The sequence below is a fragment of the Psychrobacillus sp. FSL W7-1493 genome (assembly GCF_038004905.1).
In the GTDB taxonomy this organism is placed as follows: domain Bacteria; phylum Bacillota; class Bacilli; order Bacillales_A; family Planococcaceae; genus Psychrobacillus.
The window spans coordinates 2,557,301-2,614,971 of the sequence record NZ_JBBOSB010000001.1 but is presented as its reverse complement, the minus strand read 5'-3'; the positions used below and the strand labels follow the sequence as shown (position 1 = coordinate 2,614,971).

Annotated in this window: 62 protein-coding genes (1 of these 62 cut by a window edge); all 62 read left to right on the top strand. The window is 37.4% G+C overall.

Annotation, left to right across the window (positions count from 1 at the left end; translation table 11 throughout):
* Window positions 1–916 carry the 3' portion of an HslU--HslV peptidase ATPase subunit gene (gene hslU, locus MKX96_RS13335; protein WP_340886045.1) on the top strand. Its footprint begins 479 nt before the window's first position, so 916 of the gene's 1,395 nt are visible here — the last part of the coding sequence; its start codon lies beyond the left edge, outside the window; the stop codon is at window positions 914–916.
* A gap of 87 nt (window positions 917–1,003) precedes the next feature.
* Window positions 1,004–1,783 (top strand): GTP-sensing pleiotropic transcriptional regulator CodY, encoded by a 780-nt coding sequence (gene codY, locus MKX96_RS13330; RefSeq protein WP_169358587.1) that lies wholly within the window; start codon window positions 1,004–1,006, stop codon window positions 1,781–1,783.
* A gap of 284 nt (window positions 1,784–2,067) precedes the next feature.
* Complete coding sequence (flgB, locus tag MKX96_RS13325; protein WP_340884073.1) at window positions 2,068–2,460, top strand: flagellar basal body rod protein FlgB; 393 nt, start codon at window positions 2,068–2,070, stop codon at window positions 2,458–2,460.
* A gap of 3 nt (window positions 2,461–2,463) precedes the next feature.
* Entirely contained in the window at window positions 2,464–2,925 is a 462-nt protein-coding gene (flgC, locus tag MKX96_RS13320; RefSeq protein WP_340884070.1) for a flagellar basal body rod protein FlgC, read from the top strand.
* A 19-nt stretch (window positions 2,926–2,944) separates the two neighbouring features.
* Window positions 2,945–3,250, top strand: coding sequence for a flagellar hook-basal body complex protein FliE (gene fliE, locus MKX96_RS13315; RefSeq protein WP_340884068.1), 306 nt, complete (start codon window positions 2,945–2,947; stop codon window positions 3,248–3,250).
* A gap of 56 nt (window positions 3,251–3,306) precedes the next feature.
* Entirely contained in the window at window positions 3,307–4,893 is a 1,587-nt protein-coding gene (gene fliF / locus MKX96_RS13310; RefSeq protein ID WP_340884065.1) for a flagellar basal-body MS-ring/collar protein FliF, read from the top strand.
* A gap of 12 nt (window positions 4,894–4,905) precedes the next feature.
* A complete protein-coding gene (gene fliG, locus MKX96_RS13305) occupies window positions 4,906–5,925 on the top strand; it encodes a flagellar motor switch protein FliG (protein ID WP_340884063.1) in 1,020 nt (339 codons plus the stop codon).
* Window positions 5,909–6,688 (top strand): flagellar assembly protein FliH, encoded by a 780-nt coding sequence (fliH, locus tag MKX96_RS13300; RefSeq protein ID WP_340884061.1) that lies wholly within the window; start codon window positions 5,909–5,911, stop codon window positions 6,686–6,688. Before fliG ends, fliH begins: the two co-directional genes overlap by 17 nt.
* A gap of 5 nt (window positions 6,689–6,693) precedes the next feature.
* Window positions 6,694–8,016: a flagellar protein export ATPase FliI gene (gene fliI, locus MKX96_RS13295; protein ID WP_340884059.1), complete on the top strand. Its 1,323-nt coding sequence runs from the start codon at window positions 6,694–6,696 to the stop codon at window positions 8,014–8,016.
* A gap of 1 nt (window position 8,017) precedes the next feature.
* The gene (gene fliJ, locus MKX96_RS13290; RefSeq protein ID WP_340884057.1) at window positions 8,018–8,467 is read left to right on the top strand and encodes a flagellar export protein FliJ; all 450 of its coding nucleotides are present in this window, start codon (window positions 8,018–8,020) and stop codon (window positions 8,465–8,467) included.
* 7 nt (window positions 8,468–8,474) lie between these two features.
* Window positions 8,475–9,074 (top strand): MotE family protein, encoded by a 600-nt coding sequence (locus MKX96_RS13285; protein ID WP_340884055.1) that lies wholly within the window; start codon window positions 8,475–8,477, stop codon window positions 9,072–9,074.
* A gap of 35 nt (window positions 9,075–9,109) precedes the next feature.
* Window positions 9,110–10,327 carry a flagellar hook-length control protein FliK gene (locus MKX96_RS13280; RefSeq protein WP_340884052.1) on the top strand — a complete coding sequence of 406 codons (1,218 nt, stop codon included), beginning with the start codon at window positions 9,110–9,112 and terminating at the stop codon, window positions 10,325–10,327.
* Window positions 10,328–10,329: 2 nt separating this feature from the next.
* On the top strand, window positions 10,330–10,968 hold the full coding sequence (gene flgD, locus MKX96_RS13275) for a flagellar hook assembly protein FlgD (protein ID WP_340884049.1): 639 nt from the start codon (window positions 10,330–10,332) through the stop codon (window positions 10,966–10,968).
* Between the two features lie 21 nt (window positions 10,969–10,989).
* Window positions 10,990–11,370 (top strand): TIGR02530 family flagellar biosynthesis protein, encoded by a 381-nt coding sequence (locus tag MKX96_RS13270; RefSeq protein ID WP_340884045.1) that lies wholly within the window; start codon window positions 10,990–10,992, stop codon window positions 11,368–11,370.
* A gap of 74 nt (window positions 11,371–11,444) precedes the next feature.
* The gene (flgG, locus tag MKX96_RS13265) at window positions 11,445–12,371 is read left to right on the top strand and encodes a flagellar basal body rod protein FlgG (RefSeq protein ID WP_340884042.1); all 927 of its coding nucleotides are present in this window, start codon (window positions 11,445–11,447) and stop codon (window positions 12,369–12,371) included.
* 299 nt (window positions 12,372–12,670) lie between these two features.
* Window positions 12,671–12,892 (top strand): flagellar FlbD family protein, encoded by a 222-nt coding sequence (locus tag MKX96_RS13260; RefSeq protein WP_169358601.1) that lies wholly within the window; start codon window positions 12,671–12,673, stop codon window positions 12,890–12,892.
* Window positions 12,882–13,313, top strand: coding sequence for a flagellar basal body-associated protein FliL (gene fliL / locus MKX96_RS13255; RefSeq protein ID WP_169358602.1), 432 nt, complete (start codon window positions 12,882–12,884; stop codon window positions 13,311–13,313). Before MKX96_RS13260 ends, fliL begins: the two co-directional genes overlap by 11 nt.
* A gap of 28 nt (window positions 13,314–13,341) precedes the next feature.
* The gene (gene fliM / locus MKX96_RS13250; protein ID WP_169358603.1) at window positions 13,342–14,340 is read left to right on the top strand and encodes a flagellar motor switch protein FliM; all 999 of its coding nucleotides are present in this window, start codon (window positions 13,342–13,344) and stop codon (window positions 14,338–14,340) included.
* A complete protein-coding gene (fliY, locus tag MKX96_RS13245; RefSeq protein ID WP_340886042.1) occupies window positions 14,333–15,517 on the top strand; it encodes a flagellar motor switch phosphatase FliY in 1,185 nt (394 codons plus the stop codon). The genes fliM and fliY overlap by 8 nt, the downstream gene beginning before the upstream one ends.
* A 19-nt stretch (window positions 15,518–15,536) precedes the next feature.
* Window positions 15,537–15,899 (top strand): response regulator, encoded by a 363-nt coding sequence (locus MKX96_RS13240; protein WP_340884036.1) that lies wholly within the window; start codon window positions 15,537–15,539, stop codon window positions 15,897–15,899.
* Between the two features lie 48 nt (window positions 15,900–15,947).
* Window positions 15,948–16,595 carry a flagellar biosynthetic protein FliO gene (locus MKX96_RS13235; protein WP_340884034.1) on the top strand — a complete coding sequence of 216 codons (648 nt, stop codon included), beginning with the start codon at window positions 15,948–15,950 and terminating at the stop codon, window positions 16,593–16,595.
* Window positions 16,588–17,253, top strand: coding sequence for a flagellar type III secretion system pore protein FliP (gene fliP / locus MKX96_RS13230; protein WP_340884032.1), 666 nt, complete (start codon window positions 16,588–16,590; stop codon window positions 17,251–17,253). Before MKX96_RS13235 ends, fliP begins: the two co-directional genes overlap by 8 nt.
* Window positions 17,254–17,265: 12 nt before the next feature.
* Window positions 17,266–17,535: a flagellar biosynthesis protein FliQ gene (fliQ, locus tag MKX96_RS13225; RefSeq protein WP_144538065.1), complete on the top strand. Its 270-nt coding sequence runs from the start codon at window positions 17,266–17,268 to the stop codon at window positions 17,533–17,535.
* A gap of 4 nt (window positions 17,536–17,539) precedes the next feature.
* On the top strand, window positions 17,540–18,316 hold the full coding sequence (fliR, locus tag MKX96_RS13220; protein ID WP_298471196.1) for a flagellar biosynthetic protein FliR: 777 nt from the start codon (window positions 17,540–17,542) through the stop codon (window positions 18,314–18,316).
* Between the two features lies 1 nt (window position 18,317).
* Window positions 18,318–19,403 (top strand): flagellar biosynthesis protein FlhB, encoded by a 1,086-nt coding sequence (flhB, locus tag MKX96_RS13215; RefSeq protein ID WP_340884029.1) that lies wholly within the window; start codon window positions 18,318–18,320, stop codon window positions 19,401–19,403.
* 18 nt (window positions 19,404–19,421) lie between these two features.
* Window positions 19,422–21,455 carry a flagellar biosynthesis protein FlhA gene (gene flhA / locus MKX96_RS13210; protein WP_340884026.1) on the top strand — a complete coding sequence of 678 codons (2,034 nt, stop codon included), beginning with the start codon at window positions 19,422–19,424 and terminating at the stop codon, window positions 21,453–21,455.
* Window positions 21,452–22,552, top strand: a complete 1,101-nt coding sequence (flhF, locus tag MKX96_RS13205) for a flagellar biosynthesis protein FlhF (RefSeq protein WP_340884024.1) — start codon at window positions 21,452–21,454, stop codon at window positions 22,550–22,552. Before flhA ends, flhF begins: the two co-directional genes overlap by 4 nt.
* Window positions 22,536–23,402 (top strand): MinD/ParA family protein, encoded by an 867-nt coding sequence (locus tag MKX96_RS13200; RefSeq protein ID WP_340884021.1) that lies wholly within the window; start codon window positions 22,536–22,538, stop codon window positions 23,400–23,402. Before flhF ends, MKX96_RS13200 begins: the two co-directional genes overlap by 17 nt.
* 1 nt (window position 23,403) lies before the next feature.
* Window positions 23,404–24,471: a protein-glutamate methylesterase/protein-glutamine glutaminase gene (locus MKX96_RS13195; protein WP_340884018.1), complete on the top strand. Its 1,068-nt coding sequence runs from the start codon at window positions 23,404–23,406 to the stop codon at window positions 24,469–24,471.
* Between the two features lie 15 nt (window positions 24,472–24,486).
* Window positions 24,487–26,526, top strand: coding sequence for a chemotaxis protein CheA (locus tag MKX96_RS13190; protein WP_340884015.1), 2,040 nt, complete (start codon window positions 24,487–24,489; stop codon window positions 26,524–26,526).
* 11 nt (window positions 26,527–26,537) lie between these two features.
* The gene (locus MKX96_RS13185; protein ID WP_340884013.1) at window positions 26,538–26,993 is read left to right on the top strand and encodes a chemotaxis protein CheW; all 456 of its coding nucleotides are present in this window, start codon (window positions 26,538–26,540) and stop codon (window positions 26,991–26,993) included.
* A gap of 4 nt (window positions 26,994–26,997) precedes the next feature.
* Entirely contained in the window at window positions 26,998–27,627 is a 630-nt protein-coding gene (locus MKX96_RS13180) for a chemotaxis protein CheC (protein WP_169358614.1), read from the top strand.
* 1 nt (window position 27,628) lies between these two features.
* Window positions 27,629–28,135, top strand: a complete 507-nt coding sequence (locus tag MKX96_RS13175; RefSeq protein WP_340884010.1) for a chemotaxis protein CheD — start codon at window positions 27,629–27,631, stop codon at window positions 28,133–28,135.
* The gene (locus MKX96_RS13170) at window positions 28,135–28,431 is read left to right on the top strand and encodes a hypothetical protein (protein ID WP_340884009.1); all 297 of its coding nucleotides are present in this window, start codon (window positions 28,135–28,137) and stop codon (window positions 28,429–28,431) included. The genes MKX96_RS13175 and MKX96_RS13170 overlap by 1 nt, the downstream gene beginning before the upstream one ends.
* Before the next feature lie 94 nt (window positions 28,432–28,525).
* Window positions 28,526–29,299, top strand: coding sequence for a FliA/WhiG family RNA polymerase sigma factor (locus tag MKX96_RS13165; RefSeq protein ID WP_169358616.1), 774 nt, complete (start codon window positions 28,526–28,528; stop codon window positions 29,297–29,299).
* An 18-nt stretch (window positions 29,300–29,317) separates the two neighbouring features.
* Window positions 29,318–29,614 (top strand): RNA polymerase subunit sigma, encoded by a 297-nt coding sequence (locus MKX96_RS13160; RefSeq protein WP_169358617.1) that lies wholly within the window; start codon window positions 29,318–29,320, stop codon window positions 29,612–29,614.
* 8 nt (window positions 29,615–29,622) lie between these two features.
* A complete protein-coding gene (locus MKX96_RS13155; RefSeq protein WP_251552893.1) occupies window positions 29,623–30,114 on the top strand; it encodes a DUF6115 domain-containing protein in 492 nt (163 codons plus the stop codon).
* 152 nt (window positions 30,115–30,266) lie between these two features.
* Complete coding sequence (gene rpsB, locus MKX96_RS13150; RefSeq protein WP_169358619.1) at window positions 30,267–30,989, top strand: 30S ribosomal protein S2; 723 nt, start codon at window positions 30,267–30,269, stop codon at window positions 30,987–30,989.
* An 89-nt stretch (window positions 30,990–31,078) separates the two neighbouring features.
* Window positions 31,079–31,966: a translation elongation factor Ts gene (gene tsf, locus MKX96_RS13145; RefSeq protein WP_340884003.1), complete on the top strand. Its 888-nt coding sequence runs from the start codon at window positions 31,079–31,081 to the stop codon at window positions 31,964–31,966.
* Window positions 31,967–32,060: 94 nt separating this feature from the next.
* Window positions 32,061–32,783, top strand: a complete 723-nt coding sequence (gene pyrH / locus MKX96_RS13140) for a UMP kinase (RefSeq protein ID WP_169358621.1) — start codon at window positions 32,061–32,063, stop codon at window positions 32,781–32,783.
* A complete protein-coding gene (gene frr / locus MKX96_RS13135) occupies window positions 32,783–33,340 on the top strand; it encodes a ribosome recycling factor (protein ID WP_169358622.1) in 558 nt (185 codons plus the stop codon). The genes pyrH and frr overlap by 1 nt, the downstream gene beginning before the upstream one ends.
* 134 nt (window positions 33,341–33,474) lie before the next feature.
* A complete protein-coding gene (locus tag MKX96_RS13130; protein ID WP_340883998.1) occupies window positions 33,475–34,269 on the top strand; it encodes an isoprenyl transferase in 795 nt (264 codons plus the stop codon).
* Window positions 34,266–35,063, top strand: coding sequence for a phosphatidate cytidylyltransferase (locus MKX96_RS13125; protein ID WP_340883994.1), 798 nt, complete (start codon window positions 34,266–34,268; stop codon window positions 35,061–35,063). Before MKX96_RS13130 ends, MKX96_RS13125 begins: the two co-directional genes overlap by 4 nt.
* 18 nt (window positions 35,064–35,081) lie before the next feature.
* Window positions 35,082–36,230, top strand: a complete 1,149-nt coding sequence (locus tag MKX96_RS13120; RefSeq protein WP_340883990.1) for a 1-deoxy-D-xylulose-5-phosphate reductoisomerase — start codon at window positions 35,082–35,084, stop codon at window positions 36,228–36,230.
* Between the two features lie 41 nt (window positions 36,231–36,271).
* Window positions 36,272–37,531, top strand: a complete 1,260-nt coding sequence (gene rseP / locus MKX96_RS13115) for an RIP metalloprotease RseP (RefSeq protein ID WP_340883988.1) — start codon at window positions 36,272–36,274, stop codon at window positions 37,529–37,531.
* Between the two features lie 511 nt (window positions 37,532–38,042).
* A complete protein-coding gene (locus tag MKX96_RS13110; RefSeq protein ID WP_340886037.1) occupies window positions 38,043–42,362 on the top strand; it encodes a PolC-type DNA polymerase III in 4,320 nt (1,439 codons plus the stop codon).
* Window positions 42,363–42,497: 135 nt separating this feature from the next.
* The gene (gene rimP / locus MKX96_RS13105) at window positions 42,498–42,977 is read left to right on the top strand and encodes a ribosome maturation factor RimP (RefSeq protein ID WP_169358627.1); all 480 of its coding nucleotides are present in this window, start codon (window positions 42,498–42,500) and stop codon (window positions 42,975–42,977) included.
* A gap of 22 nt (window positions 42,978–42,999) precedes the next feature.
* Window positions 43,000–44,130 carry a transcription termination factor NusA gene (nusA, locus tag MKX96_RS13100; RefSeq protein WP_340883985.1) on the top strand — a complete coding sequence of 377 codons (1,131 nt, stop codon included), beginning with the start codon at window positions 43,000–43,002 and terminating at the stop codon, window positions 44,128–44,130.
* A 20-nt stretch (window positions 44,131–44,150) separates the two neighbouring features.
* The gene (gene rnpM, locus MKX96_RS13095; protein ID WP_251552889.1) at window positions 44,151–44,429 is read left to right on the top strand and encodes an RNase P modulator RnpM; all 279 of its coding nucleotides are present in this window, start codon (window positions 44,151–44,153) and stop codon (window positions 44,427–44,429) included.
* A complete protein-coding gene (locus tag MKX96_RS13090) occupies window positions 44,426–44,746 on the top strand; it encodes a YlxQ family RNA-binding protein (RefSeq protein WP_169358630.1) in 321 nt (106 codons plus the stop codon). The genes rnpM and MKX96_RS13090 overlap by 4 nt, the downstream gene beginning before the upstream one ends.
* A gap of 4 nt (window positions 44,747–44,750) precedes the next feature.
* Complete coding sequence (gene infB, locus MKX96_RS13085; protein WP_340883981.1) at window positions 44,751–47,180, top strand: translation initiation factor IF-2; 2,430 nt, start codon at window positions 44,751–44,753, stop codon at window positions 47,178–47,180.
* Window positions 47,180–47,458 carry a DUF503 domain-containing protein gene (locus tag MKX96_RS13080; protein WP_340883979.1) on the top strand — a complete coding sequence of 93 codons (279 nt, stop codon included), beginning with the start codon at window positions 47,180–47,182 and terminating at the stop codon, window positions 47,456–47,458. Before infB ends, MKX96_RS13080 begins: the two co-directional genes overlap by 1 nt.
* 21 nt (window positions 47,459–47,479) lie before the next feature.
* Entirely contained in the window at window positions 47,480–47,827 is a 348-nt protein-coding gene (rbfA, locus tag MKX96_RS13075) for a 30S ribosome-binding factor RbfA (RefSeq protein WP_298472615.1), read from the top strand.
* Window positions 47,828–47,900: 73 nt separating this feature from the next.
* Window positions 47,901–48,821 carry a tRNA pseudouridine(55) synthase TruB gene (gene truB, locus MKX96_RS13070; protein ID WP_340886033.1) on the top strand — a complete coding sequence of 307 codons (921 nt, stop codon included), beginning with the start codon at window positions 47,901–47,903 and terminating at the stop codon, window positions 48,819–48,821.
* A 1-nt stretch (window position 48,822) separates the two neighbouring features.
* Complete coding sequence (gene ribF, locus MKX96_RS13065) at window positions 48,823–49,767, top strand: riboflavin biosynthesis protein RibF (protein WP_340883977.1); 945 nt, start codon at window positions 48,823–48,825, stop codon at window positions 49,765–49,767.
* A gap of 190 nt (window positions 49,768–49,957) precedes the next feature.
* On the top strand, window positions 49,958–50,227 hold the full coding sequence (gene rpsO / locus MKX96_RS13060) for a 30S ribosomal protein S15 (protein WP_169358635.1): 270 nt from the start codon (window positions 49,958–49,960) through the stop codon (window positions 50,225–50,227).
* 338 nt (window positions 50,228–50,565) lie between these two features.
* A complete protein-coding gene (pnp, locus tag MKX96_RS13055) occupies window positions 50,566–52,683 on the top strand; it encodes a polyribonucleotide nucleotidyltransferase (protein WP_340883973.1) in 2,118 nt (705 codons plus the stop codon).
* Between the two features lie 479 nt (window positions 52,684–53,162).
* Window positions 53,163–54,392 carry a M16 family metallopeptidase gene (locus MKX96_RS13050; RefSeq protein WP_340883971.1) on the top strand — a complete coding sequence of 410 codons (1,230 nt, stop codon included), beginning with the start codon at window positions 53,163–53,165 and terminating at the stop codon, window positions 54,390–54,392.
* Between the two features lie 306 nt (window positions 54,393–54,698).
* Window positions 54,699–54,971, top strand: coding sequence for a YlmC/YmxH family sporulation protein (locus MKX96_RS13045; RefSeq protein ID WP_169358638.1), 273 nt, complete (start codon window positions 54,699–54,701; stop codon window positions 54,969–54,971).
* The gene (locus tag MKX96_RS13040; protein ID WP_340883968.1) at window positions 54,968–55,750 is read left to right on the top strand and encodes an NAD(P)-dependent oxidoreductase; all 783 of its coding nucleotides are present in this window, start codon (window positions 54,968–54,970) and stop codon (window positions 55,748–55,750) included. Before MKX96_RS13045 ends, MKX96_RS13040 begins: the two co-directional genes overlap by 4 nt.
* 13 nt (window positions 55,751–55,763) lie before the next feature.
* The gene (locus MKX96_RS13035; protein WP_169358640.1) at window positions 55,764–56,351 is read left to right on the top strand and encodes a dipicolinate synthase subunit B; all 588 of its coding nucleotides are present in this window, start codon (window positions 55,764–55,766) and stop codon (window positions 56,349–56,351) included.
* Between the two features lie 80 nt (window positions 56,352–56,431).
* Window positions 56,432–57,469, top strand: a complete 1,038-nt coding sequence (locus MKX96_RS13030; protein WP_340883966.1) for an aspartate-semialdehyde dehydrogenase — start codon at window positions 56,432–56,434, stop codon at window positions 57,467–57,469.
* The last annotated feature ends 202 nt before the right edge of the window (window positions 57,470–57,671 follow it).

Below are 57,671 nucleotides of genomic sequence, written 5' to 3'. Positions count from 1 at the left end.
AGATGATTCATCAGACACCGAGGATACAGATGTACGTATAAAACGTTCTCAAATTGCCGAAGATTTAAGAGATGGCAAGTTAGAGGATGAAATAGTAACGGTAGAAGTAACAGAACAGTCACCATCTTTATTCGACGCTTTACAAGGTGGAGGAATGGAAAGCATGGGCATGAATATGCAGGATGCTCTTTCTAACTTAATGCCTAAGAAAAAGAAAAAAAGAAAAATGAAAGTAAGAGACGCTAGAAAAGTATTAATTCAAGAAGAAGCGGGTAAATTAATTGATAACGATGAGTTGTCACAAATTGCCATTGAAAAGACGGAGCAAACAGGTATTATTTTTATAGATGAAATGGATAAAATCGCTAGCAAAAATGGTGGAAGCTCTTCTGCTGATGTATCTCGTGAAGGGGTGCAAAGAGATATATTACCAATTGTAGAAGGTTCAACAGTTACGACAAAATATGGAGCAGTAAAAACAGATTATATACTGTTTATTGCTGCTGGTGCTTTCCATATGTCTAAGCCTTCTGATTTAATCCCTGAACTTCAAGGACGCTTTCCAATTCGTGTAGAGCTTGAGAAGCTTACGAAGGAAGACTTTGTCCGAATTCTAAAGGAACCTCATCAGTCGCTAATAAAGCAATATGAGGCTTTGTTATTAACTGAAGAAGTAACTATTTCTTTTTCAGATGAGGCAATTGAAAGAATTGGGGATATAGCATATCAGGTAAACCAAGAAACCGATAATATCGGAGCAAGACGTCTTCACACGATTTTGGAGAAAATTTTAGAAGACCTATCTTACGAGGCTTCAGATATTTCACCTGCTCAAATACAGATCACTCCTGCTTATATTGACTCTAAACTTGACAATATTGTGAAAAACAAAGATTTATCACAATTTATACTTTAAAATCCGATTCTTATTACTTTCAAAAACAATTAAAAACCTTTAGAATATTAAAATAAATAGGAAAATTACAATGGAGGCTTTATTTAAATGAATTTATTAGACAAAACACGCAAAATTAACTCGATGTTACAGGCATCTGCTGGGAAACCAGTTAACTTTAAAGAAATGGCTGCAACATTAAGTGATGTAATAGAATGTAACGCATTTATCGTTAGCAGAAAAGGAAAGCTATTAGGGCACGAAGTACACCAACAAATCGAAAATGATCGTATCATTAAAATGATGGAAGAGCGTCAATTCCCTGAGGAATATACAAAAAATCTTTTCCACGTTAGTGAAACGTCATCTAATTTAGATGTATATAGTGAACACTCTGTATTCCCTGAGGAAAATAGAGAATTGTTTAAAGATGGTTTAACTACAATTGTTCCTATTATTGGTGGTGGTGAACGTCTGGGTACACTTATTCTAGGACGTCTTAAAGATGAGTTCCAAAACGATGATTTAATCTTAGGTGAGTATGGTGCTACTGTAGTTGGTATGGAAATCCTACGTGAAAAGTCAGAAGAAATTGAAGAAGAAGCTAGAAGCAAAGCAGTGGTACAAATGGCTATTAACTCATTATCATATAGTGAATTAGAAGCTATTGAGCACATCTTTGAAGAATTAGATGGAAACGAAGGACTTTTAGTAGCATCTAAAATTGCTGACCGTGTAGGAATCACTCGTTCTGTTATTGTTAACGCTCTTCGTAAACTGGAAAGTGCTGGAGTTATCGAATCAAGATCTCTTGGTATGAAAGGAACTTATATAAAAGTTCTAAATGATAAATTTTTAGCAGAACTTGCACAACTTAAAATGCGATAATAATCCAATAAATGGAGCCTACTCTAGAAATTTCTAGAGTAGGCTTTTTTTTGTTTATATTTATAATAGTTCTAAACTAAAAAAAGTTTTTCCAAAAATCGTCAATTATCTCCAAATGTGACAATTATATTGTCGAATTTTTATAAAAAAAGGATAAAAGTCCTACAAAAATGCAAGAAATAGAATAGACACTGTGAAACATTTTCTTTACAATTATATTATTGTGTTTTTAATAGAAAATTAATAAAAATGACTCATAAAAAATAGTTAAGGGGGGTAAAAAAATGGGAATTTTTAACGGTACTATTGAGAGTTTAGAACGAGGTTTGAATTTTGCATCTATGAAACAAAAGACTATAGCGCAAAATATAGCGAATGTTGACACACCGAATTACAAAGCAAAAAGTGTTAACTTTAACGATTTCTTAGAAAATGCTAAAAAGACTTCCATTTCAGCCTACCGCACAGAAGAGAGACATCTTGACTTTAAAGCCAGTCAAAGTTCACACGGAGCATTTGACTATTCCAATCTAAGATATAGCAGCAATGGCAATGGGGTAGACATGGATAAGGAACAGGCTAATCTAGCGACAAACCAACTATACTATAATGCTTTAGTCGATCGGGTTAGCGGTAAGTTAAATTCTCTACAAACAGTTATTAAAGGAGGCGGCTGATAAGTGTCTATATTTCATGGGATGAACACTACAGCATCTGCACTTACTGCTCAACGCTTACGAATGGATGTTATTTCTTCTAATATGGCCAATGCTGAAACGACACGAGCGAAATTGGTCGATGGGGAATGGCAGGCATATAGAAGGAAAACGGTAACTCTACAACCAATAGAAGGCTCTTTTTCTAGCATTTTAAATGTAGCAAGAGGAAATTCTAGTAAAAGTGGGGTAGGAAATGGGGTAAAGGTCTCGGGAGTTAAAGAGGATGCAGAAACACCCTTTAAACTTGTATATGATCCTACACATATTGATGCAAACGAAGAAGGCTATGTGGCAATGCCTAATGTTGACCCTTTAAGAGAAATGGTTGATCTTATCTCCGCTACGCGATCATACGAGGCGAACGTCACTGTCTTTAATGCAAATAAGGCAATGCTTTCAAAGGCACTTGAAATAGGAAAATAGAAAGAAGGTTTAACGCTTTATGGCTATTGAATCAGTATCTATGTTTAATGTAGCACCGGTAAACGCACCTGTAGCTACCAATAAGTTAAGTCCAGCTCAAGCCCAAGAAAACTTTGGTGAATACCTTCAAAGTGCTATCAATTCGGTGAATGACTCGCAGAAGGCTTCAGATGTAGCGACAAACAAACTAATCAGTGGTGGGAATATAGAACTTCACGAAGTTATGATTGCATCACAGAAGGCAAGTATCGCATTAAATGCAACATTAGAAGTACGTAATAAAGTTGTAGAAGCATACCAAGAAATCATGCGTATGCAGGTTTAGTCCTCGGTTATTGTAATATATCGAGCTAAAATATTCACCATAACCGGAGGATAAAGATGAAAGAGCGTATAACTAAAATTAAAAGTGATATAACAACGTTTTGGAAGAGTCGTTCTAAAGGTCAAAAAGGTACGATTATCGGAGGATTCTTAGGTGTAATTATTATTGCAGCTATCCTAACCTTTTTCTTGACGAAGACGGATATGACTCCATTATATTCTGAGGTAGCCCCTTCTGAAGTAGGGCGAATAAAAGAAAATTTAGATTCTAAAGGTATACCAAATGAAATAGCAGCTGGCGGTACTTCTATATTAGTGCCATCGGAACAGAAGGATACTTTATTAGTCCAAATGGCGGCTGAAGGATTTCCTCAATCAGGTATGATCGATTATAGCTTCTTCTCTCAAAATGCAGGATTTGGGATGACTGATAACGAGTTTAATGTATTAAAGCTAGCTACCACTCAAACTGAGCTTGCAAATTTGATTAAAAGTGTAGAAGGTGTTAAGGAAGCGAAGGTAATGATTACCTTACCTGAAGAGGGTGTATTTTTATCTCAAAGCAACGAGGGAGCAAGCGCTTCTATTGTGCTAAATACAGAACCAGGCTATCAATTTTCAGAAACACAAATAGCTTCGCTATATAATTTAGTATCTAAATCTATACCGAACTTGTCTACAGAAGATATCGTGATTAGAAACCAATTCCTAGAATATTTTGACCTACAGCAGGCAAAGGGATCTAATGGAACATCGGTGACGGATCAAATGACGTTAAAGAAAACGATTGAAAGAGATTTACAACGTCAAGTGCAAACAATGCTTGGAACTCTAATGGGACAAGATAAAGTAGTAGTCTCGATTACTACAGATATCGATTTTAAACAAGAAAATCGAGAAGAAAATCTCGTAGAACCAGTCGATGTAGAAAATATGGCTGGAATTGAAATTAGTGCTCAGCGTATTTCTGAAACGTTTACGGGTAACAACCCCGTAGCTGGTGGTACTCCTCAAGGAGAGGATGCTACTGATAACTTCACTAACTATGTCGAAGGAACTACTGCTAATGGAGATTACGAAAGATCGGAAGATACAATAAACAATGAAGTAAATCGTATCAGAAAAGAAATTGTCGAAAGCCCATATAAAATTAGAGACATAGGTATACAAGTAATGGTTGAACCACCAGATGCAGAAGATGTTGCATCCTTACCGGACGATATACGAGGAGACATCGAACAGATGCTTGCTACGATTGTAAGAACTTCTATCGACAAGGGCGTAGGAGAACTAACAGAGGAACAAGTCGAAGACAAGATTGTAGTTTCGGTTCAAGAGCTGAGAGGGAAAACCTCGGTTGCTGAAGTATCTTCTCCAACAATCCCTTGGTGGATATATGTAATTGGTGGAATATTATTAGTCTCCATTATTCTTCTAGTCATTAGTTTACTTCGTTCAAGAAGAAGTGATGAAGAGGAAGAATTACTAATTGTTGAAGAGGCAAGAGAGATACCAAAAGTTGATGATATTAATAATGAAAAAGAAACAGAATCTACTTTAAGACGTAAGCAGCTAGAAAAAATGGCAAAAGACAAGCCAGAGGAATTTGCAAAGTTATTACGTACTTGGATAGCAGAGGATTAAGGAGGGACGGCTATGAGTAAAAAAGAGAAAGAAAAAGAATTAACAGGTAAGCAAAAAGCCGCGCTCCTATTAATTTCTCTAGGACCAGAAGTGTCTGCTTCCATTTATAAGCATTTAAATGAAGAAGAAATTGAGCGATTAACTCTAGAAATTTCTGGAGTGAAAAAAGTAGAACCAGAAATAAAAGAAGGTATTATAGAGGAATTTCATCATATTGCCCTAGCACAGGATTATATATCACAAGGTGGTATTGGCTACGCAAGGACAGTTCTTGAAAAGGCACTTGGTAGTGAGCATGCTCAAGCAATTATCAACCGATTGACGTCCTCCTTACAAGTTCGTCCTTTTGATTTTGCTAGAAGAGCAGAGCCAACGCAGCTGTTTAACTTTATACAAAATGAACATCCTCAAACGATTGCTTTAATCTTATCTTATCTTGAACCACAGCAGGCGGGGATTATTTTATCTTCCCTGCCTCAGGAAGTACAAGCAGATATCGCTAGAAGGATTGCAACAATGGATTCTACTTCACCGGAAGTGATTAGTGAAATTGAATCAGTGCTTGAGAGAAAACTTTCCTCTACGGTAACTCAGGACTTTACAGAAACTGGCGGTGTAGATGCAGTTGTAGAAGTACTAAATGGTGTTGATCGAACTACTGAAAAAACCATTTTGGATGCTCTAGAGATTCAAGATCCAGAGCTTGCAGAAGAGATTAAAAAGAGAATGTTTGTATTCGAAGATATCGTTACGTTGGACAACCGTTCTATTCAAAGAGTTATACGTGATTGTGAAAATGAAGATCTTATTCTTTCTATGAAGGTTTCAAGTGAAGAAGTGAAGGATATACTCTTCCGTAATATGTCTACTCGTATGGCAGAAACGTTTAAAGAAGAAATGGAAATCATGGGACCTGTCCGACTACGCGACGTAGAAGAGGCCCAAAGTAGAATTGTATCGGTTATTAGACGTTTAGAAGACGCAGGTGAAATTATCATTGCCCGTGGTGGAGGAGATGACATTATTGTCTAAAATTTTCCGAAACGTACAAATGGATGGTAATGCTGAAAAATTCCGTCCGATTCATATAAGAAATCTTAATGTAGAAGAGACAAGTGATGGAACACCGATCGCTATAAAGGAAAGCTTCAATATAGAGCGCAGCAAAATGTTGGATGAGGTCAACCAAGAAATAACAACTAAACAAAAGCAGTTGCAATTAGAAGTGGAAAATACTCGGCAACAAATTCAACAGGATCTAAATGAATGGAATAACCAGAAACTTAGCTATCAACAAAGTGCTTATGAAGAAGGGTTTGCACAAGGTCTAGAAGAAGGTAGGCAAAAAGCATTGGCTGACATGCAAAGTTCACTAAAAACAGCCAACGAAGCGATGCAAACAGCATATGAAAATGCTGCTGCCTATTTACAGCAACAAGAGCAAGTAATTCTTGAATTGAGTATTCGAAATGCAGAGCGCATTATTGGGGTTAAATTAGAGGAAGATCATGATTTGTTTTTGTCTATTGTTCAAAGGGGCTTAAAAGAAGCTCGTGAAATGAAAGAAATAAAAATATATGTATCCCCGTATTATTTCAATCTAGTATCTAAAAATCGAGAAGAGCTTGCTTCTATCTTCCCGATAGACGTGCCATTTATGATTTTCGTGGACGAAGAAATGAATGATACAGATTGTTATATTGAAACAAATCGTGGTCGAATTGTTGTAAGTATTGACGAACAAGTAAAAGAATTAAGACGTAAGCTAGTTGATATTCTTGAAAGCATGGAGTGAGAGTAATGAAAGCAATCGATTTAATCCAACAAATACCAAATGTCTCTACTTTTAAAAAGTACGGCCGTGTAAATCGTGTAGTTGGATTAATGATTGAGTCGCAAGGCCCCGAGAGCTCTATTGGAGATGTATGCAAAATCCATATTAATTCTGCTAAAAATGGTCCATCTGTCATTCTTGCTGAAGTAGTAGGCTTTAAAGAAGAAACTGTCGTCCTAATGCCTTATACAAATATACGTGAAATTTCCACAGGGTGTTTAGTAGAGGGAACAAACAGTCCTTTAGAAATAAAAGTAGGTCCTGAGTTAATTGGGAAAGTACTTGATTCCATGGGAAATCCAATTGATGGAACGGTATTACCGAAAGGCTTGAGTACAGTTGGTACCGAACAAGATCCTCCAAATCCTTTAACTAGACCACCTATTCATGAGCAAATTGAGGTGGGTGTGAAGGCGATTGATGGTATGCTTACAGTCGGAAAGGGACAAAGGGTTGGTATTTTTGCTGGTTCAGGTGTAGGTAAAAGTACCCTGTTAGGAATGATTGCAAGAAATACGAATGCTGATTTAAACGTAATTGCCCTTATTGGAGAACGTGGCAGAGAGGTTCGAGAGTTTATTGAACGTGATCTTGGCAAAGAAGGATTGGAAAGGTCAATCGTGGTAGCTGCTACTTCTGACCAGCCAGCTCTTATGCGTATTAAGGGAGCATTTACTGCGACTGCTATTGCGGAGTATTTTCGAGACAAAGGCTTAAATGTCATGCTAATGATGGATTCGGTTACCCGAGTAGCGATGGCTCAACGGGAGATAGGATTAGCAGTTGGTGAACCACCAGCTACAAGAGGATATACTCCCTCCGTATTTTCTATTTTACCTAAGCTGTTAGAAAGAACGGGCACAAATGAAAATGGAAGTATTACAGCGTTCTATACGGTCCTCGTAGATGGAGATGATATGAATGAGCCTATTGCTGATACAGTCCGTGGAATACTTGACGGTCATATCGTGCTTGATAGGGCGCTAGCCAACAAAGGGCAGTTTCCTGCTATCAATGTGTTAAAAAGTATAAGTCGTCTAATGAACCATATTTCAGATGAACAGCATGTAAAGGCTGCTGAAAGGCTGCGTGAGCTTTACTTTACTTACAATAAATCAGAGGATTTGATCAATATAGGGGCATACAAGCGAGGAACTTCCAAAGAGATTGATGAGGCCATTCAATATGAACCTTTAATTACTGCTTTTTTAAAGCAAGGATATTTGGATAAAGTTTCTTTGGACACTAGTGTACATGAATTAGTGATGTTATCAGGCGGAGGAGCTTAAGATGGTTGCTTATCAATATAAATTTGCTAAGGTGCTTACGGTTCGTGAACAGGAAAAGTCAGAAACAGAAATAGCATACAAAGAATCAGTTAATGCCTTTGAACAGGTTGCTACGGAACTATACAATCTTTTGAAAAAAAGAGAGTCTACTCTAGACACTCAAAACGATTTGCTGTCCAATGGATTAAGTATTGATGGAATACATCATTATTCTAATTTTCTAGAGAGCCTACAAAAAAGAATTGAAGTTGTACAAAAAGAGGTTATACAGGCTAGGTCCAAGATGAACTGGTATGAGGAAAGACTGTTGGAAAAAAGCTTAGAGGTTCGGAAGTTCGAAAAAATGAAAGAAAAGGATTTTGAAAGTTTTCAACAAGAACAGTATCGCTTAGAAGCAATTGTTTTAGATGAGATTTCTTCCTTAAAGTTTCAAAACAAAGAGATTAGGTGAGTAAAGTATGGCACAAAAGAATAATCAAAAGAAAAGCCTTCATACGATGAACAACGAGCCAAGAAAAATCGGCTTAGGCAAGAAAATATTATATTTGTTTATTATACCGCTTCTCTTTGCTTTGGCTCTCCTTTTAACTTTTGCCCAAATAACAAATATTAATGTATTTGAAAAAGCTAAAGAATTTACATCATTTGGTGAGGATAAGCCATTGGATGACAATACAAAATCAATCCGCTTAGAAGAGCGAGTTGTTTCACTGCAAGCAGAGATTCAGCAAAAAGAAGTACAAATTAATCAACTACATGACGAAATAGAAAACTCTGAGAAATCCCAAGAATCCCTGTTGTTAGAACAGGAAAACCTTTTGCAGGAAATTGAAGAACTGAAGAGACAAAATGAGCAATCAAAGAGAGATTATGCCGAGGTAGTTTCTACCTTCGAAAAAATGTCTGCAAAATCAGCAGCTCCCGTTATCTCGAATATGAGTGACGCAGAGGCAATGAGAATTTTGGCCAGTTTAAAACCAGATACAGTTGCAAAAATTTATGAAAAGATGTCTCCTCAGGATGCCGCTAAATATACTGAGCTAATGACTAAGCAGTAAATCGTGTTTTGCATGTGAGAGGAGGTGAAAGAAAAATGAACATAGCGATTGTTAATATGAGACCTCCTGTAGCTGTGCAACTTAAAACAGAGTTACCAACAGGCAACAGTCAAGCCTTTGGGAATGTATTTGGACAAATTCTTTCCAGTCAGTCTGTACCATCTGTAAATGTGGAAAGTCCTGTGAATACAGAACAAAGTCTTATCCAAGATTTACTTTCTCTATTAGATGTCGAATCCATAGAGGATGCTCAGAATTTACTTCAAACGGATGAACTACTAGTAGATTCGAAACAATTACATCAATTGTTAAATAAACTGCTAAGCAAACTTGAAGATTTGGAGAATCATCCAGATCAGAAACAGGATGTCTGGGAAATTCTAGCGAATGTAATGGAACAGCCTCAAAAGCTTGTTGACTCTATCATCTTATCCTTGAATGGTCAACTGGCAGCTCAAATAGAGCCAAAACCTTTACTTAGTCCTGTGGAAGCAAAACAAACAGTAGAACTTTTAAAGGTGGTCCAACTTATAGGAAACAAAAGTGATTTGACATTCAAACAAGAAACTACACTTTTTGATCTAAAACAAACGTTGGAAACTTTAAAGGAAAACTTAACAAATTTATCAATGACACAAGGTAGAAACACTACTCCCGTAACTAAAGCATTTATACAACAAGTGGTAATGAATCAATCAGTAACTAAAGGAACGAGTTCAGAAGTAGTAACAGAAAGTAAAGAGACCACTTCTGTAAATCAAGGTCAGACAACCACTGTACAAACAAAAGTAGAAACAGTGTCCATGACTCTCCCTACACAAAAATCTGCTCAGTCAGAGGAGTTTCTAAAAGAGCTTCAAAAGGTGATGAATCGGGTACAATTTGGACAAGCAGCAGGAGCTAATAGATTAGTGATTAAGCTATATCCCGAACAGCTTGGAACGATCCGCATTGAGTTGATACAAAAGGATGGAATCTTAACTGCAAAAATGCTTGCTTCAACTGCCTTAGGTAAAGAGCTGCTTGACACGCATTCTGGTCAATTAAGACAAGGACTGGCAAACCAAAATATACAAATTGAGAAGCTGGAAATTACCCAGGCTTTGCAGGATGCAGCAAAACAGGAGAAAAACCAAGGCTTCCAAGACTCTACTTTTAAACAGCATAGACAGCATGAAGAGCAAGAAGAAGACTCGGATGTTTCAGATACACAAACCACGTTCCAAGAATTCCTAAGTGAAATAGAGGTATAAAAATGGCTGATTTAACACCAATTACAAGCAATATGTACCTGTCATCTAAAAAAACGACTAAAACAACGGGTAATAGTACGCTCGGAAAAGATGAATTTTTAAAAATATTGATGACACAACTTCAAAATCAGGATCCTACAAATCCAATGAAGGATAACGAATTCATTGCTCAAATGGCACAGTTTTCTTCCTTAGAGCAAATGACGAATTTAACGAATGCCTTTGAAAAGTTTGCCCAGGCACAAGAACAAACCCAAATGATTGAATACAGCAATTTTGTTGGTAAGCAAGTGAAATGGCACGAGCTGACAGATAAAAAAGATGAAGACGGTAAGCCAATTACGAATGAAGGAACTGGCTCTATAGCTGGAGTTAAATTCGTAAATGGTAGTGTAGAATTTACTCTATCTGATGGTAAGAAAATAACACCAGGCAATATCTCAGAAGTATTATCAAGCAATGCAAGCTCTAATAGTTTAGTAGAGGCAAGTATGATGATTGGAAAAACCATTGGTTACACTGCTGAAGCTGGACAAACTACAGGTGTTGTTGAATCCGTCTCTAAAAAAGATGGTGCGATTGTATTTAATCTTTCCGGTGGTACAACGATAACAGCAGATAAAATTAATTCTATTCAATAATAAATAGAACGGAGACTTGCAATGGACCAAGTTACTATTAACCGCGTCTCCCTGCAGCCAGGTATCCGTCAACCAATAACAGCTAAGCAAGTCACACCGCCCAAACAGGCGTTTTTACAGCATTTACATGAAGCCACGGTAAAAACAGAATTAAAGGTAAGCAAACATGCCAATCAGCGATTACTAGAAAGAAATATTCATATTTCAGATGCGCAGTGGCAGCTTGTAAGTGACAAAGTATCAGAAGCGCGCTCCAAAGGCGTCAAGGACTCATTAGTATTGATGGAACAAGCAGCTTTAATCGTAAGCGCAAAAAATGCCACGGTTATCACTGCAATGGATCGCAAGGAAGCAAACAATCAATTGTTTACCAATATAGACGGCACAATAGTGCTAGGATAGCAGGACCTATAAAGGATGCTATGTGCAGTGGACTGATTGAAGCTAGCACACAAATCGAAGGGAGAAATTCATCAATGATTCGCTCAATGTACTCAGGTATCTCAGGACTTAAAAACTTTCAAACAAAATTAGACGTAATAGGTAACAACATCTCTAACGTAAATACTTACGGATTTAAAAAAGGTCGTACTGTTTTTAAAGATTTGATTTCGCAGACTACTTCTGGTGCTTCAGGTGCTTCAGAAAATAGAGGTGGAGTCAACGCAAAGCAAGTAGGTTTAGGGTCTCAATTAGCTTCAATTGACACTATTCATACTGGTGGCTCTCTACAATCAACAGGTAATACACTAGACCTTGGATTGTCTGGAGATGGATTCTTTATTGTTGGAGAGACGAATGCGACTCCGGTGCCTGGAGGAGCGGCAGCAGGATTACAAAATTTTCAGTACACTCGTGCAGGAAATTTTTATATGGATGCAAATGGTTACTTAGTTAATGGAGAAGGAAAGTATGTTTATGGATTTAGTGAAAATATGGAGGATGCTGATACAACTGGAACTCCAGCAGTACCAGGGACAGCCCCTAACTATTCCATCGCTCCAGATGGAACACTTACAGGGACAGTAGGACCCATTCGAATTCCTACTAACGCTAAAAGTATGTCAATATCTCAAGATGGTACTGTAACTTTTGTTGATGCATTCAATGAACTGCAGTATGCGGGAAAACTTATTACTGCTAAATTTCCAAACGCGGGTGGTTTAGAGAAATCGGGCAGTAACTATTACACACCTTCAAGTAACTCAGGGGATCCTATGTTCAGTTTTGCCGCTCAAAATGGAGTAGGGTCAATCGAATCAGGCTTCCTAGAAATGTCTAACGTTGATTTATCTGAAGAGTTCACAGACATGATCGTAGCACAACGTGGATTCCAAGCTAATACTCGTATTATCACAACTTCAGACCAAATCTTAGAGGAATTAGTTAACTTAAAACGATAATCTTCAATAGTGTCCATTTCATAAATAACATTTTACAGAGTAAACACGAACATATTCTAGTTATTGATTGGAGCGAAAGGCGGCGACTCCAGCGGGATAAGGGAGTCAGATAAGACATCACAACCACGCGCACAAGCGATGGGTGGTGGCTTATCGCTCACCCCGCGGAAAGCGTCAGCCTGAAGCAAAAATCAATTCTACATTATTCTTTAAAATAAAAATATGAAATAGATTCAGTTTAATAGTTTGATTGTAAGGGAGGGGTGGGCCGTTCCTTGAATGGCCCGGCCCTTAAATAAATGATTAGTTTAACTCGTTTAAACGGTAAAGAGTTTTCGTTAAATGCATTATACATAGAGACGATTGAATCTTTTCCAGATACTACGATAACGCTAACGAACGGTCATAAATATGTGGCGTTAGAATCACGAGAAGATGTGTATGAAAAAATCGCTCAGTTCTACAAGGAAATACATATTTTATCGAATCCTTATTTAAGAGGTGAACAGGATGAAGAATAACAATAAGCTATTAACAATGATGCTAATTATTTTAGTTTCTCTTACTTTGGTAGGTGTGGTTGCAATTTTACTATATTTTCAATTCAATAAAGGTGAAGAAGCTAACGAACCTACTATTGATGAGATTGTCGAGTCTTCTGTGGACATTCAGGAAATTACAACTAATTTAGCAGGCGACAAATTTATCCGGATTTCTATGAAAGTTCAAACGGATAGTACAAAAGCGGCAGAGGAACTTACAAAACGTGATTTCCAAGTGAAGAATATTTTGATCACCGAGCTTTCGGAAATGACTCCAGAGGATTTAGAAGGTAAGCAGGGAAAGCTAACCTTAGAGTCCTCGCTTAAAACTAAAATAAATGAATTGATGAATGAAGGAGAAGTACAGCAGGTTTATATTACTTCTTATATTATTCAGTAAAGTACTTTTTTGAATGGAGGTGGGCAGATTGGCAGGAGATATATTATCTCAATCAGAAATAGATGCATTGTTAAGTGCCCTTTCGACAGGTGAAATGACAGCGGACGAAATGAAGAGCGAACAGGAATCAAAGAAAATTCGTACTTATGATTTTAAGAGAGCTCTGCGTTTCTCGAAAGACCAAATACGAAGTTTGACACGTATACATGAAAATTTCGCACGTCTTTTAACCACATTTTTTTCTGCCCAGTTAAGATCATATGTTCAAATATCTGTAGTGTCCGTAGACCAAATTCCTTTTGAAGAGTTTATACGCTCTGTTCCTCATATGACACTCATTAACGTGTTTGAGGTTCCTCCTCTAGAAGGCAACATTCTAATGGAGATAAATCCCAATATCGCATATTCCATGCTGGATCTGTTAATGGGAGGGAAGGGTCAGACACATACAAAGGTAGATAATTTAACTGAAATAGAAACAAAGATAATGACTAATCTCTTTGAAAAATCCTTTGATAATTTAAGAGAAGCTTGGAGTAATATAGCGGATATCGATCCAATCTTAACGGAATTAGAGATAAACCCGCAATTTCTACAAATGATTTCGCCAAATGAGACGGTAGTTGTCATATCGTTTAATACGGTTATTGGAGAAACAAGTGGAATGATTAATATTTGTATTCCTCATGTAGTATTAGAACCAATTGTACCTAACCTATCTGTGCGCTATTGGATGCAAACGAATAAAAAAGAAGTGTCACCAGAACAATTAGCAGTCCTTAAAAAGCGTGTTAAATCAGCAGAAATACCAGTCGTGGCTGAATTAGGTTCTACTGAAATCACGATGGAAGATCTTTTATATCTTCAGTTGGGTGATGTGATTCAATTAAATGCAAAAGTTGAAGATGCTCTTACGATTAAAGTAGGCGATATACCAAAGTTTAAAGCACAACCTGGTAAGCTTAAAAAGAAAATGGCAGTACAAATAATTGAAACTTTGAAAGGAGGAGAGGATGATGATGAGTGATGATATGCTCTCCCAAGAAGAAATTGAAGCCCTCCTACGTGGAACGGTTGATAATGTGAAGGAAGAAAAAGAAAGCTCAAAAACGAATATTGAAGATTATTTAGATTCTTTTGCTATAGACACATTAGGTGAAATTGGTAATATATCTTTTGGAAGCTCTGCTACTGCTCTATCTTCCTTATTAGGTCAAAAAGTGGATATTACTACTCCACATATTAGCATGATTAATAGAAGTAAATTAGTAGAAGAATTTCCTCACCCTTATGTAGCTGTACAGGTTCAATATACAGCTGGATTAATAGGGATGAACCTATTAGTTATTAAGCAATCAGACGCAGCAATCATTGCTGATTTGATGTTAGGTGGGGACGGGATCGACCCAAGTCCTCAAATGAGTGAAATTCAATTAAGTGCCGTACAAGAGGCTATGAACCAAATGATGGGCTCTGCAGCTACTTCAATGTCCACTGTATTCAATAAAAAGGTAGATATCTCTCCACCTTCCATAGATATTTTAAATCTGATCGAAGGGGAAGGGGAGGAAGCGATCCCTAATGATGACTTACTTATTAAAATATCTTTTAGACTACGAGTAGGAAGCTTAATAGATTCTAATATTATGCAGCTTATACCATTAGAATTTGGTTTAAGCCTTGTTAAGACACTTCTGGGAGGGGGAGAAGATGCTCAGCCAGAGGCAGCAGCAACGATATATGAGGAAAGAGTAGAAACTAACCACGTATCTGCTCCCGTACCAGACTATTATGAAGCACCACCAGTTCAACAATCAGTTGTACCACCAGTTCAACAGCCAGTAGCACCGCAGCATCAACCAAGACAAAGTAATACACCACCTGTAGAGGTGCAACAAGCTCAATTTGCTAGCTTTGAAGCAACAAATCTTACACCTAATGAGTCTAGAAATTTAAATTTACTGCTTGATATTCCTCTTCAAGTAACAGTAGAATTAGGTCGTACTAGAAGAACGGTGAAGGAAATTTTGGAACTTACTAGTGGTTCTATCATAGAATTGGATAAATTAGCCGGAGAGCCTGTAGACATCCTTGTAAACAATCGTCATATTGCCAAAGGGGAAGTTGTAGTAATTGATGAGAACTTTGGTGTTCGAATTACAGATATTCTAAGCCAGGCGGAACGAATTAATAATTTACGATAAGTAATGGAGGAGACATATTATGTCGAAAAGAATTTTAATAGTGGACGATGCTGCATTTATGCGCATGATGATTAAAGATATTTTATCAAAAAATGGTTTTGAAGTAGTAGGTGAAGCGGCTGATGGATTACAAGCTGTAGAAAAGTACGCTGAACTTAAACCAGATTTAGTAACGATGGATATCACGATGCCTGAAATGGACGGTATCGAGGCTTTAAAGAAAATTAAAGAAAAAGATCCTAGTGCAACTATTATTATGTGTTCTGCAATGGGACAACAAGCTATGGTTATAGATGCCATCCAAGCAGGGGCAAAAGACTTTATCGTAAAGCCATTCCAAGCTGACCGAGTAATTGAAGCAATCTCTAAAGCGATAGGGTAAGAAATGATGTGGAAGCTTTACCTAAATATTTGTATAGCATGTTTTCTATTGATATCTTTTCCGTTAGGTACTGAGGCATCTGTAGATTCAAATGAAAGTATTAAAGAGAATTTTGAACGTATAAACAAGGGAACTGCCCCAGAGGCAGAGCCCGAGGAAAACAAAAAATTAGACCAGGAAGAAAATACTCCACTAGAAGGTGATTCAAGTGGAGTGTCTATTACAGCCTGGGATTACATTAAAATGATTTTTGCCTTGTTATTTGTAATTGCTTTATTGTACGGACTATTACGTTTCTTAAATAAACGAAACCGAAGTTTCCAGCATAACCAGCTCATCCATAATCTTGGAGGAGTTGGGGTTGGTCAAGGCAAGTCAATTCAGTTAATGCAAATTGGCAACTCTCTCTATTTAGTAGGGATTGGAGAAAATATAAATTTACTGAAAGAAATTACAGATCCTCAAGAAATAGAAGAGTTAACAAAGCTATATGAGGATAAGCTTGGAACTGCTCAAACGCTTCCTTATGTTATGGAGTTAATGAATAAACTAACAAAAAACAAGACTCAAAAGGCAAAAAATAACGAAAATCCTTCATTTAATGAAACGTTTCAAAAGAAGTTAGAAGATATAAAAAGAGACCGTAGTGAAGTATTAAAGGATTGGAAGACAAAGGAGCGCAAAAACAATGAATGATTTCGTCCAATTCTTCTCGGACAGCGATCCGTCAAATGTCTCCACTTCTATCAAATTAATGCTTTTACTAACGGTTTTATCTTTGGCACCGAGTATTTTAATATTAATGACTTCCTTTGCTAGAATTATAATTATTTTATCTTTCGTTCGTACAGCTTTAGCAACCCAACAAATGCCACCTAACCAAGTATTAGTTGGTTTAGCCTTATTCTTAACGTTTTTTATCATGGCACCAACACTCCAGGAAGTGAATGAAACTGCCTTGACTCCTCTCTTTGATGAAGAGATTACGTTGGAACAGGCATATGAAAATGCTAGTGGACCATTTAAGGAGTTCATGAGTGAACATACAAGGCAAAAGGATTTAGAACTATTTCTAAGGTATACCGAAGCAGAACGACCAGAATCGATTGATGATATTCCATTGACAGTAATGGTACCTGCTTTTGCTTTAAGTGAAATTAAAACAGCCTTTCAAATAGGCTTTATGATCTTTATCCCTTTCTTAGTAATTGACATGATTGTGGCAAGTGTCCTAATGTCGATGGGGATGATGATGTTACCACCGGTAATGATATCCTTACCATTTAAAATTTTATTGTTTGTGTTAGTGGACGGATGGTATTTAGTTATGAAGTCCATCCTACAAAGTTTTTAGGAGCTGATTGTATTGAGTAATGAAATGGTAATATCAATTGCAGAAAGAGCCATTTGGGTCATTCTTCTTGCATCAGGTCCTCTTTTGTTAGTGGCTTTAATAACAGGTCTTGCAGTGTCTATCTTTCAAGCAACAACGCAGATTCAAGAGCAGACTCTTGCATTTGTTCCTAAAATTATTGCAGTTTTAGTGGCTATCGTCTTTTTTGGACCATGGATGCTATCACAAGTGACCTCCTATGCTGCAGATATTTTTGAAAACTTAGTGAGATATATTGGTTAGTTCAATGGAAGAGATCATACCTAGCCTAACTGTATTACTATTAATTATTGCAAGAGTTTCAGCGTTCATGATTACATTGCCACTGTTTTCACATCGTACTATTCCGGCTACGCATAAAATTGCCTTTGCCGTAATTCTTTCATGGATGATGTATTACACGATGGATGTGAGTCCTTTTGAAATTAACGGAGAATACATATTATTAATCATCAAGGAAGTAATGGTAGGTTTATTTGTAGGGTTACTAGCTTATATCATTCTTTCTGCAATTCAAATTGCTGGCGGATTTATCGACTTCCAAATGGGGTTTGCAATTGCCAATGTAATAGACCCTCAAACTGGAGCCCAAAGTCCTTTGATAGGACAATTTTTAAATATTATTGCACTTTTATTATTGTTAGCTTTAAATGGTCATCACTTGCTCTTAGATGGAATCTTTTATAGCTATCAGTTTATCCCTATGGAAACGACTTGGCTTGCTTTTGGACAAGAAAATTATGTGGAATTCATTATGAAAACATTTGCGGGGGTTTTTGCAGTAGCCTTCCAGATGTCTATTCCTATCGTGGCGACTCTGTTTCTAGTAGACATCGCATTAGGAATAACAGCTCGTACTGTTCCTCAATTAAATATTTTTGTAGTGGGATTCCCTATAAAAATTGGGGTTACATTTATTGTGTTATTAGTCATGATGGGAGTCTTACTGGCTGTTATGCAAAAAGTATTCGAGATGATGATTATCGCTATGCGAGATTTAATGATAATTTTAGGTGGTGGCTAATATGTTGATGCTCCGATTGGATTTACAGTACTTCGCAGGAGAAAAGACAGAAAAGGCTACTCCTAAAAAAAGACAGGATTCTCGAAAAAAAGGACAAGTGCTAAAAAGTCAGGATGTCACAAGTGCCATTGTGTTACTAGCAGTATTCGTCTTTATGTTTTTCTTTGCAGGATTTTTACGAAATGAGATTTTTACTTTCTTCAATGTTACTTTTACAAAGTATATGTTAATGGATTCCATTTCCATCCCCATAGCTATTGAGATTTATAAGGATATGCTGATGGAAATGGCGATGATTTTGCTCCCTATCATGTTAGTAGCTGTAGTTGCTGCTGTTGCGGCGAACTTCTTTCAGTTTGGCTTGTTATTTACGACGGAGCCTTTGAAATTTGATTTGAAGAAAATAGACCCGATAAAGGGACTTAAGCGAATCTTTTCGATGAGGGCAATCATTGAACTATTAAAATCCATTCTTAAGATTACATTTATAGGATCTGTTACAACGATGATTTTATGGTTGAACCTTGAGCAAGTGCTCTCTTTATCCTTCAAAACTGCTTGGGACACCTTATCAACAATAGGCTGGCTTACAGGAATGATGGGTATTGTTGCTTCCCTTGTCTTGTTGTTTATATCGATCTTAGATTTCTTCTATCAGCGCTTTGATTACGAGAAAAATTTGAAGATGTCTAAGCAGGATATAAAAGACGAACATAAGAACTCAGAGGGCGATCCTATTATTAAATCACGTATTCGGCAGAGACAAAGAGAAATGGCCATGCGTCGAATGATGCAGGAAATTCCTACAGCTGATGTTGTCATTACGAATCCTACTCATTATGCTATTGCACTAAAGTACGATGACCAATCAATGGAAGCCCCAATCGTAGTGGCGAAGGGTGCCGATTACGTTGCTCAAAAGATTAAAATGATTGCTAAGGAAAATGACGTGGTAATGGTTGAAAATCGGCCACTGGCTAGAGGGATGTATGACCAGGTAGAAATTGGTCAACGAATTCCCGATGAATTCTTTAAGGCGGTAGCTGAGGTATTAGCTTATGTGTATCGCATTAAACAAAAAATTTAAAGATTGAGGTGGAAGTATATGCAAGTCCGCGATATATCCGTTTTAGCAGCAGTAATTTCTATTGTGGCTATGCTCGTGATACCTCTTCCTCATTGGTTATTGAGTTTTTTAATCATTGTTAATATTACTATTGCTCTTTTAATTTTAATGACGGCAATGAATATGCAAGAGGCATTACAATTTTCTGTCTTCCCAACATTATTATTATTAGTAACCTTATTTAGACTTGCGCTTAATGTTTCCACTACACGCGCGATTTTAGCTGAAGGGGATGCGGGGAAAGTAGTAGAAACGTTTGGAACATTTGTTACAGGTGGGAATATGTTAGTTGGGTTAGTAGTTTTTGCAATTTTAGTTATAATCCAATTTATCGTAATTACTAAGGGAGCTGAACGTGTATCAGAGGTTGCTGCCCGTTTTACCTTGGATGCTATGCCTGGTAAACAAATGAGTATTGACGCTGACTTAAATGCCGGAATGATTTCGGAGAAGGAAGCAAGAGAAAGACGTGAAAAGGTAAGTGGAGAAGCCGACTTTTATGGAGCAATGGATGGTGCAACCAAATTTGTAAAGGGTGATGCGATCGCTGGTATTATTATCGTAATTATTAACTTACTATTTGGTATTATCATCGGTGTAGTTCAGTTTGGACTACCTTTTGGTGAGGCTGCAGTTTTATTCTCCACAATGACTGTTGGGGATGGACTTGTGTCCCAGATTCCGGCTCTGCTAATATCGACTGCTACAGGTATTGTAGTTACAAGAGCTGCATCTAAAGGTAATTTAGGTGGAGATATTACAGGTCAGTTATTAAATCAGCCTAAGCTACTTTATGTAGCAGCTGCCACAATCGCACTTCTTGGAATCGTAACACCTATTGGAGTGATTCTTACTTTTCCTATCTCGGCTATTTTAGTTATTGGGGCTTACATGATGGGTAAAACAGAAAAAGAGGATCCGGAAGAGCTAGAGGAGTTCCAGGAGGAAGCAGCTACAGATAATATGAAGAGCCCTGAGAATGTTATTAACCTATTAAATGTAGATCCTATAGAATTTGAATTTGGCTATGGACTAATTCCACTTGTTGATACAGCACAAGGCGGAGATTTACTTGATCGTGTAGTAATGATTCGCAGACAGCTGGCGTTAGAGCTCGGTATAGTAATTCCTGTCGTACGTATACGAGATAATATTCAGCTACAGCCAAATGAGTACCGCATCAAAATAAAAGGGAATGAAATGGCTCGAGGAGAATTGCTGTTAGATCACTATCTTGCTATGAGCCCTGGAGACGATGATACGATTGAAGGGATTGATACTATTGAACCTTCTTTTGGATTGCCGGCTAAATGGATAACTGAGGCGGTCAAGGAAGAAGCAGAGATTATGGGATATACAGTCGTAGACCCACCTAGCGTTGTTTCTACTCATATGACAGAAATTATCAGAAACCATGCCCATGAGTTACTTGGTAGACAAGAGACGAAGCAGCTCATTGATCATATTCGTGAAACATCTCCAATTCTAGTGGACGAATTGACTCCAACTCCAATGACAATAGGAGAGATTCAAAAGGTACTAGGAAACTTACTAAGAGAGCATGTTTCAATCAGAAACTTGCCAATTATTTTCGAAACACTTGCAGATTATTCAAAAATGACATCCGATGTCGATATATTAACTGAATACACTAGACAAGCTTTAGCAAAACAAATAACATCTCAATATGCTGGGAACAGTAATACACTTAAAGTTTTAACGGTGTCTGGTAAGGTAGAGAAAATGGTTGCTGATAGTATTCAACAAACTGAGCATGGTAACTACCTTTCAATTGATCCTACTGATTCGCAAGCTATATTGGAATCTATGGCGAGAGAGGTGGAACGAGCTTCTCTGATGGAGCAGTCTCCGATAATATTATGTTCACCAGCAGTAAGAATGTACTTAAGACAAATGACCGAAAGATATTTCCCTCAAATACCGATTCTTTCGTATAACGAACTAGAATCATCTATTGAGGTACAAAGCGTTGGGGTGGTGAATGTTGAATGAAAATGAAAAAATATATCGCAGCCACTATGCCTGAAGCAATGAAGGCTATTCGAAAGGAATTAGGAGACGAAGCAGTAATTCTCAGTTCTAAGGTTGTATACTCAAAGGGTTTTCTAGGAATGTTTAAAAAGAAATCTATTGAGGTTTTAGCTGGAATGGATAGTATAGAGCTTTCAAATAAAGCAGCAAATTTACCGACTGTGCAACTTGATCCTGATTCTAATCAAACTTTAGAGATAAAAAAAGAATTAGAAGATATAAAGAATATGGTTAAATCGATTCAACGTCCACAGTTGGAACAACAATATTCGGAAGAACTTCATACACTTATTCATCACCTTAAGCAACAGGAACTAACAGAGGAGCTTATCACGCGAGTAAGTGATGAGCTTTTTGTGCATGGTAAAAAAACGATTGAAGAACAATTACACTTCACAAAAAACTATTTAAATAATATCCTTAGTGACCTTTCATTTGGAGGAATCTCCTACGAAAGAAAATTTATTAATGTGCTAGGGCCCACGGGTGTTGGTAAAACAACGACAATTGCAAAAATGGCGGCCCGTGCAGTTCTTGAAAAGAAGAAAAAAGTAGGTTTTATCACAACCGATACTTACCGCATTGCTGCAATAGAACAATTAAAAACATATGCAGGTCTTTTACAGGCACCTATCGAAATTGTCTACAGTCAAAAAGACTTCCAACAAGCTGTTCATCAATTTGAGAAGTTGGACCTGGTCTTTATCGATACAGCAGGTAGAAACTATAAAGAAGTTAAATTTGTAGAGGACTTACAAAAGTTAATCGATTTTAAGGACAACACGGAAACTTTTCTTGTTCTCTCTTCTACCTCTAAAGAAAGAGATATGGAAATAATAATAGAGCAATTTACAGATTTTCCAATTGAAAAATTGATATTTACTAAAATCGATGAAACAAATTCTATTGGCTCAATGATTAATTTAATGGTTAAATATAACAAGGGACTTGCTTACTATACAGATGGGCAAGAAGTACCGGAAGATATTGTAGAGGCTAGTCAAGATGGAATAGTCGAGTTGCTATTAAAGGGGATTCATAATGAGAGATCAAGCTGAGGAATTACGATTGAGAATGCTTCGCAATCATAGTCAGTTAGGCCGTTCTATTGCAGTAGTTAGCGGAAAGGGGGGCGTAGGGAAAAGTAATTTTTCTACAAACTTCACATCGATGCTTAGTGCGCAAGGGAAAAAAGTGGTCTTAATCGATATGGACATTGGAATGGGTAATATTCACATTTTACTTGGAAAATCGGCGCCTCATAACTTAAAAGATTATTTAGTGGGAGAAAAATTATTAGAAAGTGTCATGTTTGATGGACCAAACGGACTGAAATATATATCTGGAGGTTCAGGACTAAATGGAGTCTTAGAGTGGTCGGACAGTATGTTTGAAAGGCTAATTGAAGCGTTTGAATTCCTTCAAAAGTCCTATGATTATATTATATTCGATATGGGTGCTGGGGCCACATCTCAAACATTAGACCTGTTAGTTGCATTAGATGACATTATCGTCATAACAACGGCAGAGCCTACATCAATCACTGATGCCTACTCTATGATGAAATATATATATCTTAAAGATCCACAGAAAAGCTTCTTTCTTTTATGCAATCGAGCTTTTTCAAAAGAAGAAGGAGAAGATACGACGGCTAGATTGAAGTTGGCTATGTCCAAATTCCTTTCAAAGGATGTGGTTGTTCTAGGGAGCTTACCAGAGGATCCCACAGTACGTAAAGCAGTCCAACAGCAAGTACCTTTTTCCATTTTGTATCCGCAAAGTGAAATCTCTAAAAAGCTTTCCTCTATTGTTAGCAAGTTTACAGAAGAGCAGTTGGAAGCAGTTCCTTCTAATCCGAGTAAGTTTATTGATAAATTGAAAAGCTTATTTAAAGGAGGCGGTAAGTAGGATGGGACCAAAGAAAAAATTACTTATCGTGGATGATTCAGCTTTTATGCGTAAATTAATCGGGGACTTCTTTAAGGAAAGCAAAACAATTGAAGTAGTTGGTATAGCCCGAAATGGATCAGATGCCCTTAGAAAAATTAAAACACTACGTCCTGATGTTATTACGATGGATGTAGAAATGCCAGAGATGAATGGAATAGAAGCCCTAAAACAAATAATGATTGATTCGCCTGTTCCAATCATTATGCTTTCTAGTACTACTCAACGGGGTACGGAAAGTACTTTACTAGCTATGGAATATGGTGCAGTAGACTTTGTAGCTAAACCTAGTGGCACCATATCTTTAGATTTACATAAGATTAAAGATGAATTAGTTGAAAAAGTAGAACATGCTTCAAGAATCACTATAAGTAAATTAAAAAAAGTACAACTACCAACAAGAGAAGAGCCAAAGGTAGCGATGAACCAATCTGTTACACATAGGCTGCTAAACAAAAAAAAGATGGTATTGATCGGTACTTCTACAGGGGGACCACGAGCTTTACAAGAAGTTCTACCCAATTTACCAGGGAATTTAAAGGCTCCTGTTCTAATTGTCCAGCATATGCCTCCTGGATTTACTAAATCACTTGCGGAACGTTTAAACCAACTATCCGAGATAGAGGTAAAGGAAGCAAGTGAAGGAGATATTATTCGGAATGGACATGCGTATATAGCTCCAGGTGGATATCATATGCGCATAAAAAAAGTAGGAACCGCTTATACGATAAAACTGGATGATGTAGAGCCTCCTAGAGGAGGACATAGACCGTCTGTGGACGTTCTATTGGAAGACAATAGCAGCTATAATGACTTTGATAAAATCGTAATCATTATGACTGGTATGGGTTCGGACGGCTCTAAAGGCCTGAAGCGGTTAGTTGAGGCTGGTAAAGTAGTAACAATTGCCGAATCCTCGAATACATGTATTGTTTATGGCATGCCTAAAGCAGCGGTAGAAACAAAATTAGTGAACGAAGTGGTAGATTTAGAGAGAATTGCAAACACAATCACACGGTATTTACCTTAAAGGGGAGTTAAGTTCATGGATATCAATCAATATTTAGAGATGTTTATAGAAGAAAGTAAGGAGCATTTACAGGCTTGTAATGATCATTTACTAGAACTAGAGAAAAATCCCCAGGATCTTTCTATTGTTAATGAAGTTTTTCGTTCTGCTCATACATTAAAAGGGATGTCTGCAACAATGGGGTACGAGGACATAGCTAATCTTACTCATAAGATGGAGAACGTTCTAGACGAAATTCGAAATAGCCGTTTAAATGTTACTCCAGAGCTTCTTGACGTAGTTTTCGTAGCGGTGGACCAGCTAGAAGAAATGGTCTTTAACATTGCTGAAGGTGGAGATGGAAAACTGAATGTAGAAGAGACTGTAAGAAAGCTTCATATGATTGAAACCGGAGAAATAGAAGTTGCTGCTACTGTTGTAAATAATGTTTCTTCAACCTCGCTAGAAAATTATTTAACTTATGACGATTATGAAATGACTGTCATACAGCAATCTGCAGAACAAAATTATTTTTCATATGAGATATCTATCAAACTTCGAGAAGATTGCTTGCTTAAAGCTGCCCGCGTGTATATGGTTTTTGAGCTACTTGAAAAAATGGGAGATGTTATTAAATCTTCTCCTTCCGTTGAAAAGCTCGAAGATGAGGATTTTGATGAGCAGTTCTATGTAGCCTTCGTTACGACGGAGACGCAAGCTGATGTACAGAAGAAGCTGATGAAAGTATCAGAGGTTACGGAAGTAATCGTAAACACGGTTAGTCTGGAACAATTAAAGAAACGACAAAATGAAGCCTTTGAAAAAGAAGGAAGCACTGTCATAGAACTACAGACAGTAGAGAAACCAACAACAGAAGTGAAAGCTTCCGGAGATAAACAAGTAGCTACAAAGAATAACCAGACCCACGGCAACAAAACAATCCGGGTTAACATCGAGAGATTAGATATTTTAATGAACTTGTTTGAAGAGTTAGTAATTGATAGAGGTAGGCTTCAATCGATTTCTGAAAACCTCCATGATAGTGAATTAGAGGAAACTGTAGAACGTATGGCAAGAATTACGGGTGATTTACAGAATATTATTCTCACAATGCGTATGGTACCAGTAGATACAGTATTCAATAGATTTCCTAAAATGGTTAGACAGCTGGCAAGAGACTTGAACAAAAAGATTAATCTACAAGTTATCGGTGCTGACACAGAGTTAGATCGTACGGTAATAGATGAAATTGGAGATCCACTTGTTCATCTTATTAGAAACTCTTTAGATCACGGCATTGAAAGTCCTGAAATTCGAAAAGCAAAAGGTAAACCGGAAGAGGGTACTGTTATACTTCGAGCTTATCATAGTGGTAATCACGTCTTTATTGAAATTGAGGACGATGGTGCAGGGATTAGTCGTGAAAGAGTATTGAAAAAAGCAATAGCTAAAAACATTGTTACACCAGAGGCCGCAACGGTAATGAGTGATAAACAGGTTGCGGAGTTAATATTATCATCTGGTTTTTCGACGGCGGAAGTTATTTCTGATGTATCAGGACGTGGCGTAGGTCTTGATGTAGTAAAAACAACGATTGAATCATTGGGAGGATCTATTGAGATTTCTTCTACTGAAGGACAAGGGTCCTTGTTTTCTATTCAGTTACCTTTAACGCTGTCTATTATTTCAGTCATGTTAGTGGAACTAGGAGAAGAAATTTTCGCTGTCCCTCTTTCTTCTATTATTGAGACCGCAATCATTCGTTCTTCCGACATTTTAAATGCTCACAATCAGAAGGTCATCGATTTCCGTGGCAAAGTTGTGCCGCTTGTATTCTTAGAAGAAGTATTTGAAGTTCCTCATGAGCGTCTAGAGGAAGAATTTCATTCCGTAGTGCTTGTAAGAAAAGGAGATAAAATGGCTGGCTTAGTTGTTGATTCATTTATTGGCCAACAAGAGATTGTATTAAAAACTCTTGGAGCATACTTGTCTAGTGTATTTGCTATTTCAGGAGCAACTATTCTAGGAAATGGGAAAGTAGCCTTAATAATTGATTGTAACGCTTTAATAAGGTAGGGGGAAAAATAATGACAGAGGCTTTAGAAATAGAAAACTTAAAAGTAGTTGTTTTTCAATTAGCGGACAAAGAATACGTAATACCAGTAAGCCAAGTACAAGGAATTGAGAAACTGATTCATATAACGAGAGTTCCCAAGACTCCTTCTTTTGTAAAGGGTGTCATTAATTTACGTGGTGTAGTTACACCTATTATCGATTTAAAAAGCCGATTTGGTTTAGGTGAGAGCAATTTAAATGATTCATCTCGAATTATTATTATTTCTTTAGAAGATATGAATGTAGGGGTAATTGTAGACTCTGCAAATGATGTATTAGATATTTCGAAGGATTCCATTGAACCACAGCCGGAAGTAGTTGGAGGATTAGAACAAGACTTTATAGCAGGTGTTACTAAAATTGACAAGCGTCTATTAATATTACTGCATCTAGATTTAGTTTTAAATCCTATTAAGACAGGAGCTTAGTCTAATGTTTGAAAAGCAAATTACTTCCGTCCATCTGGATGTCCTACGAGAAATTGGGAATATTGGAGCAGCTCATGCTGCTACTGCACTGTCCATGCTATTAAACAAAAAAATAGATATGAATGTTCCTAAGGTAGAAATGGTGACCTTCGATGAAATGATGGAGCTAGCTGGCGGGGCAGAAAGTGTTGTGGCAGGAATATATCTTCGAATTGCAGGAGATGTCAATGGGAGTATGTTCTTTGTATTACCTGTGGAGCAAGCAAATCAATTTATTCGAAGATTAGTTCAAGATGACCAAATAGATTTTGAAAAGGCTCAAGTAACTGAGATTGGCGCGTCTGCTCTTCAAGAACTAGGTAACATATTATCTGGCTCTTATTTATCGGCTCTCTCTGATTTTACAAAGCTAAATATATATCCATCTGTTCCTGCATTGTGTGTAGATATGGTAGGAGCAATCATCAGTTTTGGTCTTGTAGAGCTTTCACAAATAAGTGATTATGTTATTGTCATTGATACAGCTATTAATGAAGAAGAAATGGAAAATGGAAAAAGTGTCCACGGACATTTCTTCTTACTTCCAGATCCAGAATCATTTCAGACGATCTTTCAAGCCTTAGGAGTAGAATAATATGATTGAACAAGCTCAAATGGCAGCGGTGGTGAAGGTAGGAATTGCTGATATGAACATTGTAAAGGCTCCTCAAATTATAAGGACCACAGGCTTGGGGTCTTGTGTTGGAGTAGTTTTATATGATGATAAATCTCAGATAGCTGGTATGGTTCATATAATGCTTCCTAACTCTTCTTTAGGTAGAGGTGAAAACATTAATACGGCCAAGTTTGCTGATACGGGTATTCAAGCGCTTATTAACCTCTTAAAGCAAGAAGGGGTAAGTAGTGATAGACTACGAGCTAAAATAGCTGGCGGTGCACAAATGTTTCAATTTTCGTCCAGTAGAGACACGATGAGAATAGGTCCTAGAAACGTAGAAGCAGTAAAAGAATATTTAAAAAAATACTCCATCCGAATAATTTCAGAAGATACTGGAGGGAATAGCGGGAGAACAATTGAGTTTGATCCTCTGACCAAGCTGTTAAATGTACGGACGGTTAACCAAGGGGTGAAAAATATTTAATGGTTGGAACGATTATGTCTAATTTTTGGATAGCGTTGCTAACATTTAGCATTCTTTTTCTCTTCTCTTACCCATTTATAGAAGGGGCAATTATTCTTATACCGATTATTTTGTGGGCTATCCTATCTTTTTTTATAACTTTTGGGGGTCGTGCAATTTTATCTTATGTACTAGACGATAGAATGAAAAAATTAGAAGTCGAGGTACCTTTTACCCAGGAAAGTTCTCAAACAACGGTTGTCGGTTCAAAAGAATATGCTGAAATTATAAAAGATATGATAAATGAGGAATCTTAAGTGGGGGGCGATTTTTCTTCGTCTCCCCTTTTTATACGAAATTTTGGTATAATATCCATAAATAATAGAATGCAATGTCGAAAGGAGGATATTTGTGTCAAAACAAAACTTGACAGAGGAGCAGCTCCTTTGGAGAAGATGGACTGAAAGCAAGGATCCTCAAGCGGGCGATTTACTTCTAAAGAAATATACTCCACTAGTTACGTATCATGTTCAACGGATAGGTGCGGGTATACCTCAAAATGTTTCGAGAGATGAGCTCAAGAGCCTTGGTATGATGGGCTTATTTGATGCATTAAATAAGTTTGATCCTTCTAGAGATTTGAAGTTTGATACATATGCATCCTTCCGGGTAAGAGGAGCTATAATAGATGGGCTAAGAAAAGAAGACTGGCTCCCTAGATCATCTCGTGAAAAAGCTAAAAAACTGGATCAGAAAATAGAAGAATTAGAGCAAAAACTAATGCGACATGCGACACCAGAAGAACTGGCCGATTTTGCAGAAATACCTTTAGAGGATGTATATCAGACTGTTCAAGAACACTTCTTTTCTAATGTTTTGTCTATAGATGAACAATTACATGATCAGGATGAAATGGATAGCAAATCTTTTGTAATCCGAGACGATACACAAACTACGCCTGAACAAAAGCTGGTAAAGGACGAGCTAATTAATGACCTTGTCAATCAAATCCAACACTTAAATGAAAATGAGCAATTAGTATTAAGTTTATTTTATACAGAAGAATTAACTCTCACTGTTATCGGGGAGATGCTCGGCTTATCTACCTCGAGAATATCTCAAATACATTCTAAGGCACTTTTTAAGCTTCGGAAGCTATTAGTAAATGAAATGATGAACACCTAAAGTGTGGAGGGCTGACAGATGAGTCTTAAAGGTTTGGAATTACAAATAGCTATCCCAAAGACTGTGGATGCAGGGAAAATGGCTGATCAGATGCAGCAGCAAAGCCTAGTTAACCAAGCCAACGCCCAAGCTGCGACAGAAAGGCAAATAGAAAAGAACAGAGAAACTGTTATAAAATCTAATCATATAGAAGCAGACGCAAAGGGAAACCAACAGGAGCAGGATGAGCAAGAGAAGAAAGATAGAAAAAAAGGACAAGAGAACAACAGTATAAAGCATCCTTTTAAAGGGAACTTTGTGGACTATAATGGATAGGAGAAAAAATGACAACAATTATTATAATAGCACTGTTTCTTCTCCAAATTATTAGCTTTTATTTCATTGCATTATTAAATATGAAATTATCAAAATATAAAGATTTGGAAGACAGACAAGAACAAACTATGAAAGAAATAGAAGATTCATTTAGTGCTTATCTAGCAGACATGAAGGATGAAAATGATCGCCTTCTATATGAATTAAAGGAAAACAGTTTTGTTCCTCCTCTAAAGGAACATGCTTCCGCACAAGAAGAAGTTTCTACTACTATAAAAAATGATATAGATCCGTCCTTTGTGCTTTCAAGGCCACTCGTATCCAAACATAAGGTAGCAAATAGCTATGTCCAGGCTGCTAGTTTGCCAGAAAAAAAACAGCCAGTTACGATGAAAGAGAAGGTACTATATTATAGTGAAGAAGGAAAAAGTCCAATGGAAATAGCCAAATTGCTTCAAATAGGAAAGACGGAAGTAGAACTTTTCTTAAAGTTTAAGTAATAAATAGTTGAAAGTATAAAATAACTATGGTATATTACAATACGGTATGAATACACACGCATTACGGATGAACTTGGCAGGTGCTCTAGAAATAGAGTAGCCAATGACAGATGATGGATGCGGAAGACTAAACCAAACCAGGAGGAAATAAAATGTCAGTAATCTCTATGAAACAACTACTTGAGGCCGGTGTACACTTCGGTCATCAAACTCGCCGTTGGAATCCAAAAATGAAAAAATACATTTTTGTTGAACGTAACGGAATCTATATCATCGATCTTCAAAAAACGGTGAAAAAATTAGAAGAAGCTTATGATTTCATGCGCCAAGTAGGTCAAGATGGCGGGAAAGTTCTTTTCGTTGGAACTAAAAAACAAGCTCAAGAAGCTATTAAAGAAGAAGCTGAACGTTCAGGTAACTACTACATCAACCAACGTTGGTTAGGTGGTACTTTAACAAACTTCGGTACTATTCAAAAACGTGTTGCACGCTTAAAAGCAATCGAAAAAATGGAAGAAGACGGTACTTTCGCTGTACTTCCTAAAAAAGAAGTTGTTCAACTTAAAAAACAACACGAACGTCTAGTTAAATTCTTAGGCGGTATCCGTGATATGAAAGCTGTTCCAGATGTAATGTTCGTAGTTGACCCACGTAAAGAGCGTATTGCAGTAGCAGAAGCTCGTAAATTGAACATTCCATTAGTTGGAATTGTTGATACTAACTGTGATCCAGATGAAATCGACTATGTAATCCCTGCAAATGACGATGCAATCCGCGCAGTAAAATTATTAACTGCTAAAATGGCGGATGCATTACTTGAAGCAAGACAAGGTGAAGATGCAGAAGTAGCTTCAGCTGAAGTTGCTGCTGAGTAAGACACATGTAAGTACAGGTGATAAGCGGCCAAACCACTTATCACCTTTTTTTGAGAAACGAACATGATTCGTACTAGGAGGAATTTATAATGGCAGTTACAGCACAAATGGTAAAAGAATTGCGTGAAAAAACTGGCGCAGGTATGATGGATTGTAAAAAAGCTTTAGTTGAAACAGACGGAAACCTAGAAGCAGCAATTGACTTCTTACGTGAAAAAGGTCTTTCTTCTGCAGCTAAAAAAGCTGACCGTATCGCAGCTGAAGGTACAACTTACATCCAAATCGCTGGAAACAAAGCTGTATTATTAGAAATGAATGCAGAAACGGATTTCGTTGCTAAAAACGAAGGATTCCAAACATTAGTTAAAGACGTAGCTTCTCACTTATTAGCTACTGAACCTGCTTCAGTGGAAGAAGCATTAGCTTCTAACATTCAAGAAGGCGTTACAGTTGAAAATGCTATTTCTAATGCAGTAGCAAAAATCGGAGAAAAAATTACTCTACGTCGTTTTGTTATTGAAACAAAAACAGATGCAGATGCTTTTGGACCGTACCTACACATGGGTGGACGCATTGGTGTTCTAACTGTTCTTGAAGGATCTACTGATGATCAAGCAGCTAAAGATGTTGCTATGCACATCGCAGCTTTAAGCCCATCATATATCTCTCGTGATGAAGTATCTGCTGAAGAAGTAGAGCATGAGCGTAAAATTTTAACTGAACAAGCATTAAACGAAGGTAAACCTGAAAATATCGTTGCAAAAATGGTAGAAGGTCGCCTTGGTAAATACTTTGAAGAAGTGTGTTTATTAGACCAATCTTTCGTTAAAAATCCAGACCAAAAAGTACGTGCTTTTGTTGAATCAACTGGTGGTAAACTAGTTTCATTCACTCGCTATGCTGTTGGTGAAGGAATCGAAAAACGTGAAGACAACTTTGCTGAAGAAGTAATGAGCCAAGTTAAAGGAAATAACTAATAATAAGAACTTTAAGTTCTTATTTTATAGAAAAACTCTAGGGAGCACGTAATTTGTGTTCCCTATTTTTCAAGAAAAGAGATGGAGGATATCTATGAGCACACCATATAAAAGAATCGTTTTAAAACTAAGTGGCGAAGCATTAGCTGGAGAAAAAGGATTCGGATTGTCACCTGAAATTATCAAATCAGTAGCTGAGCAAGTGAAAGAGGTAGTGGATCTTGGTGTAGAGGTTGCTGTTGTAGTTGGTGGAGGCAATATCTGGAGAGGTAAAATTGGAAGTGAGATGGGTATGGACCGTGCGAACGCTGACTATATGGGCATGTTAGCTACGGTAATGAATTCATTGGCACTACAAGATTCTCTAGAGCAATGTGGAGTTGAAACTCGTGTACAGTCTTCCATTGAAATGCGTCAAGTGGCAGAACCGTACATAAGAAGAAGAGCTATTCGTCATTTGGAGAAAAAACGTGTAGTAATCTTTGCAGCGGGAACAGGAAATCCATACTTCTCGACTGATACTACAGCAGCCTTAAGAGCGGCAGAAATTGAAGCAGATGTAATCTTAATGGCTAAAAATAATGTAGATGGTGTGTATTCTGCTGATCCTAAGACGGATAAAACAGCAGTGAAATATGATGAATTGTCTTTCTTGGAAGTAATTCAACAAGGTCTGCAAGTAATGGACTCAACAGCGTCCACGCTATGTATGGACAATGATATTGCACTTATTGTATTCTCAATTATGGAGAACGGAAATATTAAAAAGGCTGTCCTAGGTGAATCTATCGGTACAGTCGTTAGGAGGAATTCATAATGCCGAAACAAGTAATAGAGCAAACAAAAGATAAAATGGCTAAAACTATTCAAGTGTATACAAGAGAATTGGCTTCTATCCGTGCTGGTCGTGCAAGTGCAGCATTATTAGACAAAATAACTGTTGATTATTACGGTGCTCCAACTCCAATTAACCAAATGGCTGGTATTTCAACACCTGAAGCACGTTTACTAACGATTCAGCCATATGATAAATCCATTTTAGGAGATATCGAAAAAGCGATTATGAAGTCAGATTTAGGGATTACGCCAACGAACGATGGTAACCTAATTCGTATCGCTATTCCTGCACTTACAGAGGAACGTCGTAAAGACTTAGTGAAACAAGTGAAAAAAGAAGCAGAAGAAGCTAAAGTAAATATTCGTAACGTACGTCGTGATGGAAATGACGACTTGAAAAAGTTGGAGAAAGCTGGAGAAATCACAGAAGATGATTTAAGAAGCTATACTGAAGAAATTCAAAAAATCACAGATGCAAATATTGAAAAAATTGATGCAATCACGAAAGACAAAGAAAAAGAAATTCTAGAAGTTTAAGTGCTTCTAGCCAGTCTTACAGTTGAACTTTTATTCGAGGAAGGCGTCCTTTTAGTAGGACGCCTTTTTATATTCGTCTTTATTTGTTATGATAAGATATATGCTTCGAGAAGGTTTAAAGTGGAGGTTAATGCATGCTAAAAAAACTTATTCGTAAAAATGATCAAGCGATAAGTAATAATTTAAATGATCGGGTGGAAAATGCCCAGAAAGAACAATTGCCAGACCATATAGCCATCATTATGGATGGAAACGGCAGGTGGGCAAAAAAAAGAGCGCTACCGAGAATCGCAGGTCATCATGAAGGAATGCAAACAGTTAAGAAAATAACGAGGTTTGCAAACGAAATCGGAGTAAAAACGCTTACTTTATATGCATTTTCAACGGAAAACTGGAAAAGACCAAAAGTCGAAGTTGAATTTTTAATGCGTTTGCCAGAGGAATTTCTCAACACGTACTTACCTGAATTGATTGAACAAAATGTTCAAGTACGAATGATGGGTAATATTGAACTACTACCAGAGCATACTAAAAAGGCAGTAACTAAGGCTATGGAAAAAACAGCAAATAATAATGGCCTAATATTAAATTTTGCTTTAAATTACGGAAGTAGAGATGAAATTGTTCAAGCTATAAAGAAAATAGCTACTGATGTACAAAAAGGAAACATGGCAGTAGAAGATATATCAGAAAGTAAGTTCAATGATTATCTAATGACAAAGGACCTGACCGAACCGGACTTACTCATTAGAACAAGTGGAGAGGTTAGATTAAGTAACTTTATGCTTTGGCAGCTTGCTTATACTGAATTTTGGTTTACAGACACATTATGGCCTGACTTTGATGAAGGCTGTTTACTAGATGCGATTGAAACTTTTCAAAAACGTAATAGAAGATATGGTGGAATTAAGGAGGAAGAAACAAATTGAAAACAAGAATCATCACGGGTGCGGTGGCTTTAGCGCTCTTTCTTCCTATTGTTCTCCTAGGAGGACCTGTGTTTACTGTTCTAATTTATGCGATTGCTGCAATAGGATTATATGAAATATTAAAAATGAAGGGTATAAGCTTAATCAGTTTTCCAGGTATTATATCAATTCTTCTTTTATTCTTACTATTATTCCCTTCCGTATATACAGAGAAAATAGTTAATCTTACGGGTCACACGAAGCTGGAATGGATATTCGTAGCGGTATTTATTTTACTAATATTTACGGTATTAACGAAAAATAAATTTACATTCGAAAATGCATCGTTTGTGCTATTAAGTACGTTATATGTTGGGATTGGCTTTTATTACTTTATTGAAACACGAGCAATAGAAGGTGGTTTGGCGTATGTCATTTTTGCCTTATTAATCGTTTGGACCACGGATTCTGGAGCTTATTTTACAGGGAGAAAGTTAGGTAAACGTAAGCTTTGGCCAGAAATATCTCCAAATAAGACGGTTGAAGGTTTTGTTGGGGGTATAGTTTGGGCAATAGTAACAGCACTAATTATCCAATGGATCAGCCCGCTTACATCTTCATACATAATATTGATAGGGATTACAATCGTAGCCTCTATATTCGGGCAACTTGGGGATTTAGTAGAGTCAGGTATTAAAAGACATTTTAATGTAAAAGATTCAGGTAATCTTCTTCCTGGGCATGGTGGTATATTAGACCGTTTCGACAGTCTTCTTTTTGTCTTGCCATTATTGCATTTTTTACATTTTATATAAGGGAGACGACATTATTTCATGAGTAAAAGAATAAGTTTATTAGGTGCAACAGGTTCTATCGGGATACAAACATTAGATATAATAAGGGAGCATCCAAATAGATTTCAATTAGTTGCATTTTCTGTTGGTAAAAATATAGAAGAAACAAAAAAGATTCTAAAAGAGTTCAAGGTAGAGGTTGTGTCTGTCCAAAAAGAGGAGGATGCTATTTTACTTCAACATGAGTTTCCAAAAGTAGAAGTTGTTTTTGGCGATGAAGGTTTAATACAAGTGGCTGCTCATACGAAAGCAGATGTTCTAGTGAACGCTGTTCTAGGAAGCGTAGGTTTAAGACCTACTTTAGAAGCGATTAATAAAGGTATTACTATAGCGATCGCTAATAAAGAAACATTAGTTACTGCTGGTCATTTAGTAATGCAGGCCGCTAAAGAACATAATGTGCCGATATTACCCGTGGATAGCGAGCATTCAGCACTTTTTCAAGCAATGAATGGAGAGAAAAAATCCGAAGTATCTAAACTAATCATTACTGCATCAGGTGGTAGCTTTAGAGACCGTACACGCGAGGATTTAAAAAACGTCACTGTAAAAGAAGCATTGAACCATCCAAACTGGTCGATGGGTTCTAAGATTACAATTGACTCAGCAACGATGATGAACAAAGGCCTTGAAGTAATTGAAGCGCACGTTCTTTTTGATATCTCTTATGATGACATTGAGGTTTTATTGCATAGAGAAAGCATCATACACTCCATGATTGAATTCAAAGATACCAGTGTGATAGCTCAACTCGGAACACCGGACATGCGAGTGCCAATCCAATATGCCTTGTCATATCCAGATCGATTGGAGCGTTCAAATGCTCAACGATTAAATTTAGCTGAAATTGGAAAGCTTCATTTTCAAGAGATGGATTATAAGAGATACCATGCCTTAAAACTTGCGATAGACGCTGGCCGAGCAGGAGGTACAATGACGACTGTCTTGAATGCTGCTAACGAAGCTGCAGTAAGTTTATTTTTACAAGAAAAAATTAAATTCCTAGAAATTGACGAATTAATCGAACGGGCAATGGACGAGCACTCTAATATTTCTTCACCAGATTTAGATTCGATATTATTTGTTGATAGCCAAACGAGAAAAACTGTTCAAAACATGGTAAAATAATGTATTGAGGAAAGATAAGCAGGAGAAAAAGGTGGGGTATAATGGAAACAGCCATTGCGTTTATAATCATATTTGGAAGTATTGTTTTTTTTCATGAGCTAGGGCATTTTATTTTTGCCAAAAGAGCTGGAATAATGGTTCGAGAGTTTGCTATTGGCTTTGGGCCTAAAATATTTGGTATGACTAAAGGCGAAACTCTATACACAATCCGTTTATTACCAATGGGTGGTTACGTACGGATGGCTGGAGAAGATTTAGATTCTGTTGAATTGCAGCCTGGTTATCGTCTAGGTATTCGCGTAAACAAGGATAACAAAATCGATCAAATCGTACTTAACCAAAATAAACAGTTTCCGGATATGCTCTTTTTAGAAGTAGAAAAATCAGATTTGATGAAGGACATGTATATTGAAGGCTATGATGAGGAAGAGCGTTTAGTTCGTTATCAAGTGGCAAGAAACGCGGTTATTATTGAGAATAATACAGAAACATTTATAGCCCCTTACGATCGACAATTTGGTTCAAAAACAGTTGGACAACGTGCTCTAACGATTTTTGCGGGACCTTTGTTTAACTTTATATTAGCTTTCTTTATATTTTTAGCTCTAGGACTGATACAAGGTATTCCAACTAATGAGCCTATTATTACGACAGTAGTGGATGATAGCCCAGCTGAAATGGCAGGCATGAAAGACGGCGATTTAGTCAAAGAAATAGACGGAGTGCAAATTACAGAATGGGAGCAGCTATCAAATGCTGTGAGAGAAAGTGCGAATGAGCCGCTGACTTTCGTCGTAGAACGAGATGGTATGACGGAAGAATTGATGATTACCCCAATAGAAGTATCTACAAAAGAAGGGAAAGTCACACAAATCGGCGTCATGTATTCGAGTCCTTTAGAGAAAAATCCAATCGGAGCAATAGCCTTTGGAGCTGAACAAACCTATCAGATGACGAAACAAATATTTACTATTTTAGGTACATTAATAACTGGATCGTTTAGTATAGATGACTTGTCTGGTCCTGTGGGCATATATCAAGCAACAGATACAGTAGCACAATTAGGAGTATTTAACCTTATGTACTGGGCGGCAGCGTTAAGTATAAACTTAGGGATTATGAATTTGTTACCACTACCTGCACTAGATGGTGGTAGATTATTGTTCTTCTTATTTGAAGCGGTAAGAGGAAAGCCAATTGATAAACAGAAGGAAGGAATGGTTCATTTCGTCGGGATCATGCTCCTCATGGTATTAATGGTAGTAGTTACCTGGAATGATATACAAAGATTCTTCCTATAAAGGAACTTGGTGAATAATGGGTAATCTATTTGTATAAAGATTTGATAGAATATGTTAGAGAGGAAGTTCGAGTAGCTGAACTTCCTTTCTTTTTCTGTTAATGGTTCAGTTTTATCTATAATAAAGTTTAATATGCTTAAAGTAGTGTTGATTCCGCTTTTGGCGGAGCTTTCCGCGGGGTGAGCCATAACCCATCGCTTACGCGCGTGGGTGTGATGTCTTATCTGTCTCACTCATCCCGCCGGAGTCGCCGCCTACCGCTACAATCAACACGGAGAAAGTAATCTGGTTTAAGTAGTAAGGTACTTTTTATAAAAGAAACTCAATTAAGAAAAAGAATAAATAATAAAATCTAAATGCAATTCAAAGGAAATAGAAATGATTTCCGCTCTCCCGAAATGCTTTTTCGTTGGGGTACCATACCAATCGTTAATGTATAGGATGTCTTATAGAATAATCTCATTCAACATAACAAATAAAATATATAGAATAACTTTTAAAATAAGGGGGGATAGGTAATATGCAAGATGGCAAAATGAGAATGCACCTATTGTTGCAACAGCTAGAGTTGACTGAAGACACTGTTGTTAAGCATTTTGAGAATGCTTCTATTACAAGATTTACAGTTCATAAAAAACAAAGACAATGGCATTTTCAAATCAATATAGCTGCCGTTCTTCCTATCGATGTCTATAACCAATTCCAAACAAGATTAGAAGAAAAATTTCAAGGGATTGCCACAATATATTTAGAAATCAATTGTGAACATCCAGAAGTAACAGAATCGCTCATAAAAGCTTATTGGACAAGTGTGCTTAAAGAATTGAGCGACATGGCTCCTCCTTTAAAAGATTGCCTACTTGGTCAAGAGCCAGAGTGGAACGGCCAGATGATTCAGCTAACATGCGGACAAGAATTACAACAACGCACCTTTAAAAAGAAATATATTGATCAAATTGCAAGTGTATATGAGAGCTTTGGTTTTCCTAAACTTGCGATAGATTTTAAGTTAGTCGAGGATACAGAAGCTTTAGCTGAAGCACAGGTAGCCTTTTTAGAACAACGAAGAATGGAAGAAGAGCAACTCGGGAAAAAGGCTTTAGAAGATATGCAAAAGAGAGACTCTCGTCAGGATAGTAGTGAAGCCAGCGAGGATGGTCCATTCCAGCTAGGTACTCCACTGAAAAAAGAAGAGGCAAGTGTGGAGATACGTTCTATCCAAGATGAAGAGCGTCGTGTAACAATAGAAGGCTTTGTGTTTGATGTCGAGGTGAAAGAGCTAAGAAGTGGTAGATCTCTATTGACGGCTAAGGTCACTGACTACACAGATTCTATTCTCGTAAAAATGTTCTCTCGCGACAAAGAAGACGCTGGAATGATGGAGCGCCTTAAAAAAGGAATGTGGATAAAGGTAAGAGGATCGGTTCAAAATGATACATTTGTGCGTGATTTAATCATTATGGCTCAAGATATGTGTGAGATTAACCCTGTACTAAGATATGATACTGCAAAAGAAAAAAGAGTCGAGTTACATATGCACACTCCGATGAGTCAAATGGATGCAGTTTCTTCTGTATCGGCGTTAGTTTCTCAAGCAGCAAAGTGGGGCCACCAGGCAGTAGCCATAACGGACCATGCGAATGTGCAATCATTTCCGGAAGCTTATGCTGCTGGTAAGAAGAATGGGATTAAAATTTTATATGGACTTGAAGCTAATCTAATTCATGACGGTGTTCCAATAGCTTATGACGAGCAGCATATCCCACTTGAGGATGCGATTTATATAGTTTTTGACGTAGAAACAACCGGTTTATCCGCCACATATGACAAAATCATTGAGCTTGCTGCAGTTAAAATGCAAAATGGCAATATTATAGATAAGTTTGAAAGATTTGCGAATCCACATCATGCTTTATCAGCTACAACAATTGAGCTTACAGGTATCACAGATGATATGGTTCGCAATGCACCAGAAATAGAAGACGTTATACGGGATTTTCATGAGTTTATTGGAGACGGCATAATTGTTGCCCATAACGCATCGTTTGATATGGGCTTTTTATACGAGGGGTATAGAAAGTGTGGCATTGATCACTTTGATCATCCAGTAATTGATACGTTAGAGCTGGCTAGGTTTTTACATCCAGAGATGAAAACACATAAACTAGGTACTCTAGCCAAAAAGTTCAATATTGAATTAACACAGGCCCACCGAGCAATCTTTGACTGTGAAGCAACTGGCTATTTACTTCTTCACCTACTAAAAGAAGCTGAAGAAAAGGATATCCATTATCATGATGACTTTAACAAGCACATCGGCCAAGGTGATTCTTTCAAAAGAGCTAGACCATCTCACTGCACAATTTTAGCTGTTAATGATGAGGGGCTTAAAAATCTATTTAAGCTAGTGTCATTGTCACATACAACAACTTTCTATCGAGTTCCACGTATTAAGCGTTCAGTACTACAAAAGCATAGAGCTGGATTGATCATTGGCTCTGGCTGCGATAGAGGTGAGGTATTTGAGGGACTCATGCAAAAGCCGTTAGAAAAGGTTGAGGAGATTGCGAGTTTCTATGATTATCTGGAGGTTCATCCGAAAGAAGTCTATGCTCATTTAATAGAAATGGAACTAGTAAGAGATGAGTGGAATCTAGAAGATATTATTCGTAAATTAATTAAAGTAGGGAAAAAGCTGGGAAAACCAGTAGTAGCGACTGGTAACGTACATTATTTACATGAGAATGATGCGATGTTCCGGAAAATCCTTGTGAATTCTCAAGGGGGGGCAAACCCGCTTAATAGGCATGAGCTTCCTAAGGTACATTTTAGAACGACAAATGAAATGCTTGATGCTTTCTCGTTCTTAGGGGAAGAGCTAGCAAAAGAGATAGTTATAACAAACCCTAATAAAATTGCGGACTCAATTGAAGACATAAAACCGATTAAAGACGATTTATATACTCCAAAAATTGAAGGTGCGGATGAAGAGGTTAGAGAATTGACCTATACAAAAGCAAAAGAAATTTATGGAGAGAATATACCTGAGCTTGTGGAAGCTCGAATAGAAAAAGAACTTACTTCAATTATCGGACATGGTTTTGCCGTTATCTATCTGATATCTCATAAGCTTGTAAAAAAATCTTTAGATGATGGTTACTTAGTTGGTTCCCGTGGTTCTGTCGGTTCCTCACTAGTAGCAACTTTAATGGAAATAACAGAGGTCAATCCTATGCCTCCTCATTATGTCTGCCCAAAATGTAAGCATTCGGTGTTCTTCCAAGATGGCTCAGTCGGCTCTGGATTCGATTTACCAAATGCCAGCTGTGAAAAATGTGATACTCCTTATGTAAAAGAAGGACAAGATATCCCATTCGAAACATTCTTAGGATTTAAAGGCGATAAGGTACCAGATATCGACTTAAACTTCAGTGGAGAATATCAGCCAATCGCACATAATTATACGAAGGAACTGTTTGGAGAAGAATATGTATTTAGAGCGGGAACGATAGGAACTGTTGCAGAGAAAACTGCCTACGGGTACGTCAGAGGCTACATGAATGATAACAATATAAATTTACGTGGAGCTGAAATCGATCGCCTCGTTCAAGGATGTACAGGAGTAAAACGAACTACAGGGCAACATCCCGGCGGTATTATCGTTGTACCTGACTATATGGATATTTATGATTTTTCACCAATTCAGTTCCCAGCAGATGCTCAAGATTCTGAATGGAAAACGACACACTTTGACTTCCATTCCATTCACGATAATCTACTTAAGCTGGATATATTAGGACACGATGATCCAACGGTCATTCGTATGCTCCAAGATTTATCTGGAATTGATCCTAAAACAATTCCAACAGATGATCCTGAAGTGATGAAAATATTTAGTGGGCCAGAGTCACTTGGTGTCACAGCAGAACAAATCGATTGTAAAACTGGAACCCTCGGTATCCCAGAATTTGGGACCCGTTTCGTAAGACAAATGCTTGAAGAAACAAAGCCATCTACTTTTTCCGAGCTTGTTCAGATTTCCGGACTGTCCCATGGGACGGATGTTTGGTTAGGCAATGCTCAAGAGCTTATACAAGCAGGCACCTGTCAGCTTTCTGATGTAATCGGTTGTCGTGACGACATTATGGTCTATTTGATTTATCAGGGACTTGAGCCATCACTTGCGTTTAAAATTATGGAATCTGTACGTAAAGGGAAAGGTTTAACGCCTGAGTTTGAAGCAGAGATGAAATCGAAAGGTGTAGCCAACTGGTATATTGAATCGTGTAAAAAGATTAAATACATGTTCCCAAAAGCGCATGCCTCTGCCTATGTTTTAATGGCTGTTCGTATTGCATATTTTAAAGTTCATTTCCCAATACTATATTATGCGGCATATTTTACTGTACGAGCGTCAGACTTTGATTTGATCTCTATTGTAAATGGCTCTCATACGATAAGAGCTAAGTTAGATGAGATTAATGCTAAGGGATTAGAAGCATCTAACAAAGAAAAAAGTTTAGCTACAGTGCTAGAGCTTTCCCTAGAAATGTCAGAGCGTGGCATTAAGATGCAAAAGATTGATCTTTATAAATCCAAAGCGCATGAGTTTACTATAGAAGGTAATACATTAATACCACCTTTTGATGCAGTGCCAGGGTTAGGGACAAATGTAGCAGTTCAAATTGTTAATGCTCGCAAAAATGGTGAATTTCTCTCTAAAGAGGATTTACAGCAAAGAGGAAAAGTATCCAAAACAATCATTGATTATTTAGATGCAATGGGTTGCCTAGAAGGGCTTCCTGAAGCAAATCAGCTTTCGTTGTTTTAGTCACTAATTTGCAAACAAACCTATGGTATGGTAAGATAAATCTACCAATGTTTCATAGTTCTGTGACGAAAGAGTGGGATTTCCCGCTCTTTTCTGTTGTTATATAGAAAATCACGGTTTTGTAAGGAGGCCTTTATGAGTAATATAACTAGTAAAATGGAAGAGCTTGTTTTACCGATTTTACAAGAAATGAACTTAGAGCTCGTTGATATTGAATATGTAAAAGAAGGTCGCGATTGGTTTTTACGTGTGTATGTCGATACACCAACTGGTGGAATCGATATTGAACAATGTGCACAAGTAAGCAACAAACTAAGCGAAAAGCTGGACGAAGAAGATCCTATTAAGGAAAATTACTTTTTAGAAGTTTCCTCTCCAGGGGCAGAGCGTCCATTGAAAAAAGAAGCTGATTTTATTGCAGCTGTAGGGAAATATGTTTTTATTAAAACTTATGAGCAGATTAATGGTGCAAAAGAGTTTGAAGGAACATTACTTTCTTATACTGCAGAAGAAGGCGCTTTAATAGAAATTCGCATCAAAACAAGAAGAGTAAAAATTCAAATTGAAAAAGAGAAAATTGCGCTAGCTCGTTTAGCAATCGATTTCTCTGCATAATGTATATTGAGGAGTGGTGGCTGTGAGTAGTGAGTTATTAGATGCGTTAACAGCGCTAGAGAAACAAAAAGGGATTTCAAGAGATGTATTAATCGAGGCAATCGAAGCTGCTTTAGTTACGGCTTATAAAAGAAATTTCAATCAAGCTCAGAATGTTCGCGTCGACATTAATTTAGCGAATGGTTCGATGATCGTTTATTCAAGAAAAGATGTAGTTGAAGAAGTAGGAGATGGTCGTTTAGAGATCTCTTTAGAGGATGCACAAGCTATTAATCCACATTATACAATTGGAGATGTAGTGGAAGAAGAGGTTACTCCACGTAATTTCGGCCGCATTGCTGCACAAACAGCGAAACAAGTTGTAACGCAAAGAGTTCGTGAGGCTGAACGAGGATTAATATACGAAGAGTATGTTGATCGTGAAGACGATATAGTAAATGGTATCGTTGAACGACTAGATGCGCGTAATATATATGTAGGATTAGGGAAAGTGGAAGCTGTTTTACCAGTAAACGAACAAATTCCAACTGAAACATATCGTCCCCATGATCGTATCAAAGTGTATATTACAAAGGTTGAACGAACAACTCGTGGACCACAGGTGTTTGTTTCAAGAACACATCCAGGATTACTTCGTCGCTTATTTGAAATGGAAGTACCTGAAATTTTCGAAGGTATTGTAGAGATTAAATCTATCGCTCGTGAAGCTGGAGATCGTTCAAAAATATCTGTGTTTGCACATAACGAAGAAATTGATCCAGTTGGCTCATGTGTAGGTGCGAAAGGTGCTCGTGTTCAAACGATTGTAAACGAACTAAGCGGAGAAAAAATTGACATTGTTGAATGGTCAGAAGATCCGATTGTTTTCGTTGCAAATGCACTTAGTCCTTCGAAAGTTTTAGATGTTCAAGTAAATGAAGAAGAAAAATCCACTACTGTAGTAGTACCAGATTATCAATTATCCCTAGCTATTGGTAAAAGAGGCCAAAATGCAAGACTTGCAGCTAAGCTAACTGGCTGGAAAATTGATATTAAAAGTGAAACTGATGCTAGAGAGCTAGGAATTTATCCTAACGAGAATTCTCCACAGCTAATTGTAGAAGAATTAGAAAATGATATGGATGATTTTGATTTTTACAAAGACGAAGAGTAAGAATAGGAGGCTGATTTAGTATGGCCACTCAAAAAAAAATCCCATTACGAAAATGTGTTGCTACTGGAGAAATGTTTCCTAAAAAAGAAATGATTCGAGTAGTTCGTTCTAAGGAAGGCGAGGTTAGCGTGGACCCAACAGGAAAAAAATCTGGTCGTGGTGCGTACGTCTCTAAAACCGTAGAAGCTGTTAACCAAGCGAAGAAAAAGAATTCTTTAGGTAATCATTTAGAAGCAAGCATTCCAAATGAAATATATGACGAGTTAATCGTCATGATTGAAAGAGAAAAGTTGAAATGAATATAGAACAACAAATTACGCAACTATTAGGACTCGCCACTAGAGCTAGAAAAACGATTTCTGGTGAAGAGTTAGTCGTAAAAGAAATTAGAAGTAAGAAAGCAAAGCTAGTTATATTAGCTAACGATGCTTCACATAATACTGCTAAAAAATTGAATGATAAATGTGCATCTTTTAACGTTGAGCTGCATGTCTTTGGAGACCGGCACGATCTCGGACATGCGACGGGAAAAGAGGCCAGAGTGGCAATAGCCATTATGGATGACGGTTTCGCTAAAAAACTGTCCGGCCTTCTCAACGAATATAACCGGGGGTGAGCTAATGACTAAAATCAGAGTTCATGAATACGCGAAACAAATTAATAAATCGAGTAAAGAAGTTATAGAGCAACTAGGAAAGTTGAATATAACAGTAACGAATCATATGTCTACGCTTGAAGGAGATGCTGTAAGTAAATTAGACGGCATTTATAAAAAAGGTGGAGCTGGAAACAATTCTAATTCACAACAGTCTAAACCTGCTAGCCAAGGACAAAGACCAAGTAATCAGAACCAATCTAGACCAGCATCACAAGGACAGCAAAGACCAAATAACCAAAACCAGTCTAGACCGTCTTCACAAGGTCAACAAGGACAGCAAAGACCAAGTAATCAGAACCAATCTAGACCAGCTTCCCAAGGTCAACAAAGACCAAATAACCAAAATCAATCTAGACCATCATCACAAGGGCAATCACGTCCATCTAATGCTGGTCAGTCTCAGCAAAGACCAGGAAGTCAGTCCAATACTCAAGGTTCTAATACTCAAGGTTCAAACAACCAACCCAAGAAAACCTTTACTAATAATAACAAACCAGGTGGACAAAATCGTCCGGGTGGCCAAAACCAAAACAGACCAGGTGGACAAAATAGACCAGGTGGCCGATTCAACAAACGTAGAAAAGGACCAACTACTCCTGTTCAACCACCAGTTCCAAGAAAAGAAAGAGAACTTCCAGAAAGAATTACCTTTACGGAATCTCTTACAGTTACAGAGCTAGCTAAAAAATTAGGTCGTGAGCCTGCAGAAATCATTAAAAAATTGTTCTTACTTGGTGTAATGGCAACAATTAACCAGGAACTTGATAAGGATGCTATTGAACTAATTTGTGCAGACTACGGTGTAGAAGTGGAAGAAGAAATTAAAATCGATATTACCGATTTAGAAGTTCATTTCGAAGCTCCTGTTGAAGAAGATGCTGTTAACATGGGTGAACGCCCACCAGTAGTTACAATCATGGGACACGTTGACCATGGTAAAACAACTCTTCTAGATTCAATTAGACACACAAAAGTAACTGCTGGAGAAGCAGGCGGTATCACTCAGCATATCGGTGCATACCAAGTGGTAGACAATGGCAAAAAGATTACTTTCTTAGATACTCCAGGACATGCTGCATTTACAACGATGCGCGCACGTGGAGCGAAAATAACTGATTTGACCATTTTAGTAGTAGCAGCTGATGATGGTGTAATGCCTCAAACAGTAGAAGCTATTAACCATGCCAAAGCAGCTGAAGTTCCAATTATCGTAGCAGTTAACAAAATGGATAAACCATCTGCTAATCCTGATCGCGTAATGCAAGAGCTTACAGAGCACGGTTTAGTACCAGAAGCATGGGGTGGAGACACAATCTTCGTACCAATTTCTGCTTTAAAAGGTGATGGTATCGACAACCTACTTGAAATGGTTCTACTTGTTTCCGAGGTTGCTGAGCTTAAAGCTAACCCAAAACGTCTTGCTTTAGGAACAGTAATTGAAGCTCAATTAGACAAAGGTAGAGGTTCTGTTGCAACGTTATTAGTTCAAGATGGTACATTAAAAGTTGGAGATCCAATCGTAGTAGGGCATGCTTTTGGGCGTGTTCGTGCAATGGTCAATGATTTAGGTCGTCGTGTGAAAGAGGCAGGTCCTTCTACTCCTGTAGAAATTACAGGATTAAACGAAGTACCACAAGCAGGAGACCGTTTCGTTGTATTTGAAGATGAAAAAACTGCTCGTCAAGTAGGGGAAACGCGTGCATCTCATGCTCAAGTGAGCCAACGCTCTGAAAAATCACGAGTAACATTAGATAACTTGTTTGATCAAATGAAACAAGGTGAAATGAAAGAACTTAACCTAATTGTTAAAGCAGACGTTCAAGGTACTGTGGAAGCAATGGCAGCTTCACTTATGAAAATCGAAGTTGAGGGTGTAAATGTACGTATTATCCACACGGGTGCAGGAGCAATTACTGAATCAGACATTAGTCTTGCAGCTGCTTCCAATGCAATTGTAATCGGATTTAACGTTCGTCCAGATACAAATGCTAAACGTGCAGCAGAACAAGAGGGTGTTGATATTCGTCTTCACCGTATTATCTACAAAGTAATTGAAGAAATCGAAGCTGCAATGACAGGCCTATTGGATCCAGAATTCCAAGAGAAAATCATTGGTCAAGCAGAGATTCGTGAAACCTTTAAAGTTTCTAAAGTAGGAACTATCGCAGGATCCTATGTAACAGAAGGTAAAATTACACGTGATAGCGGAGTGCGAGTAATTCGTGATGGTATCGTTATTTTTGAAGGTGAATTAGATACGTTAAAACGCTTTAAAGACGATGCAAAAGAAGTTGCAAAAGGCTATGAGTGTGGGATAACGATTAAAAACTTTAATGATGTAAAAGAAAACGATATTATCGAAGCTTACATTATGGAAGAAATTAAACGCTAATGATTGTCTATGCAGAGTGTGAATTTCTTATTCCTACTGCACATTCATTGAAAGAAAAAAGAGCAGTTCTACAACGAATGCTCACTAGAACCAAACAAAAATTTAATGTTTCTGTTTCAGAGTTAGATCACCAGGATGTGTGGCAACGTACCAAAATTGGAATAGTTGCCATTGCTTCTGACAAGCGTGCGGTCGAACGCGAGCTAATGATGGCCATTAGGTTTTTAGAATCTAACCCTGAATGGGAATGTATTGAAATCAACAAAGAATATTTATGATGAAAATGAGGTGTAGCAATTATGTCAATGCGTGCGAACCGAGTTGCCGAACAAATGAAAAAAGAGTTAGGTGAAATCATAGGACGTAAATTAAAGGATCCTCGTATAGGATTTGTAACAGTTACAGATGTAGCAGTTACAGGAGACCTACAACAAGCGACTATTTATATTACCGTACTAGATGGAGACCGTAACGATACCTTAAGAGCTTTAGAAAAAGCTAAAGGCTTCATACGTTCGGAAATAGGACAGCGTATTAGATTACGTGTAACGCCAGAATTATTATTTGAGTTTGATGAATCTGCAGCATATGGAAATCGTATCGATAATCTATTAAGACAGATTAACCAATCTTCAAATGAGGAATAACACATAATACAAAGAAGTCTGCTTAAATTGAGCAGACTTCTTTCGTGTATTTTTGAAAAATGGGGTGAGCATGATGTATGAAGGAATATTGCCTTTATGGAAAGAAAAAGGAATGACCTCACATGACTGCGTTTTTAAATTACGCAAAATATTGAAGATGAAACGGATTGGCCATACAGGAACATTAGATCCAAGTGTAGAAGGTGTATTGCCAATTTGTCTTGGTCAAGCTACTAAAGTATCCGAGTATATAATGAATGAAGGAAAAACCTATGTAGCTACTGTAACTATAGGATCATCTACGACTACTGAGGATGCAGATGGTGACGTAGTAAAGGTAGATTCAAGTGAAAAACAATTCTCTATAGATCAAATAAAAAGTGTCCTTCAACAGCTGACTGGACAGATTACTCAAACTCCTCCAATGTTTTCTGCGGTTAAAGTTAATGGTAAAAAGTTATATGAATATGCCCGCGAAGGTAAAGAGGTAGAGCGACCTAGTAGACAGGTGACTATACATTATTTAAATCTTTTAGATGAAGATGATCTTTTTTCAGGTCAAGAAATTTCCTTTCAAATAGAAATTGGTTGCAGTAAAGGTACATATATACGTACACTTGCAGTACAAATAGGTGAGCTTTTAGGTTATCCTGCACATATGTCTTCACTTGTTCGTACAGCATCAGGGAACTTTACTAAGTCACATTGTTTAACCCTTCAAGAGGTACAAGAAGCTTTGGAAGAGGGTGTATTGGATAACAATATATTACCTATTAAGCATGCACTCGCGAAATGGCCATCTCAAGAAATGAATGATTCGTTAAAGAAATGGATTGCGAATGGAGCCGTCTTAGAGTTACACCCTCTCCTCAATACTAATGACAAAGTTGTTTTTACAGAGGAAGGGCAACCAGTTGCAGTTTATATTAAACATCCAACAAAAAATGGTATGATGAAACCAGAAAAAATGTTTTCATCAGAAAAAGGAGTATAATATGAACGTTTATCATTTATCTTATCCAAACCATTTATATAACATAAAGAACAATGAAGAATTTTCCCTAGCAATCGGCTTTTTTGATGGTGTTCATTTAGGTCATCGAGCTGTCATTCAAGAAGCCTTGGACAAAGGGAATGAAATGAATCTAAAAACAGCTGTAATGACATTTGATCCACATCCTTCTCTTGTTTTAGGTGGAAGGAAGGAACAGGTATTTTATATAACTCCCTTGGAGCAGAAAATTGATATTCTGGAACAAATGAACGTAGATACACTGTTTGTAGTGAGATTTACATCTGACTTTGCAAAGCTAACACCGGTTGAATTTATAGAATCTTTCATTAAACGAGCTAATGTAAAGCATGTTACTGCTGGTTTTGATTTTTCTTTTGGTGCTTTTGGTAAAGGGACAATGAAGGATATGGCGGATCTTTCTGCTGGAGAGTACTCTGTTTCTGTAGTAGGTAAACAAGAAATGGAAGGCGATAAAATTAGTTCTACTAGAATACGTGGAGCACTTAAAGAAGGTAACGTGGAAGACGCAAAAGAACTTTTAGGTCGCCCATTTATGCTTACAGGTGTCGTGGTACATGGTGATAAGCGCGGAAGAACGATTGATTTTCCTACTGCTAATATTCAACCAAAAGAAGGTCAGTTTATACCGGCTATAGGTGTTTACGCAGTGAAGATACGCGTTCAGGAGCAATGGTATGAGGGAGTGTGTAATGTAGGATATAAGCCTACATTCAATAATCCTGATGAAAAAAAATTGTCTATTGAAGTACATATCATTAACTTTGACCAATCTATTTATGGTGAAGAAGTGGCAGTCCATTGGTACAAGCGCATACGTGCTGAGCAAAAATTCAGTGGAATTGTAGAGCTTAAAGAACAAATCGGCAAGGATAAGCAAGTTGCTATTGATTACTTCAAATTATAATTTTTGAACCAATTGTTTCAGACAAACTGCTACTATATTTGGAGAAGAAGCATCTATAAAAGTTGCTTCACGTAACAGATTATGCTATTCTTTATAAGTACAAAATGTACTTAACCTTTCCTTGGCTTTTTCGATTCTCCAACGATTGCTCAGGAACAGGGGATATTAAGAATATTAGGAGGAAACCTACATGGCAATTACACAAGAACGCAAAAATGAACTAATCGCTGAGTACAGAACTCACGAAAGCGATACAGGATCTGCAGATATTCAAATCGCAATCCTTACAGAAGAGATTAACTCTTTAAACGAACATTTACGTACACATAAGAAAGATCATCACTCACGTCGTGGTCTATTCAAAATGGTTGGACGTCGTCGTAACTTATTAAAATACTTACGTGAAAACGAAGTACAACGTTACCGTGAACTAATCGCAAAACTTGGTTTACGTCGATAAGATACACCTAGGAAAGCGGGATTTATCCCGCTTTTTCTATTGGTATAAATTTTAATATATTAGGGAAAATATTATATATTAGTATTAGCAAGTAATTTCTGTTTTTTTAGTAAAATATTTCGCATAGTTCCGATATTTTTGATACACTACTTATGATACATATAACCACTATAGCGCGCTAAACATTAGACTGCGTTATATTTCAAGTTGTATAGAAATAGTAGATGATTTGTGAAAGTGTGCACTTCTAATGAGAAGGAATCTTTCTTAGGATTGTCGAAAAATTTATTATAGCTAATTAAAAAGAAGTTTTTTGAAGTTGAGAGGAGTCCAGATTAATGAGTGAAAAGAAAGTATTTACACACGAATGGGCAGGCCGTCCATTGCAAGTAGAAATTGGACAACTTGCAAAACAAGCGAATGGGGCAGTTCTAGTAAGATATGGTGATACTAGCGTATTATCAGTAGCGACTGCATCTAAACAACCAAAGAATTTAGATTTCTTTCCATTAACAGTGAACTATGAAGAGAAATTATATGCCGTTGGTAAAATTCCTGGTGGATTTATTAAGCGTGAAGGTCGTCCTTCTGAAAGAGCGATTTTAACAAGCCGTTTAATCGACCGTCCAATTCGCCCATTATTCCCGGATGGCTTCCGTAATGAAGTTCAGGTAATCTCTATTGTTATGTCAGTAGACCAAAACTGTTCTTCTGAGATGGCTGCAATGCTAGGTTCTTCTTTAGCACTAAGTGTATCCGACATTCCGTTTGATGGACCAATTGCAGGTGTACAGGTAGGTTTAATCGGTGATGATTTCATCATTAATCCAACAGTAGAACAAATGGAAAAGAGTATATTAGATTTAACAGTTGCTGGAACAAAAGATGCGATTAACATGGTAGAGGCAGGAGCTAAAGAAGTTTCTGAGGAAGTCGTTTTAGAAGCAATTATGTTTGGGCATAGTGAAATCGTTAAGTTAATCGAATTCCAAGAAAAAATTGTTGCAGAAATCGGTAAAGAGAAAAAAGACATTCCTTTATTTGAACTAGATAAAGAACTTTTTGCTGAAATAAAAGAACTATGTGAAGCTAAACTAGTACAAGCTATCCAAGTACAAGAAAAGCATGCACGTGAAGATGCAATCTCTGAAGTGAAAAATGAAGTATTAGAACAATATAAAGAAAAAGAAGCGACAGATGAAACATTGAAGCAGGTACGTGAAATTCTAGATGCAATGGTTAAAGAAGAAGTACGTCGTTTAATCACAGAAGAAAAAGTGCGTCCAGATGGTCGTGGAGTAGCTGAGATTCGTCCATTATCTTCTGAAGTAGGTGTTTTACCTCGTACGCATGGTTCTGGTCTATTCACACGTGGACAAACTCAAGCATTGAGTATTTGTACGTTAGGACCGCTTGGTGATGTGCAAATTATTGATGGTATTGGCTTAGAGGAATCTAAACGCTTTATGCACCATTATAATTTCCCACAATTCAGTGTGGGTGAAACTGGTCCAATCCGTGCTCCAGGTCGTCGTGAAATTGGTCATGGTGCCTTAGGTGAACGTGCATTAGAAGCAGTTATTCCAGACGAAAATGATTTTCCATATACGCTTCGCTTAGTTGCTGAGGTGTTAGAATCAAATGGTTCTACTTCACAAGCAAGTATTTGTGCTTCTACACTTGCTATGATGGATGCTGGTGTTCCACTTAAAGCTCCAGTAGCTGGTATAGCAATGGGACTTGTTAAAAAAGGAGAGCATTACACAATCCTAACTGATATTCAAGGAATGGAAGATCACCTTGGGGATATGGACTTTAAAGTAGCAGGTACTTCTAAAGGGATTACAGCACTTCAAATGGATATCAAAATAGACGGATTATCTAAAACAATTTTAGAGGAAGCTCTTGAGCAAGCTAAAATTGGACGTATGCAAATTTTAGAAAGTATGCTTGCCACTATTGGTGAGCCACGCCAAAGCTTATCTAAATATGCACCAAAAATTACAGTTATTAAGATTAATCCAGACAAAATCCGTGATGTTATCGGACCGGGTGGTAAACAAATCAACAAAATCATTGATGAAACTGGCGTAAAAATTGATACAGAGCAAGATGGTACAATTTATATCGCTTCAGCAGATGAAGAAATGATTGCTCGTGCAAAACAAATTATTGAAGACATCGTGCGTGTAGCTAAAGTAGGAGAATACTACTTAGGTAAAGTGAAACGTATTGAAAAATTTGGTGCATTTGTTGAAATCTTCAACGGTAAAGATGGCTTGCTTCATATCTCTGAAATTCAAGAAGAACGTACGAAAAACGTAGAAGACGTTCTGAAACTTGGCGACGAGCTTTTAGTAAAAGTTATTGAAATCGACAACCAAGGTCGCGTTAACTTATCTCGTAAAGTAGTAATTAAAGAAGAAAAAGAACGCGCAGAACAACAAGATAACTAATAATTAAAATATACGTAAACAAAAGGTTGTCCGTAGATCCAATCTACGGCAACTTTTTTAAATGAAATAGAAAAGCGTAGGCGCCTATCTCTGCTCCGACAGGCAAATGGAGAAAAGTGAGGAGGCAGCTCCTCAGCCACCGGAGCTTTTACCCATTTGACCCCGAGGGGCAAGGCGAAGGAGCTAGCCATCAAGAAAAGCGCAATCGCCTATCTCTGCCCCGACAGGCAAATGGAGAAAAGTGAGGAGGCAGCTCCTCAGCCACCGGAGCTTTTACCCATTTGACCCCGAGGGGCAAGGCGAAGGAGCTAGCCATCAAGAAAAGCGCAATCGCCTATCTCTGCCCCGACAGGTAAATGGAGAAAAGTGAGGAGGCAGTTCCTCAGCCACCGGAGCTTTTATCCATTTGACCCCGAGGGGCAAGGCGAAGGAGCTAGCCAAATAAAAAATAAATGAATAGATTAGATAGAGGTGCTATATTGATAAAGAAGAAAACGTGTAAGAATGGGTTGCGTATAGTGCATGAGCATATTCCACATGTGCGATCTGTTGCAGTAGGCATATGGGTTCAAGCTGGTTCAAGGTATGAATTGCCAGAGGAAAATGGTTTAACTCATTTTATTGAGCATATGTTATTTAAAGGAACTAATACTAGAACAGCTAGACAAATCGCTGAAGAGTTCGATCGAATTGGTGGAAACATTAACGCCTTTACTTCAAAAGAAAATACTTGCTACTATGCAAAGGTTCTCGATCACCATGCAAAATATGCTGTTGAAATACTTTCAGATATGTTTTTTAACTCCACATTCGATCCAATCGAATTAGACAAAGAACGACAAGTAGTATTAGAGGAAATCAAAATGGTAGAAGATACACCTGATGATATCGTACATGAGTATCTTTGGCAGGCTATGTTCCCGAATGATCCATTAGGTGCTCCTATATTAGGGACCGAAGATACATTAAATACATTTTCAAGGGAATCCATCATATCGTATATGGAAAAACACTACACACCGAAAAATATTGTAATTTCAGTAGCAGGTAACATTTCTGAGGATCTATTAGACTATATAGAGTCATTGTTTGGTGATTTTATGCAACCAATCTCAGAGGTGACACAATTTAGCACACCTGCTATTAAGCCTGTGTATACGGAAAGCCATAAGGATACAGAGCAAGCCCACTTATGTTTAGCTTATCCTGGGCTTAGTGTAAAGGCGGACAATATATACAGTCTTGTAGTTTTGAATAATATACTAGGTGGAAGCATGTCCTCAAGACTTTTCCAAGAAATTCGAGAAGAAAAAGGGCTTGCCTATTCTATATACTCGTATCATTCATCATACGAAGATACGGGAGTTGTTGCCATTTATGGCGGAACCTCTTGCAATCAATTAGAAGAATTAAAGAGCTCTATTAATGAAACGATTCAAACTGTTCTGGAGCACGGCTTTACGGAGACAGAAGTTTCAAACGCTAAAGAACAGCTCAAAGGAAACCTTTTGTTAGGACTGGAAAGCTCAAACTCTAGAATGAACAGAAACGGTAAAAATGAATTATTATATGGCAAGCATCGCTCATTAGATGAAGTAAGCGATTCAATTGATGAAGTTACTTTGGAGTCCGTAATGGACCTTACAAAAGAAATATTCTCTCATAAGCCTGCTATTTCTGTAATTATGCCTAAAGACGTCGAGTGTTAATCGACGTCTTTTTTATAGATTAGGAAATTATAAAATTTTGCACCTGTTGATAAATTGATGTCTAGCTCCACCGCCTAGCCCCTCGGGGTCAAATAGATAAAAGCTGCGGTGGCTGAGGAGCTGCCTCCTCGCTTTTCCCCATTTGCCTGTCGGGGCAGAGACAGGCGGTTGCGCTTTTCTTGTTTATTTAAAAAAATATCCTCCCCTATAGTTGTACTAGGAGCCTATTATTTTAATGGGTTTTTAATTCACTTTGTATTAAAGATGGCATATACATAAGTAGAGATTAAATGAGGAGGGGACAGATTGTTACTTTCGGAACTTGCAGAAAAAGAGCTTATTCAAGTGAAAGATGGGTCGAGATATGGAAGGCTGGCAGACACTGAATTATTATTTAATCCACAAACGGGTAAAATACTTGGGTTTGAATTATATCAAAAATCTTCATCTTTTTTTCAATCCAATAAAGCTCCTAGGAGAAAAGAGTTTATATCCTGGGAAGAAATAATTCTTATTGGTAAAGATCGAATTTTGTTCAATGAAACTGACTCTTCGATAGAAACAAGTGTATACCCATGAAGAAAAAAATTGCAATTATCGGAACAGACCCACGCTTAAATTTTTTGCAACAATCTGTGTCTGAGTATCTAGATACTCAATTGTATCCAACGATGACATGGGATACAGAACTCAGAGAAACTATTTTTGCATATGAGCCAGAGGTTATTTTTTTACCGATTCAACCAATCCAAACAGATTGCTCCTTGGAATTGCCTCCCAGTTGTCAAACCCTTTTTATAGGTAAAACAAACGAAAGCATTGATAGGGAATCTAAAAAAGATACTATTCAGCCCTTTTATTATTTAGAGGACGAAGAATGGATTTGGGAAAATGCCAACCTCACTGCTGAGGGCTTTATCAATTATTTTTACTTATATGAAAAACAAGCAATTTATAACAAAAAATTCATAATTACCGGATACGGAAGGGTAGGTAAAAGATTAGCACTTGCATTGCATCATTTGGGAGCTGAAGTTATTATCTCTGTTAGATCGGAGCTTCAACTTTACGAAGCTAAAAGCTCTGGCTATCAAATAGTAACCCTAGATAACGTCTTGGACCAACAAGGTGAGGACGCCTATCTGGTTAATACAATCCCTACTAAATGGTTAAATAATGAATATGCAGCCTCTTTCAGTCGAGTTTTTGACCTTGCCTCCAATCCGGGCTGTCTCTTGGATAACGAAAATAACATCCCTCTGAATTACAGTCTCTCCACCAGCTTGCCAGGTATGTACTTTCCGCAAGATGCAGGACAATTACTTGCCAGGTCTGTTTTGAAGCATCTTGCTTTTTAGAGGAGGAAAAATAGTGTTAGAAGGTCTACGTATTGGTCTAGGAATCACCGCTTCTCATTGTACGTATGAGGAAGTGATACCAATGATTAAGCAATTTACGGATGTTGGTGCGACAGTTGTACCAATCATCACTTTTTCAGTTTTAACAGCTGCTACTCGTTTCGGTACAGGAGAAGAGTGGGTAGAAAAAATAGAGGCAGCTAGTGGCAATAAGGTAGTTTCCAAGATAGTAGAGGCAGAGCCTTTTGGTCCTACTAATCCACTAGACTGTATGGTTATTGCACCAATGACGGGTAACTCCATAAGTAAGTTAGCTAATGCACAAACAGACTCACCTGTATTAATGGCTGCTAAGGCCACCTTGCGTAATGGAAAGCCTGTTGTGCTAGGTATATCCACAAACGATGCATTAGGCTTAAATGGAACGAATATCATGAAGCTGCTCACTACAAAAAATATTTATTTTATCCCCTTTGGTCAAGACAATCCATATAAAAAACCTAATTCTTTAATTGCAGATTTCACAAAGATTGTACCTACTGTTGAACACGCAATAAATGCAAAGCAAATTCAGCCTTTACTCATTGCCTATCAATTATAAATATTAAAAATAGTGTATTATTATTTAATTTATGATACAATATCGCCAATATGTTTTGATTTTTGAGAGGAGAGCTTTGCATGTCAAAAAAATATACAACAGCTATTGTAGGAGCTACAGGTGCTGTAGGTCAAAAAATTATAGAGCAACTAGTTAAGAGAAGCTTTCCTTTTTCTAACTTGAAGTTATTAGCTTCCAAAAAGTCTGCAGGAAAACAGATTGATATTGACGGAAAAATTTATACAATAGAAGAAGCTACACCAGAAGCTTTCGAAGGTGTTGATATAGCATTTTTTTCTGCGGGGGGCTCTATTTCAAAAGCATTGGCTAAGGAAGCTAGTAAGAGAGGCGCTATAGTAATAGATAATACGAGCGCATTTCGAATGGATCCGGATGTTCCGCTAGTAGTACCAGAAGTGAATAAATATGCTTTAAATGAGCAGCAAGGGATTATTGCTAATCCTAATTGTTCTACTATTCAGATGGTTGTTGCATTAGAACCAATTCGTAAGCATTATGGGCTATCAAAGGTCATCGTTTCGACTTATCAAGCAGTATCAGGAGCTGGGGCTGCAGCTATTCAAGAATTGACAGCTCAAAGTGAGAGAATAATAGAAAGACAACCAAATCCTGAAGTTTTACCTGTAAAAAGTGCGGAGAAGCATTATCCAATTGCAGGTAACGTAATTCCTCAAATTGATGTCTTTAATGAAGATGGTTTTACATTTGAAGAGCACAAAATGATGAATGAAACAAAAAAAATTATGTCACTACCGGAACTTTCGATTGCCGCTACCTGTGTAAGGGTGCCTGTTGTAACAGGACACTCTGAATCTGTGTATATAGAGGTAGATAAAGAGAACGTATCCGTTTCTGATATTAAACAATTGTTATCTGAAGCAGAGGGAATTGTTCTTCAAGATAATCCGAATGAGCAACAATACCCAATGCCTTATTTCTCAGAAGATGAAGATGCAGTTTTCGTTGGACGTATTAGAAAAGATCCTTCTAACGAGTATGGTTTCCATATGTGGATTGTTTCTGACAACCTATTAAAAGGTGCTGCTCTAAACTCCATTCAAATTGCTGAAGCATTAATCGAAGAGAAAATATTGTAAGCAAGAATAGTTTTTAGCTTATCTAAGAGGTCGCTTGTTTGTGGGGGGATCGATAAGGAACCACCCATCACTTCCAAGTGGTTGTGGTGTTAAGCTTTCTCTTATCCCTACTTGTAGCACCGCTTGCCTTTAATAATGATGAAATATACTCCATTAAATATATTTAGATTTTTAGAGAGAGTTTTTTCTCTATTCATTTGGA

What these genes read in the sequence shown, in the direction of transcription:
- pnp (WP_340883973.1), top strand. Translation starts at nt 50,566, where the DNA reads ATGAGTGAAAAGAAAGTATTTACACACGAATGGGCAGGCCGTCCATTG.
- MKX96_RS13180 (WP_169358614.1), top strand. Translation starts at nt 26,998, where the DNA reads ATGTTTGAAAAGCAAATTACTTCCGTCCATCTGGATGTCCTACGAGAA.
- rpsO (WP_169358635.1), top strand. Translation starts at nt 49,958, where the DNA reads ATGGCAATTACACAAGAACGCAAAAATGAACTAATCGCTGAGTACAGA.
- flgG (WP_340884042.1), top strand. Translation starts at nt 11,445, where the DNA reads ATGATTCGCTCAATGTACTCAGGTATCTCAGGACTTAAAAACTTTCAA.
- MKX96_RS13195 (WP_340884018.1), top strand. Translation starts at nt 23,404, where the DNA reads ATGGGACCAAAGAAAAAATTACTTATCGTGGATGATTCAGCTTTTATG.
- MKX96_RS13030 (WP_340883966.1), top strand. Translation starts at nt 56,432, where the DNA reads ATGTCAAAAAAATATACAACAGCTATTGTAGGAGCTACAGGTGCTGTA.
- MKX96_RS13270 (WP_340884045.1), top strand. Translation starts at nt 10,990, where the DNA reads ATGGACCAAGTTACTATTAACCGCGTCTCCCTGCAGCCAGGTATCCGT.
- MKX96_RS13170 (WP_340884009.1), top strand. Translation starts at nt 28,135, where the DNA reads ATGGTTGGAACGATTATGTCTAATTTTTGGATAGCGTTGCTAACATTT.
- MKX96_RS13130 (WP_340883998.1), top strand. Translation starts at nt 33,475, where the DNA reads ATGCTAAAAAAACTTATTCGTAAAAATGATCAAGCGATAAGTAATAAT.
- fliP (WP_340884032.1), top strand. Translation starts at nt 16,588, where the DNA reads ATGAATGATTTCGTCCAATTCTTCTCGGACAGCGATCCGTCAAATGTC.
- MKX96_RS13175 (WP_340884010.1), top strand. Translation starts at nt 27,629, where the DNA reads ATGATTGAACAAGCTCAAATGGCAGCGGTGGTGAAGGTAGGAATTGCT.
- fliE (WP_340884068.1), top strand. Translation starts at nt 2,945, where the DNA reads ATGGCTATTGAATCAGTATCTATGTTTAATGTAGCACCGGTAAACGCA.
- truB (WP_340886033.1), top strand. Translation starts at nt 47,901, where the DNA reads ATGTATGAAGGAATATTGCCTTTATGGAAAGAAAAAGGAATGACCTCA.
- MKX96_RS13160 (WP_169358617.1), top strand. Translation starts at nt 29,318, where the DNA reads ATGAGTCTTAAAGGTTTGGAATTACAAATAGCTATCCCAAAGACTGTG.
- pyrH (WP_169358621.1), top strand. Translation starts at nt 32,061, where the DNA reads ATGAGCACACCATATAAAAGAATCGTTTTAAAACTAAGTGGCGAAGCA.
- MKX96_RS13080 (WP_340883979.1), top strand. Translation starts at nt 47,180, where the DNA reads ATGATTGTCTATGCAGAGTGTGAATTTCTTATTCCTACTGCACATTCA.
- fliY (WP_340886042.1), top strand. Translation starts at nt 14,333, where the DNA reads ATGAGTGATGATATGCTCTCCCAAGAAGAAATTGAAGCCCTCCTACGT.
- MKX96_RS13155 (WP_251552893.1), top strand. Translation starts at nt 29,623, where the DNA reads ATGACAACAATTATTATAATAGCACTGTTTCTTCTCCAAATTATTAGC.
- flhB (WP_340884029.1), top strand. Translation starts at nt 18,318, where the DNA reads ATGTTGATGCTCCGATTGGATTTACAGTACTTCGCAGGAGAAAAGACA.
- rimP (WP_169358627.1), top strand. Translation starts at nt 42,498, where the DNA reads ATGAGTAATATAACTAGTAAAATGGAAGAGCTTGTTTTACCGATTTTA.
- codY (WP_169358587.1), top strand. Translation starts at nt 1,004, where the DNA reads ATGAATTTATTAGACAAAACACGCAAAATTAACTCGATGTTACAGGCA.
- rpsB (WP_169358619.1), top strand. Translation starts at nt 30,267, where the DNA reads ATGTCAGTAATCTCTATGAAACAACTACTTGAGGCCGGTGTACACTTC.
- flgD (WP_340884049.1), top strand. Translation starts at nt 10,330, where the DNA reads ATGGCTGATTTAACACCAATTACAAGCAATATGTACCTGTCATCTAAA.
- rseP (WP_340883988.1), top strand. Translation starts at nt 36,272, where the DNA reads ATGGAAACAGCCATTGCGTTTATAATCATATTTGGAAGTATTGTTTTT.
- ribF (WP_340883977.1), top strand. Translation starts at nt 48,823, where the DNA reads ATGAACGTTTATCATTTATCTTATCCAAACCATTTATATAACATAAAG.
- flhA (WP_340884026.1), top strand. Translation starts at nt 19,422, where the DNA reads ATGCAAGTCCGCGATATATCCGTTTTAGCAGCAGTAATTTCTATTGTG.
- MKX96_RS13190 (WP_340884015.1), top strand. Translation starts at nt 24,487, where the DNA reads ATGGATATCAATCAATATTTAGAGATGTTTATAGAAGAAAGTAAGGAG.
- MKX96_RS13090 (WP_169358630.1), top strand. Translation starts at nt 44,426, where the DNA reads ATGAATATAGAACAACAAATTACGCAACTATTAGGACTCGCCACTAGA.
- flhF (WP_340884024.1), top strand. Translation starts at nt 21,452, where the DNA reads ATGAAAATGAAAAAATATATCGCAGCCACTATGCCTGAAGCAATGAAG.
- fliG (WP_340884063.1), top strand. Translation starts at nt 4,906, where the DNA reads ATGAGTAAAAAAGAGAAAGAAAAAGAATTAACAGGTAAGCAAAAAGCC.
- rnpM (WP_251552889.1), top strand. Translation starts at nt 44,151, where the DNA reads ATGGCCACTCAAAAAAAAATCCCATTACGAAAATGTGTTGCTACTGGA.
- fliF (WP_340884065.1), top strand. Translation starts at nt 3,307, where the DNA reads ATGAAAGAGCGTATAACTAAAATTAAAAGTGATATAACAACGTTTTGG.
- fliJ (WP_340884057.1), top strand. Translation starts at nt 8,018, where the DNA reads ATGGTTGCTTATCAATATAAATTTGCTAAGGTGCTTACGGTTCGTGAA.
- fliL (WP_169358602.1), top strand. Translation starts at nt 12,882, where the DNA reads ATGAAGAATAACAATAAGCTATTAACAATGATGCTAATTATTTTAGTT.
- rbfA (WP_298472615.1), top strand. Translation starts at nt 47,480, where the DNA reads ATGTCAATGCGTGCGAACCGAGTTGCCGAACAAATGAAAAAAGAGTTA.
- fliH (WP_340884061.1), top strand. Translation starts at nt 5,909, where the DNA reads ATGACATTATTGTCTAAAATTTTCCGAAACGTACAAATGGATGGTAAT.
- MKX96_RS13240 (WP_340884036.1), top strand. Translation starts at nt 15,537, where the DNA reads ATGTCGAAAAGAATTTTAATAGTGGACGATGCTGCATTTATGCGCATG.
- MKX96_RS13200 (WP_340884021.1), top strand. Translation starts at nt 22,536, where the DNA reads ATGAGAGATCAAGCTGAGGAATTACGATTGAGAATGCTTCGCAATCAT.
- frr (WP_169358622.1), top strand. Translation starts at nt 32,783, where the DNA reads ATGCCGAAACAAGTAATAGAGCAAACAAAAGATAAAATGGCTAAAACT.
- tsf (WP_340884003.1), top strand. Translation starts at nt 31,079, where the DNA reads ATGGCAGTTACAGCACAAATGGTAAAAGAATTGCGTGAAAAAACTGGC.
- MKX96_RS13260 (WP_169358601.1), top strand. Translation starts at nt 12,671, where the DNA reads ATGATTAGTTTAACTCGTTTAAACGGTAAAGAGTTTTCGTTAAATGCA.
- flgB (WP_340884073.1), top strand. Translation starts at nt 2,068, where the DNA reads ATGGGAATTTTTAACGGTACTATTGAGAGTTTAGAACGAGGTTTGAAT.
- MKX96_RS13185 (WP_340884013.1), top strand. Translation starts at nt 26,538, where the DNA reads ATGACAGAGGCTTTAGAAATAGAAAACTTAAAAGTAGTTGTTTTTCAA.
- MKX96_RS13120 (WP_340883990.1), top strand. Translation starts at nt 35,082, where the DNA reads ATGAGTAAAAGAATAAGTTTATTAGGTGCAACAGGTTCTATCGGGATA.
- fliI (WP_340884059.1), top strand. Translation starts at nt 6,694, where the DNA reads ATGAAAGCAATCGATTTAATCCAACAAATACCAAATGTCTCTACTTTT.
- MKX96_RS13285 (WP_340884055.1), top strand. Translation starts at nt 8,475, where the DNA reads ATGGCACAAAAGAATAATCAAAAGAAAAGCCTTCATACGATGAACAAC.
- MKX96_RS13280 (WP_340884052.1), top strand. Translation starts at nt 9,110, where the DNA reads ATGAACATAGCGATTGTTAATATGAGACCTCCTGTAGCTGTGCAACTT.
- MKX96_RS13040 (WP_340883968.1), top strand. Translation starts at nt 54,968, where the DNA reads ATGAAGAAAAAAATTGCAATTATCGGAACAGACCCACGCTTAAATTTT.
- infB (WP_340883981.1), top strand. Translation starts at nt 44,751, where the DNA reads ATGACTAAAATCAGAGTTCATGAATACGCGAAACAAATTAATAAATCG.
- fliR (WP_298471196.1), top strand. Translation starts at nt 17,540, where the DNA reads ATGGAAGAGATCATACCTAGCCTAACTGTATTACTATTAATTATTGCA.